We start from the raw sequence: 57,671 nt of genomic DNA, 5'->3' as shown, positions 1-57,671 counted from the left end.
CCGTAGATGACGGCGACGAGGAACGTCGCCGGGTAGAACAGGGCCTGCCCCGGCTCGAGATTGAGCGACCACGACAGTGCGACGGCGGCCGCGACGCCCGTCGCGCCGATGATGACCCGCGTCGCCCCGAGACGATGCTCGGGCACGGGATCGGCCCCGGCGTCACGTAGTTCGACGTCGCGTGCCCCTGCGAGCGCGGCGCCGAAGACGTGGCGAGGTGAGCGGTGCGATGTCGCCATCAGCGTCCCGGGTTGCGACGGGCGATGACCGCGCTGAGGACGGTGGCGAACCCCGTCCACGCCGCGTACGGCGCGAGCACGACGCCCTTCTCCGGCGAGGCCTTGTGCGCGCGGCGCACGAGGTCGGCCGAGCTGGCGGCGAGCGCCGCAGCCTCCAGCACCGCCGGACGCAGCTTCTTCGCGGCGAAGAACGTGCCGTTCCAGCCGACGTTGAGGGCCAGGTTCGCGGCGAGCGCCGCGATGTACGCCCGCTGTTCCTTGGTGCGGCCCGTCTCGGCGAGGTCGGCGATCGTCAGGCTCGAGATGAGCGCGAGGTCGGTGTAGAGCGCGCTCCACACGATCGGGAACGCGGCGGGCGGCGGCTGGATCGCAGGCTTGCGCAGCGTGCGGTACCACGCCGACTTCGGGTCGGTCAGCAGCGAGCCGGCGACGGCGGTCGCGGCGACGGCGGCGGACGTCAGCCCGAGCGTGCGTACCCAGCGCGAGGTGTCGAGGTCCTTCACGGCCGCGCGCACGGCATCCTCGAACGTCGTGTGACCGCCCGGAGGTGCGCCGACGAGGTCGTCGAGGTCGCGTTCATGGACGACGGTGTCGTGCTGCAGGCTGCCGATGAGCGGCGCCGCCAGGCTGCTGGAGACGGGCGTCACGAGGCCGATCCAGTGCCCGGCGAGTCCGGCCGTCGTCACCGGCGCGGTGCCCACGATGCGCGGCAGCCAGCGCTTCGTCGCCTTCGCGTAGCGCTTCATCATGTCGCCGTACGGCATGGGTTCGGGGCCGCCGATGTCGAAGGTGCGGCTGACGTCGGCGGGCAGGTCGGCGGCACCGACGAGATAGTGCACGGCGTCGGCGACGGCGATCGGCTGGATGCGGTTCTTGATCCACTTCGGCGCGATCGCGCCGGGCAGGCGCTCGCTGAGGTTGCGCAGCATGATGAACGACGACGACTCGTCACCGATGACGACGCCCGCCTGCAGCGCCGCCGTCGGAACGCCGGAGTCGATGAGCACGTGGCCCACCTCGACGCGCGAGCGCAGGTGGTCGGACAACTGCTCGACGTCCTCGTCGTCCGGGTGCAGGCCACCGAGGTAGACGATGCGCGAGACACCGGCGTCGCGGGCGGCGTCGGCGAACGTCGAGGCCATCTCCTTCTCCTCGGAGACGAAGTCGTCGGACGTGCTCATCGAGTGCAGCAGGTACCAGGCGACGTCGACGTCCTCCATGGCGCGCGCGACGTCGGAGGCCTCGGACGCGTCACCCTCGACGACCTCGACGTGCTCGCCCCACGGCAGCGCACGCACCTTCTTCTCGCTGCGGCTGAGCACGCGCACGCGCCATCCCCGCTCGACGAGTTCAGCGGCCACCTGGCCGCCGACGTATCCGGTGGCCCCGGTGACGAGGGCGAGGCGAGAGGTCATGAAGTCCATCCGTTTCATCGAGGAATGCGCGTGGATCACGTTGGAATTTCAGGATAGTCGTACCTGACGTCGGCGTCAGCGGCGCCGGTCACAGCGGGGTTGCTCAGCGCGTGCGTCAGCTGCGCCGCTCATGCGGGCGCACCTGAGCGCCGCGGTGCGTGGGGAACGGTTCGCCGTCATTCCAGCCTGCCGGCGCCCAGAGGGGGCTGGGCGGCTGCGGCCTACACTCCTCGACGTGTCCGAACCTCAGGGCGAGCCCTCGCACCCGCCGCTCCGAGCCGAGCGCCGCTCGGCTCGGCGCGAGCGTTCGGCGGCGGCATTGCTCGTCCTCGGGCTCGTGCTGTGCGTGGGCGCGTACGTCACGGCGGCGCATGCTCGGGGCGCGTCGTTCTCCTGGCGGCGCGCGATGATCAGCGACCTCGGACGCACGATCTGCCGCGACTGGCACGGATTCTGGGTCTGCTCGCCGCGCGCCGACCTCTTCAACGTCGCCGTCGGCGTCGCAGGAGCCTGCATCCTGACGGCGGGGGTTCTGACGCACGATCGCCTCGGACGACTGCTGACGGCGGCGCTCGTCTGCCTCGGCGTCGGACTCGTGTGGGTCGCGGTCTTTCCCGCAGACGGAGCCATCGGGGTGCACATGGTGGGCGGCGTGCTCGCGCTGCCGGCGCCGTCCGTCCTGTTGCTCGCACATGGGCTGGTGGGGGTGCGGTCGGCCGACTCACGAGGGGATCGCGATCGGTTCGTGAGCAGGCGCAAGCCCCGTCACACGCTGACGCGCGTGCTCGGGGCGCTGGGTGCCGTGTCGTCGCTCACGAGTCTCGACCACGTCATGCCCGCGCCGGCGCCCATCCCGCGCGGGGTGGCGGAGGGCATCTCGCTGCTGGCGCTCGCAGTTGCCCTCGTCGTCGTGGCGTTCGACATGCTGCGACACCCGCGCGACATCACCGCACCCTGACACACCCCGCCTCCCTCGATGTTGCCCGGGTGTCACGGCGCCCGCGCCCCGAGAAGTGGGCAACATCGCGGCCTTGGATGCGCGCCGCGCCACACGAGGAGTAGGGGAGTGCGCCTCAACCGCCGAGGCGGCGCAACGTCGGCCAGACGGCGCCCCATCCTCCTCGCGGGTCGGAACATCGCAGCATCGTCGTGCCGTCGAGGCCGAACGGGTCGTGCGGCGCGATGAGCCGCCCAGCGGGGTCGCAGCGCGTGAACGCCGCACGGATGCGGCGCTCGTCCCCGCCGACGGCGAGGACGTCACGCGTGCCCCCGTCGCTGCGTGGCGGCCCGAGGCTCCAGAGCGCGTTGTGCCACGAGGCGACGTCGGCACGCGGCACCCCGAGCGCAGGGCCGTACTGATGCGCAGCTCCGGCGAGGGCATACGAATCGGTGACGATGGCCGCACCCGTCGGACGGGCTGCCGCCATCTGAGCGGCGAGTGACGGCCAGTCGGTCTGGTCGCGCTGCATGGGGTCGAGGGCGGAAACGATGGAGAACGCCGGTGACGAAACGGGCACGATCGGTAGGCAGATGAGGGCTGCGACGACGGCGTTCGCCGTCAGGACGATGGGCGCGCGTCGCCACACGTGCTCCTCGTCCGCAGCCGCCCGCGCCCAGCCGACCGCGACAAGCGGCAAGAACACCGCGACCGCGTAGTAGGGCTGCGCAGGGGAGACGAGCGCGAATACAAGGACGATCGCGCCCATGACGGCGAGCACCGGCCCGGTGCGCTGTTGTGGTGGGTCCGGGGCGATGCGGCCGGCGTGACCGTCGTCGGTGGAGAAGGGATCGTTCGTGACGCCGCCGAACGCCTTGACGCGGGCGTCGTCAGCGGGACGGCTGCGCCAGCCGTCCGCCTCGACGTGCCGACCTCCGTCGTCGCCGCCGTCAGCTCCGGGGTGGGCGGCGCGACGACTTCCCGGGCGCCACCACAACCCCCGCCACGCGACCTGGACGAACGGCGGTCCGACGAACACGACGAGCAGCGGCACGACGAGCCACCGGTTGAGCGCGCCATGGCGGGCGACGAGGTCGGCCGAGACATCGAGCATCGGCACGCCGTGAACGATCTGCGCCCCCACCTGGAACCCGCCGACCGCGACGAGCAACGCGGCGCCGCACCAGGCGTCACGGGTGCGCAGCACCCACCGGGCGCACGCGGCGAGCGCGACGAAGACCGCCGCGACGAGCACGAGGACGAGCAGCTTGTTCCAGCACGCCACCCCAGCCGCCGCGCCGGCCCACGTCAGCGCATGGCGACACCCCGTCAGCGCAGCGACGACACCGAGCACGACGAGCTGCCACGCGAGCAGATCGAGGCTCGCCGTCAGCATGACGTGCCCCATGAGCAGCGGATAGACGGTGAACGCATGCGCCCACGCGGCGATGCGCTGCACCCTCACATCAGCGCCGAGAAGCCGCGGAAACAGCCCCGCGACGAGCGCGCCCGCCCCCGCCGCGAGCGAGGCCGGCAGCCGTTGCACCCACACCGCGTCACTCACCGACGCCGCTGCGTGCGCGAGCCAGACGGTGAGCGGCGGCTGATCGTCGTACCACCACGCGGGCGGCAACATGCGAAAGTACAGCTCGTCGCCGTGAAAACCGTGGCGCGAAGCCGTCGCGAGCAGCACGATCATGACGGCCAGCGCTGCCGGAGCACCGGGGCGCCACCACGGCTGCGCTTCGACGAACCGCGCCGACACACGCCACCTCGATGAACTCGACGCGGACGGCGTCACGTCATGCCCCGCCGACGAACTGTTCGATGGCGGCGACGGCCACGCCTGCGCCGTCCTCGGTCGCCACCTGACGTCCGAGATCCACTGCACGCTCGCGGATTCCAGCACTCATCGCCGCGCGCAGCCGACGCGTCAGCAACCCCGCCGTGAGCAGTCGGCGCGGCAGCGGCGCGGGTGCGAGGTCGAGCGTGTGGAGGAGGTGCGCCCAGTGGTACTGGTCGGCGAAGTGCGGGACGACGACGCTGGGCGCGCCCGCGGCGAGCGCGGTACCCGTCGTCCCCGACCCGCCGTGGTGGACGACGGCGCGCACCTGCGCGAACAGCGCGTGGTGCGGCTCGTCATCGATGCCGACGACGACGCCATCCGCCTCGCGCGGCGCACCGTCGAGCTGGACGAGCGCGCGCACGCCGAGTCGCCGGCACGCCTCGGTGACGACGTCGACGACGCGGCCCGGCGAGTTCTGGTGCATCGAGCCGAACCCGACGGCGATCCACGCCTCGCCGGTGGCGAGCAGCGCCTGGGTGCGCTCCGACAAGCCCTCGTGCGGCGCCTCGCGCCACCACCCCGTGACGACAGTGCGGGAGTCGTCCACCGGTTCGGCGAGCAGCGGGCTGTACGCGTGCAGCGAGCCAAGAGTCGCCGTCGTCAGGCCCGTGGGGTGGGCGGCGCGCAGGTCGAGTCGGCCGTCGGCCCATCCGCCGTCGACGCCCGCGAAGTACGGTTCGATGCGCCGCAGCGCTCCACGCGCGCGACGCCGCGCACCGGTGGGCAGCGTCCACGCGTACGGCAGCAGCGGCATCGGCCCGTCGAGCGTGTCGAACTCGGGCCACAGGTGCGCCCGGACGACGGGGACGTCGGCGCGCATCGCCTCGTCGACGGCGGCGATCGCGAAGCTGGAGGCGACGAGGACGTCGGCGCCCGCGATCGCCTCACGGGTGGCTGGCCCGAACGACTGCAGGAACTCGGCGAACACGTTGCGCGTGCGGTTGAGCGCGCGCAGATCACCACGCCGCAGTGCGGTGCCCGCCGGGCCGGCGAGGAGGGCACCCGGATCGCTCGCCACCGTCACGACACGCGGGCCGTCCGGCATGACGTGCGCGAGCGACGCGTGGGTGACGACGGTGACGTCGTGCCCGCGGGCGACGAGACGCGCGGCGAGCACCCCGAACGGGACGGCGTCGCCGCGGCTGCCGGCGGCGGCGATGACGACCCTCATGCAGCCCGCTCCGACGGGTGAACGCACGGGGTTTCGGTGCTCGCGTCGCGTTCGCGCGGGCGTCGGAATCGCATGGCACACCTTCGAATAGCCGGACGGGTGCGCTCATCGTAGTGCCGCCACGACGGCGTGAACGGGCCCGCAGAGTCGCCGCGCCACGGTCGTGAACGCCAACCCCCATGGTTCGATTCCGTAATTTTCCAGCGCCTCCGGGGCGCTCGCATCGGCGCGCCGGCGGCTATGCTCATGCTTCGGACGCGTGGGTAGCTCACCCTCACCTGCGACCGGCCGATGGCTGTTCATACCCCGCCACCCGTGGAGGCACTCGTGACAGACCCCGAGGCCCTCCTCACGCATGGCTACCGCCAGGCGCGCGACATCACCCGCACGCACGGCACGACGTACTACTGGGGGACGCTGTTCCTGCCGCCGCAGCAGCGCCGCGACGTCTACGGCCTGTACGCCCTGTGCCGCCTGGCCGACGACATCGTCGACGAGCCAGAGAAGGCCACCGGGCACGGCCTCGACGCATCGTTGCCGCCGGGTGAGCGTCTCGCGCAGTTCGAACAGCGCTTCCAGGCCGACCTCGCTGCGGGGTGCAGCGACGACCCGTTGTTCGCCGCCATCGTCGACACCGCCCGGCGTCTCGACCTCAATTCCGGTTGCTACGACCGCTTCTTCGGCGCCATGCAGCTCGATCTCGTCCGCACGTCGTGGGCGTCGTGGCCTCAGCTGCGCGACGAGTACATGGAGGGCTCGGCCGCCGTCATCGGCGAGATGATGCTGCCTGTGCTGCGCCCGCGCTCGCGGGAGGCCGCGTTCGCGCCGGCCCGCGCGCTGGGGTTCGCGTTCCAGCTGACGAACTTCCTGCGTGACGTCGGCGAAGACCTCGAACGCGGTCGCGTCTACCTGCCCGCCGATGAACTCGCCGCGCACGGCGCCGACCCGTGGCTGCGCCGCGTCACCCCGCAGTGGCGCGCGTTCATGGCCGAGCAGATCACCCGAAACCGCGCGCTGTTCCACGACGCCGAAGCCGGTCTGCCGCACCTGCCGGCCTCGTCGCGACGGTGCGTCGGCGCGGCGCTCGCGATGTACTCACGCATCCTGTGCCTCATCGAGGCGGCCGACTACGACGTGTTCAGCACGCGCCACCGCGTCTCCGCAGCACGCAAGAGCGCCATCGCGGGAGCCGTCGTCGTCACCGGACGGGCCCGAACTGCGGCGCCGGTCGCGCCCTCGTCATCGGCCGCGGCGGACCAGCCGGCCGTGACGTCGTCCGCGTCATGAGCGAGGTGCACCCGACGATGGAGACCGGCTCGACCCACCGCACCCCCTCGCCCACCGAAACTCGCCGAAGGAGCCGCAGATGAGACGCCCGCCCCGCAACCGCGCCGAGCTGCGTGCCGAGATCGCGCGGCGCAACCCGATCCGACGCGTCCCGCAGCCGCCGGAGGAGCAGATTCGCTCGACGTGGCGTCAGGCTGCGGTGCCCCGCATCGAGCGGATGCTGGCGCGCGCCGTCGCCCAGGACGCGGGTGGCTGGCACGTCGCGGCGGCGAGCACGGATGTCGTCGCGGGGCGTTCGACGGTGCGCACGATCCTCGGACGCGAGATCGCGTTGTGGCGCGGCGCCGACGGCTCGGCGCTCGCGGGGCCGGGCGCGTGCCCGCACATGGGTGCGCTGCTGGAGAACTGCCACACCGATGACGGCGACGTCCTGTGCCGCTGGCACGGGCTGCGGCTGCCGAGCGAGTGGCCGGGCGAATGGCTCACCTACCCCGCGCACGACGACGGCGTCCTGTTCTGGGTGCGGTTGCCCACCGACGGCGAGATGCCGAGCGCCGCACCGGTGCTGCCCGCGCGTGCTCCACTCGACGAGGCGCTCGTCACGGTCTACACGCGTGAAGCGCGCTGCGAGACGTCCGACGTCATCGCGAACCGTCTCGACCCGTGGCACGGGGCCTGGTTCCACCCTTACGCGTTCAGCCACCTCGTCGTCGACGAGGACGCGAGCGACGACGACTGCCTCGTCACCGACGTGACGTTCCGCCTCAACCACACCTACGGCGTTCCGGTGCGCGCGGCGTTCACGTGCGCCGACAGCCGCACGATCACCATGACGATCATCGACGGCGAGGGCGTCGGCAGCACCGTCGAGACCCACGCGACGTGCGTGCAGCCGGCGAGCGTCGAGCAGCCGGCTCGCAGCGTCATTCACGAGGCGACGATCGCGCACTCCGAGCGCCCCGGTTTCCGTGCGGCGCGGGCGTTCGCGCCGCTCATCCGCCCGCTCGTGCTGCGCACGCAGGGCCAGTTGTGGGTCGACGACCTCGAGTACGCGGAGCGTCGCTACGAACTGCGTTCGGGTTTCGCGCGGGACGGCAGTCGTGACGGCGGCCGACGTCGTGGTGGGGTGGGCGACATGAGCCTGCCCGCGTCCGGGGATCCCTATCAGTACCTGCTGCTCATGGGTGGATGCCTGCTCATCACGCTGCCGCTCGAACTCGTCCTGCGCGCCCGCGTGTACTCACGCCCGCGACGGTTGCTCGCGGCGCTGCTGCCCGTCGTCGTGCTGTTCAGCGTGTGGGACATCGTCGGCATCGTGCGTGATCACTGGACGTACTCGCCGCGGTTCACGTCGGGTTGGGATGTGCCGCTCACCCCGATGCCGATCGAGGAGCTCGTGTTCTTCGTCGTCATCCCGATCTGCGGGCTACTCACGTACGGAGCCGTGGGGTTCTGCCTGCGACTGCTCGCCGCGTGGCGCTCGAGCGGGAGCGCGAGAAGTGCTCTCGCCCGGGTCGATTCGGAAGGGCGGGCGGGCGAGGGGCGCCATGTGGCGGCTGATGGCTCGTCCGCGCGAGGCGATCATCGCCCGTCGAGGGAGGTGTGACGTGCCCGAGTACACCGTGCTGACCGTCGCGTCGATGATCGGCGTCGTCGCTCTCGAAGGGCGTTGGCGCACCGGCATCTTTACCTCGGCGCGCTACTGGTGCTCGATGGTCATCGTGTTCGCGTTCCAGATCCTCGTCGACGGCTGGCTGACGAAGCTGAGCGACCCGATCGTCCTCTACGGGCGGGATCAGTTCCTCGGCATCCGCTTTCCGTGGGACATTCCGATCGAGGACTTCGGCTTCGGCTTCTCGATGGTGACGCTGACGATCCTGCTGTGGGAACACCACGGCGCCCGCCGGAAGGAGAACGCACGATGAGCGCGACGATCGAGGCCTTCACGGCAGGGCTGCGACGAGTGCCGCAGTGGCGCCCCGGACGTGATGCGGCGGCCGAACGGCATGAGCCTGACGGTCGGGGCGGCCCTGCTGCGTCGAGGGTGCCGGACGCCGCGGCGCCCCACGTCGTCGTCGTAGGTGGTGGGATCGCCGGCATCAGCGCCGCCGTCGGGCTGGCTGAGCGCGGCGTGCGCGTCACGCTGCTCGAGGCGGAGAGCAGCCTGGGAGGCCGCGTGCGCAGCTGGCCCGTCGACGTGCCGACCCCGGGCGCTGACGCGTCGGGCGCCCCGGACGATCGAGCGACGATGAGCCGCGGGTTTCACGCGTTCTTCCGCCAGTACTACAACCTGCGCGCGCTGCTGCGCCGCGTCGACCCGAGCCTCGAATGTCTGCGGCCCGTCGACGACTACCCTCTACGTCACGCCGACGGCACGCAGGATTCGTTCACGAAGATCGCGACGCGGCCGCCGCTCAACTTCCTGTCGTTCATCGCCCGCAGCCCCTCGTTCGGCCTGCGTGACCTCACGCGCGTCGATGCCGACCGCGCCCTCGACCTGCTCGACGTCGACTTCCCCGCCACGTATTCGCGTTATGACGGGGTGAGCGCCGCCGACGCCCTCGACGCGCTGCGATTCCCGGAACGCATGCGCTCGCTCGCGCTCGAGGTGTTCGCACGCAGCTTCTTCGCCGAGCCGCGCGACTTCTCCGCCGGCGAACTCGTCGCCATGTTCCACATGTACTTCCTCGGTTCCGGCGAGGGGCTGCTGTTCGACGTCAGCCGCGACGACTTCGACACGACGATGTGGCGTCCGCTGCGCTCCTATCTTGAAGGCCTCGGCGCGGAGGTCGTGTCGGGTTGCCGCGTCGAGTCGATCGAGCGTGACGGGGACGGCTTCCGTGTCAGCGCCGGCGCGGCTGCGGGTGCGGCGGGTACCGACGAGGCGAGTCGCGGCCGCCTTGACTTCGCCATTGACTGTGACGATGCCCATGGCTCGCTCCGCGCCGACGCCGTCGTCATCGCGACAAGCCGTGACGTGCTGCAGCGTCTCGTCGACGGCACCGACCTCGGCGACGAGGCCTGGCGTGCGTCCGTGCTGACCGGGGAGATGGCGCCTCGTTTCATCGTGCAGCGACTGTGGTTCGACCGCCCCGTCGCGGCGGGCAGCGCGCCGTTCGTCGGCACGGCCGCGTACGGCCATCTCGACAACGTCTCGCTCGTCCACGACCTCGAGGACGGCGCCGCCCAGTGGGCCAACCAGTGCGGCGGCAGCGTCGTCGAACTGCATGCCTACGCGGTGCCCGACGACGTCACCGATGACGAAGTGCTCGCCGACCTACGACATCAGCTCGAGCGCCTGCACCCTGAGCTCACCGGGTGCGAGCCGGTGCACGAGGAGGTGCTCGTCGAGGCCGACTGCCCCCTCGCCGGCACGGACGAGTGGGCCGCGCGCCCGGGCGCCGTCACGCCGCAGCCGAACCTCGTCCTCGCCGGTGACGGCGTGCGCTGCGAGCTGCCCGTCGCGCTCATGGAGCGGGCGGCGACGACCGGTTTTCAGGCCGCGAACGCGTTGCTGCGCCACTGGGGGCTGCCGGGGCACGAGCTGTGGAGCGTGCCGACGCGGGCGCGGTTCCCGCGGTCGCTGCGCGCCGCCCGTGCGGCGCTGCGCCTGCGCGACCGTGGCCTCGCGACGGTAGGTCGCGATTCGTCAGGGCGTGGCCGATGAGCGGACGGCAGAACGACGTCGCCCCCGACGCCGGACGTTCCGGGCTCGAAGGACTCGGGCGCGAGCGGTGCGCCGCGGGACGCTGCAACACCGAGAGTCGAGATGGAGGACGCCGCAGCGACGCGTGCCGTCTCACCGATGCCGCCAGCTTTCTCGACGACGTACAGGCACGCTTGGCCGAGAGCCTTTCCTTCGCGGCCGACGCCGGCGGTGTGGTGACGGCCGGACTGCCCTCGTCAGCGCTGGTCGAGGCATCGTCGCTCGAGACGCTCGTACGTGATCTTCTCGCAGCCGGCGGCAAACTCGTGCGGCCCCGGCTCGTCCGCCTCGGGTACCTCGCGGCGCGCGAGTGCACCAACCCCGACGACGACCCCGCGACCACCGACGCTGTCGTTCGCGTCGCTGCGGCCTTCGAGTTGTTGCACCTGTTCGGGTTGCTGCAGGACGACGTCATGGATGCCTCCGACACGCGACGCGGCGCTCCGACCGCGCACCACCAGGTGAGAGCCGCCGCAGCTCAGCCCGACGGCCCCGACGCTGCGCGCCTCGGCGACAGCGTCGCCGTCCTCGCCGGTGATCTCGCGTTCGCGCTCGCGAACCGCCTCGTCCGCGCTCTGCCGGAGCACGTGGCCGACGCGTGGGACGCAGCGGTCGTCGAGCTCGTCACCGGGCAGCGGCTCGACCTCGTCTTCGCCGCCGAGGCACGCCTCGACGAGGTGAGCACACGCCGCGTCGCGCACGCAAAGTCGGGCGCGTACACGGTGCAGCGCCCCCTCGAGATCGGCGCGTTGCTCGCCGGCGAGAGCGCGCCACCGGCGTGGCTGAGCCGATTCGGCGCCGCGCTCGGTGAGGCGTTCGCGCTCGCCGACGACATCATCGGCCTGTGGGGCGAACCCGCCGTCACGGGCAAACCGGCGGGCGAGGATCTGCGCGAACGCAAGCCGACGACCGTCCTCGGCCTCGCCGACTCGGCCCTCGACGGCGAGCTGACGCGACGCCTGGCGCCGGGTCGCGAACCACTCGACGAGGCCGAGACACACGCCTGGTTGCAGCGCCTCGACGCGGCGGGCGTGCGCGCGCAGGCCGTCGCCCGCATCGCCGATCGCCACGCTGATGCCCTCGATGCTCTCGCGGCGCTGCCGCAGGGCGCGGTGCGTGACGAACTCACGCGTTTCGCCGACGAACTGGCGGTGCGCGATGCGTGAACGTCGTCAGGATCATCCAGCACCTCACGCCGACGACTCGAAAGAAGCACCCCCGATGCGCGAGACGCCGATGATCGACGCGCCCGGCAAGCCAGCGGAAGCGACGTTCGGTGCCGCGCCCCCCGCTCCTACTACGGGTGTGCCGGCCGCGACCGACGACGTCGTCGTCCTGCTCGACGATGACGGCGCCGCGATCGGCACGTGCCCGCGCGCCGAGGTGCACACCCATGACACGCCGCTGCATCGCGCCTTCTCGAGCTACCTGCTCGACGACGCGGGTCGCCTGCTGCTCACCCGTCGCGCGCTGACGAAGGTCGCGTGGCCGGGTGTGTGGACGAACACCTGTTGCGGGCATCCGCGCCCCGACGAACCCACGCAGGACGCGGTGAGCCGGCGCGTGCGTGAAGAGCTCGGGCTGGATGTGACGCAGTTGCGCGTCGTCCTGCCGAGCTACCGTTACCGCGCGGTCGACGCGTCCGGCATCGTCGAGCACGAGATCTGCCCGGTGCTCGTCGGGCGCATCGACCCGGCGCAGCTCGAACCGCACCCCGACGAAGTATGCGAGTGGGCCTGGATCGCCTGGCCCGACGCGGTCCACCTCGCGCGTCGCACTCCGGCGCTGCTCAGCCCGTGGGCGGCCGAGCAGATCGTGCTGCTCGCCGAGCAGCTGGGGGAGAACGGCCTCTCGCCGCTCGCGCTCCCGCACGATGAGACCGCGCACGAGCACACGCAGCACGAAGAACACGAACCCCTCGAGGAGAAGGATCTCGCATGAGTCGCGTCGTCGTCATCGGAGCCGGTCTCGCCGGCCTGGCCGCAGCCTGTCATCTGCGCGGTGCCGGGCACGACGTCGTCATCGTCGAGAAGCAGGCGCAGGCGGGTGGGCGCGGTATCCGCCTCGAGCGGGACGGGTTCACGTTCGACACCGGCCCGACCGTCCTGACGATGATCGACCTCGTCGACGAAGCCCTCGCGCAGATCGGCGTGGGCGTACACGATGTGCTCGACCTGACGCTGCTCGACCCCGCCTACCGCGCCTGCTACGCGGACGGTTCGACGATCTTCGTCCGCCACGGCCACGAGGCGATGCGCGAGGAGATCGCGCGCGAGTGCGGCGCGAAGGACGCGGCGGCGTTCGACGACTTCGTCGCGTGGCTGCGGCGGCTGTACGAGGTCGAGATGCCGCACTTCATCGACGCGAACTTCGACTCACCCCTCGACCTGCTGCGCAACCCGGCTGCAGCCGCGCGGCTTGTGAGGCTCGGCGGGTTCCGTCACCTCGGGCCCGTCATCCGCGAGCGCTTCGACGACGAACGCCTGCACCGCATCTTCTCGTTCCAGGCGATGTATGCAGGTCTCGCGCCGGAGAAGGCGCTCGCGCTGTACGCCGTCATCACGTACATGGACTCGATCGAGGGTGTCTGGTTCCCGGCCGGCGGCATGCGCGAGGTGCCCGAGGCGATGGCGCGTGCGCTCGGGCGCACAGGCGTCGAACAGCGCTACGACACGACGGTGACGCGCATCCTCACCCGCGCTGACGGCGCCGTCGCCGGGGTCGAGACGTCCAGCCCGAGTGGTGACGAGCGCCTGCCGTGTGACGCGATCGTCTGCACGACCGACTTGCCCATCGCCTACCGCACGCTGCTCGACGACCTCGAACCGCCCGCCGTCCTGAAGCGTGCGACGTACTCGCCATCCGCGGTCGTCTGGCACCTCGGGGTCGAGGGTGTGCCGAGCGACGTCGCGCACCACAACATCCACTTCGGCACGGCGTGGGAGGAGTCGTTCGACGATCTGCTCGTGCGCGGCACGCGGATGCAGGACCGTCGCGGCTCGTCACCATTCCGTCTCGTGACGACGCCACCGCCGCGCCGGAGGGTTGTTCGACGTTGTACGTCCTCGAGCCCGCACCCAACCTCGACGTCGGGCGTGTCGACTGGGCGGCCGAGCGGCCGCGCATGAAGGAGGAGCTGCTCGCTTTCCTCGATGACGCCGGCTACCCGACGACGATCGTCACCGACGAGTTCGTCGATCCCACCGACTGGCAGGGGCAGGGTATGGCCGCGGGAACGCCGTTCGCGCTCAGCCACACGTTCCTGCAGACCGGCCCGTTCCGCCCGCCGAACGTCGAACGCCGCCGCCCGGGCGTATTCTTCGCCGGTTCCGGCACCGTGCCGGGTGTCGGCGTGCCAATGGTGCTCGTCAGCGGCAAGCTCGCCGCGGCGCGGGTGGCTGACTACTTGCGGAGGTCAGTGATGAAGTCGGTAGCGCACAGGACTGCTGCAGGGTTAGGTGACAGGGGTTAGGCAGCCAGTTCGACTGCTGTGGTCATGATGGTTGCGAACTCGATGGGCGTCAATCGTCCGAGGCGGTCCTGACGGCGCCGTTGATACGTCCGCTCGATCCACGTGACGATCGCGATCCAAAGTTCCTCTCGCGTCGCCCAGGATTGCCGATCCAGGACGTTGTTTTGAAGGAGCGCGAAGAACGATTCCATCGCGGCGTTGTCACCGTAGCGCCGACGCGCCCCATCGACCCGGCCAGGTCCTGCCGGTTGATCGCGTGCACGAAACTTCCGGCTCCTGCATTGCGAGCCTCTGTCGGTGTGCACGATGCACCCTGCCACGCCGGCGCCCTCAGCACGGCGTCGGGAGACGGCGGAATCCAACACGGCGACAGCCAAACTCGACCTCATCCGGTCGCTGATCGAGTAGCCCACGATGCGGCCTGAGCACACGTCTTTGACCGCGCACAGGTACAGCTTTCCTTCGTTCGTCCAGTGCGAGGTCGGGGCACCTCACGCTTGCGGGGTAATGTCGCTCAGCCACACCTGGTTCGGGTGATCGGCGATGAACTCGTGCCGTGTCACACCTTGCTCATCAACGGTCGCCAGCGGGTCATCGTGCACGGGCGGCCCGGGCTTCTTACCGTTGTTGCCGCGCTTCTTGCCGAAGCTCGACCACCACGCGTTGGCGGAGCACAGTTTCCATGCTGTCCTGGCCGACATGCTGACGCCCGCGGCGGCGGCTTCTTCGTGGAGGTAGCGGTAGCCGAATTCGGGGTCGTCGCGGTGAGCGTCGTACAGCGCATTCGCACGGTGGGCTTGGTCCCACTCGGCTGGGTGATGGGTTCAGCGAGCCAGCGGTAGTACGGGGCACGAGCTAAGCCAAGGACCCGCAAGGACACCACGACGGGGATGCCGTCAGCGGTGAGCTCGTTCACGAGCGGTGGAGGCACCTCCCGCTTGCGGGGGAAGAGCCTTTCCCGGCAAGTTCGCCTGACTCAGGTACGCCGCCGCGCGGCGCAGGACCTCGTTCTCTTGCTCGAGCAGGCGAATGCGCCGGCGTGCGCCGCGTAGCTCGTGGGATTCGGTGCGGCTGACGCCGGGCCTGTTGCCGTCGTCGATGTCGGTTTGGCGCATCCACGTGTTCAGCGTCATTTCGTGGATGCTGAAGTCTCATCCGATCTGGGCGAGAGTGACGCCCGCTTCGCGGGCGCGGGCCATGCGCACGACATCGTCACGAAACTCTTGGGGGGTGGGGCTTGGGCACGGTGATCATCCTTCCAGGCCGACTGGTTGAGTCAGCCAGGTTCGATGTCACCTATCCGTGCAGCAGTCCCGACTGTAAACACAGGCCCCTGGGGTGGTGGTGTTCCCGCAAGCACGGTCATGGTGCGCTAGGTGTACTCGGCCGTCAGGTTGTTGACAGTCCGCTGGTCGGGAAGAGGCCGTCGGCTACAGCGCACGCGCAGGACTAAGGGCGCCTCTGGGCGGGATGTGTGTCGCGATCTGTCACCGACTTTCACGGGGAGCGTCTCTGCGCTCGCTCAGACTGGGCCTGCCGTGTTCTGCCCCACGCCTCGCGGCATGTTGTGGCAACGTCTGACTACCGGACAATCCAATTGGTTTCCCGGAGCCATCTGTCGTCTGGCACCCCGGGTGAGGGGCGGTTCGTTAGTGTCGCTGGGTGAGCGGTCTGCGGGTTCCGCACTCCATATGTGGGCAACGGCCTTACCAGGCTCCCTAGTGCGTTGGCCGCATCGTCCGAGTTCTGACACCAGAGCGTGGGCACCTGACCCGTGGAATCGACCGGCTTACCGTTCTCGAGCGACGAGCCGAGCAGGGCCGCGTGGAACGGCGCGACGTCGGCGTGACGGCGGGTGTCGAGGCCGAGACCTGGCTGGGTGAGGCCTGCGACGTCCGCCTCCACGCCGAGATCGTCGGCGTGCTCGCCGATCCTGGTGGCCAGGCGCAGGTCGCGGCTCGTGATGCGCCCGACGTCATGGCTGCGCAGGGACACGACGACATCGGAGAAGGTGAGGGTGATGTCGGGGTGGTGGTCCGTCTCCTCGGCCGACGCGCCGATGCGTTCGACGAGGGCCAGGCCCGTCGCGAAGTCCTTCGTCATGTAGCGGGCCTGAGCGACCCCATGATCTGAGCCCAGCCGGGTGGGGCGGTTTCACGGACCTGGGCGGCGTTGAACCTTTGTGCTATGTCCTCTCGACGAGCGGGGTGGCACGGCGCCGTGCCCGTTCGAGCCTAGGACGAACCGCATTCGTGTGGTAGCGGCCCGTGCTCGTCAGCGCGTCTTCGGAAGCCGGTTCGCCGCAAGCCCCTCGCGCAGCAGCGGCCCGACGCGGTAGGGGATGACCCTACGCAGGTAGACGCTCGTGCGGGTGCGCGTGACGCCGGGGCACAGACGCACATCCTCACTCACCCGGTAGAGGTCGTCCGGGTCGCGTGCGACAACGCGCACGAGGAGGTCGGTCTCGCCTGCGGGCGCGAAGCACTCGAGCACCTCGGGTACCCGGGAGAGGGCGGCGATCGCACCGTCGATGTCGTGCTGGTCGAGCTCGACAGCAACCATGGCGCTGAGCGGACGCCCGAGCCTGGCGGGATCGACGCGGGCGCTGTTGAGGCGCAGGACGCCGGCCTCGCGGAAGCGTTCGAGACGCGCGTGCACCGTGCCGCGGGCCAGTCCGCACCGCTGCGCGAGGGCCATTGTCGTCATGCGGGGATCCTCGTCCAGAGCGAGCAACAGTGCGCGGTCGGTGTCGTCGAACTGGACGTCGGGGTGCTGCTCGCGAGCGTCCTTGGCCGGTTCCATGTGCGTCTCCCTGATCATGATGGGCGGTATGACCAGAGAATACCCGTCCGCTTTGAACAGAATGATCAATCAAGGATGAGGTTGTTGCGCACCTTGCGCGGTGTGGTGTTGAGTACTTCTCAACGAGCTTCGCGGGCCACCACCCCGGCAGTCGAAGCGGGCACGGTGGCAGAACTCACGAGGTGACGTCATCGATGCGGGCCGCACCCCGGCCACGCACGCCGAACGGACGAGAAGGCCGGAATCCCGAAACGATCGGGAATCCGGCCTTCTGTCATGTCACACCCGCGAGGGCGCCGCGGTCAGCTGGTGTGCGCCTCGTGGGCGAGGCGCGCGGCGCCGACGATGCCTGCCGCGTTCTGCAGCCTCGCGGGCACCATCTCCGTGCGGATCTCGAGCAGGGGCAAGAACTTGTCCGCCTTCTTCGACACCCCGCCACCGACGACGAGGAGGTCGGGCCACAGGAGGTTCTCGAGCGTCGTGTAGTACTTCGTGAGGCGCTTGGCCCACTTCTCGTAGCTGAGCTCCTCGCGCTCCTTCGCCGAGTGCGCCGCCTTCTTCTCGGCGTCCTTGCCGTCGATCTCGAGGTGACCGAACTCGGAGTTGGGCACCAACTGCCCGTCGTTGATCACGGCCGAACCGATGCCGGTGCCGAGCGTCGTCACGACGACGAGCCCGTCACGATCCTTGGCCGCGCCGTAGTGGATCTCCGCGTAACCCGCGGCATCCGCGTCGTTGACGACGGTGACGCGGCGGCCGAGGCGCGCCGCGATGAGCTCCTCGGCGTTCGTGTCGATCCACGCGTGGTCGATGTTCGCCGCCGTGCGCACGACGCCGTGCTGGACGACGCCCGGGATCGTCACACCGATCGGTTCGTCACCGACGAGGTCGGAGAAGTGCTCGACGATCTCGGCGATGACATCCGCGACGGCACCGGGCGTAGCGCCTTCGGGGGTGTCGATCCGGAGGCGGTCGGCGGCGAACTCGCCCGTGTCGAGGTCGACGGGAGCGCCTTTGATGCCGGTACCGCCCACGTCGATGCCCAGGGGGTAGGACTTCTTCGTCATGCTCTCTCCTCGTCGCGGCCCGGTGCGGGCTCGCGGGGTCGATGAAGTATTCCGGTCAGACTAGTGCCGGTTCACCGGGGCGCCGCAACCGCGCGCCCGCGGGAACGAGCGTCAGGCCTCGGTGCTCGTGAGGATCTCGTAGCCGTCCTCGGTGATGACGGCGGTGTTCTCGAACTGTGCGGAGCGGGAGCCGTCACGGCTCACGACGGTCCACCCGTCGCTCCACACCGGTGCGGCGTCGCCGGAGCCGAGGTTGAGCATCGGCTCGACGGTGAACACCATGCCCACCTCGATGACGTCATCGTGGTGAGGCGCCGCGTCGTAGTGCGGGATGATGAGCCCGTTGTGGAACTCGGTGCCGATGCCGTGGCCGGTGTAGTCGCGCACGACGCCGTACCCGAAGCGCTTGGCGTACTGCTCGATGACGCGGCCGATGATGTTGACCTGGCGCCCCGGCTTGGCGGCCTTGATGCCGCGCATCATGGCTTCCCTCGTCCGCTCGGCGAGCAGCCGTGATTCCTCGTCCACGTCGCCGCAGAGGTAGGTGGCGCAGTTGTCGCCGTGCACCCCGTCCTTGTACGCCGTGACATCCAGCTTCACGAGGTCACCGTCCTCCAGAACCGTGGAGTCGGGGATGCCGTGGCAGATGACCTCGTTGACGCTCGTGCACAGCGACTTGGGGAATCCGAGGTAGTCGAGCGTCGAGGGGTAGGCGCCGTGGTCGCACATGTACTCGTGGGCGATGCGGTCGAGTTCGTCCGTCGTGACACCGGGGGCGACGGCCTTGCCGGCCTCCTTCATGGCGCTGGCGGCGATGCGTCCTGCCGCCCGGATGCGCTCGATCGTCTCCGCGTCCTTGACGTAACTCTCGTGGCCCTCGCGGGCTTCGCTGCGACCGACGTACTCGGGGCGCGCGATGGATGAGGGGACGGAGCGCTTCGGGCCGATGTGTCCAGGGGTGATCTTCGCGCGCGTACTCGTCATAGGGTGAGTCTAGAGGTCGGGTCACACGCGACTCGACGAGCCAACGAGGCGCGCACGCGCCAGTGGAGGTGAGCCGCATGGCCTACTGGTACAACGTCGACACGAACTCCGTTGAGCAGGGCGACGAGACGAACTCGAAGTCCTACTTGCTCGGCCCGTACGCCACCGAGGCGGAGGCTCGCAACGCTCTCGACACGGCCCACGCCAAGAGCGAGAAGTGGGACGAGGAAGACCGCGAGTTCGAGGGCGACAACTGACGCAGCCCGTCGTGACCCGCAACGGCACCCACCGCGTCCGGTGGGTGCCGTTGCGCGTGGGTGAGGGCGCACGCGGGATAGATAGATCATCGAAGTACGATGCTCGACGGGTCGTCGGCGCTTTGCGGGAGGAGGCGGGATGAGCGCGGAACTCGGATTCGATCTGCGTCGCCTCGCTGTACCCGCCTACGGCCCGTCGCTGTTGTTCGGAGCGGCCGAGGGGGCACTGCTGCCGATCATTCCGGCCGAAGCCACGAGCAGGGGAGCGGGCGTGGCGCTCGCAGCCTTCATCGCGATGCTCTTCGGGCTGGGCTCCTTCGTGTCGAACATCCCCGCTTCCGGGCTCACCGATCGCTTCGGGGAGCGCCGAGCCCTCGTGTTCGCCGGTCTGGTGGCGGCCCTGGGGTGCGTCCTCGCCATGCTGCCGAGTCTCGTGAGCCTCATCGCCGGCGCCTTCGTCATCGGCATGGCATCGGCGGTCTTTCTCCTCGCACGCCAGAAGTACCTCACCGAAGCCGTACCGATCACCCACCGCGCGCGAGCCCTGTCGCTCCTCGGCGGCGTCATGCGCATCGGCTTCTTCATCGGCCCCCTCATCGGAGCCGCGCTCATCGGCATTTTCGGGGTGCCGGCCGCGTGGATTCTGGCCATCGCCTGCCTCCTCCTCGCGGGATGGTGTGCCACCCGCATGGAGGACCTACCCGGTGCTCTTGATGCCGGCGGCGCCACTCCGGCGCGCGTCACGCCGCGTGACGTGCTGCGCACCCACCTGCCGGTTTTCGCAACGGTCGGGCTCGGGATCCTGCTCGTGCAGGCGGTGCGTGGTTCGCGCCAGGTCGTCATCCCGCTGTGGTCGGCGCACGTCGGCCTCGACGAGCAGACGACGAGCCTCGTCTACGCCATCTCGGCCGGCATCGACATGCTCGTGTTCTATCCGGCCGGACGCGTCATGGACCTACGCGGACGGCGTGCGGTGGCCGTCCCGTCGATGCTGCTCATGGCCGCGGCACTTGCCGTCATGCCGTTCACCCACACGGCCGCGACAGTGCTCGCGGTCAGCTGCGTCCTCGGGTTCGGCAACGGAATCGGCTCGGGCCTCGTCATGACGCTGGGGGCCGACTTCTCACCGGATGTCGGGCGCGCGGCGTTCCTCGGCATCTGGCGCCAACTGAGCGACACCGGCAACACGCTCGGACCGCTCACGCTCTCGGGTGTGACGGCCCTCGCGGGCCTGGCCCCGGCGGTGGCCGTCAACGCACTTCTCGGCTTGGCGGCTGCGGGGGTACTCGCGTACTGGCCGGCGCGCCTCGTGCGCGAAGGGTGGGGGCCGCACGACCGGCTGCAGGACGACACCGAGAGCGCGACCCGCGGTTCGTGACGGCCGGTAGGTCGGGGACGCGACACGCAGTGGCAGAACACGGCGCACTCACCTCATGAGGTGAGTGGCGCCGTGGTGCGGAATTCAGTTCTCGAAACTGTGCTCAGTGGCGGGAAAAGCACCCGAGGAGACGTCCTCATGGTAGGCGCGAGCGGCGTCGAGCAAAACGGTGCGGACATCGGCGAACTTCTTGGCAAAGCGCGGGTAGCGACCGTCGCGCAAACCGGCGAAGTCCTGCCACACGAGCACCTGCCCGTCGCAGTCCGGGCCCGCGCCGATGCCGATCGTCGGGACCCGAAGCGCCTCCGTCACGGCTTTGGCCGCCGGGGCGGGCACCATCTCCATGAGGACGCAGAACGCGCCCGCCCGCTCGAGGGTCTTGGCCTCCTCGACGAGTCGTGCGGCAGCGTCACCGCGACCCTGCACGCGATAACCGCCGAGAGCGTGCTCGCTTTGCGGAGTGAATCCGATGTGCGCCACGACCGGAATACCGTTCTTCGCCAGGTGCTCGACGGTCGGTGCCATGTGAGCGCCGCCCTCGAGCTTGACCGCGTGCGCGCGTCCCTCCTTCATGAGGCGAGCGGCGCTCGCGAAGGCCTGGGCGGGCGATTCCTGGTAGCTGCCGAACGGCAGGTCGGCGACGACGAGGGCATGCTTGGCGGCGCCGGCGACGGCGCGCACGAGCGGGATCATCTCGTCGAGCGTGATGGGCAGCGTCGTCTCGTAGCCGTAGACGTTGTTTCCGGCCGAGTCGCCGACGAGGAGGGTCTCGATGCCCGCTTCGTCGAAGATCTCGGCGGTGTACATGTCGTAGGACGTCAGCATCGTGAAGCGCTCGCCGCGCTCCTTCATCTGCTGCAGGGTCACCGTGCGCACACGTTTGCGTTCCGGCGTGCGGTAGGGGGCTGCCTCTTCAGTCATGGCCCAAGGGTAGTCACGCCGGGCGGGAAGGGGAGGCGTGCACCGTCGTGGGCGCCCGTGCGGGGGCCTAAAAACGAGTCTCGAGGGTGCGTAATTTTGTTCTGGCGGGGTTCGGTGGGACGGGCTGAACTGGCCTGGGAGAGAACGGGACCCGAACGAGGCGTTACCAAACCGTTGCCACGTCGAGCACGAGAATCTGAGTGATACCTGGGTAGGTTTTCCGTGGTTGCGCGTCGGGCGCAGCCGCGTGTGGAACACCATGGAGAACACATGACACAGCGACGTATCGCATCCACAGTCATCGGCACCATGACGGTCTTCGGGCTCGTCGTGGCGCCGAGCGCCGTCTCGGCCGAGTCGCCGCCTCAGGGCGACGCCAACCAGCGCCAGGCTCGCTCCGACAACCGTCCGAACCCCCTCGCCGAGCAGCAGAACGAACTGCGCAAGGCCGCCGTCGACGCGCTGCTCAAGGGCGAGGCCACGACGACGACCGTCAACGGCAAGCGGGTCATCGCCGTCAAGGGCGGCGACCACGGCAAGGGCAAGGGCCACAAGGGCAAGAAGAAGGATCGCTACGTCCAGTACGACGTCAACCGCGAAGCCAACATTCTGAGCTTCCTCGTCGAGTTCGGTGACCAGACGAAGCCTGCCGCGGGCGGCGCCGCCGGCCCGCTGCACAACCAGATCGCACAGCCGGACGAGAAGCTCGACGGCGGTGCCACGGACGACAACACGACGCTGTGGAAGGCCGATTTCAACCGCTCCCACTACCTCGACATGATGTTCGGCGTGGGCGAGTCCTTCAAGGACTTCTACGCCAAGCAGTCGAACGGCCGCTTCGCGGTCAAGGGCGACGTGAGCGACTGGGTCAAGGTGCCCTTCAACGAGGCCCGCTACGGCCACAACCCCGTCGAGGGTGATGGCACGAGCGAGGCTGAAGGCTCTTGGTCGTTCATCCGCGACAGTGCCACGGCGTGGGTCGAGGCGCAGAAGAAGGCCGGCAAGACCGACGCTCAGATCAAGGCCTACCTCGCCGACTACGACAAGTGGGACCGCTACGACTACGACGGCGACGGAAACTTCGACGAGCCGGACGGCTACATCGACCACTTCCAGGCCATCCACGCCGGTGAGGGCGAGGAGGCAGGCGGGGGAGCCCAGGGTGACGACGCCATCTGGTCGCACCGCTGGTACGCCTACTCGAACAACGCAGGCAAGACCGGACCCGCGGAGAACAAGCTCGGCGGCGTGCCGCTGGGCAACACGGGCCTGTGGATCGGCGACTACACCACCGAGCCGGAGAACGGTGGCCTCGGCGTGTTCACCCACGAGTTCGGCCACGACCTCGGCCTCCCGGACCTCTACGACACAACCAACCGCGCGCAGAACGACGTCTCCTACTGGTCGCTCATGAGCGCCGGTTCGTGGCTGGGCGACGGCAAGACCGACATCGGCTCCCGCCCCGGCTACATGGGCCCGTGGGAGAAGCTGCAGCTCGGGTGGCTCGACGCGACGAGCGTCCCGTACGGCAAGAGCCAGAAGGTCGCCGTCGGCCCGAGCGATCGTGACTCGGCCAAGCTTCCGCAGGCGGTCGTCGTCGGCCTTCCCGACAAGACGATCACGACGACGTACAACACGCCGCAGTCCGGCAAGAGCGAGTGGTGGGGCGGCAGCGCCGACAACCTCAACTCGACGTTGACCCGCTCGATCGACCTCACGGGCAAGAAGTCGGCCACCCTCACCACCGGTGCCTGGTACGAGATCGAGGAGGGCTACGACTTCCTCTACGGCGAGGTCAGCACCGACGGCGGCTCGACGTGGGCGCAGGTCGGCAAGGAGGTGACCGGTGAGAACAAGAACTGGTCGCAGCTCTCCTTCGACCTGTCGGCTTACGCGGGTAAGAAGATCGACTTCCGTTTCCGCTACCAGACAGACGGTGGCGTCCACATGGCCGGCCCGTTCCTCGACGACATCAAGGTGGTCGCCGACGGCGCCACGCTGCTGTCGGACGACGTCGAGTCCGGCGACAACGGCTGGGTTGCCAAGGGCTTCTCGCGCACGAGTGGTTCGACGAGCGAGAAGAAGAGCCATTACTACATGGCGGAGAACCGTCAGTACAACGGCTACGACCGCTACCTCAAGACGGGGCCGTACAACTTCGGGTTCCTTACGACGCAGCCGAACCTCGTCGAGCACTTCGCGTTCACCACGGGCATGCTCGTCTGGTACGTCGACAACGAGTACGAGGACAACAACGTCTCCACGCACCCCGGCCACGGCCTCGTCCTCCCGGTCGACAGCCACGCCAAGGCGATGAAGTGGTCCGACGGGACGAACGTCTCGAACAAGCTCCAGCCGTGGGATGCACCGTTCTCGCGTCAGAAGACGCCGTCGCTGACGCTGCACCGCAACGACGCGCCCACCACCTGGCGTTCGGCACCGGGCGTGGCCACGTTCGACGACCGCAAGGCGACGAACTACTACGACGCCACCAACCCGACGGGTTCGACCCTGACGGCGGGCAGCGGTGTCACGCTGACAGTTTCGGGAGAGACGCGCGATCGGATGAACATCCACGTGAAGTACTCCAAGTGAACTGAGTCCGGCATGTGAGCGGCCCCGGGGAGTCTCCCCGGGGCCGCTCCGCGTTCGCGGGCCGAGTGAGGCAGGATGAGATCCATGAACCGACAGCAGGAGTTCGTGCTGCGCACGATCGAAGAACGTGACATCCGATTCGTCCGTCTGTGGTTCACGGACGTGCTCGGCACCCTCAAGTCGGTGGCCGTCGCGCCCGCTGAACTGGAAGGCGCGTTCTCCGAGGGCATCGGCTTCGACGGCTCCTCAATCGACGGGTTCGCCCGCGTCTACGAGGCCGACATGCTCCTTCGCCCCGACGCCTCGACGTTCCAGGTGCTCCCGTGGCGCGGTGAGAACCCCGGTACGGCCCGGATGTTCGCCGACATCCTCCTGCCGAACGGCAGCCCGAGCCTGGCCGATCCGCGTGACGTCCTGCGCCGAGCGCTGACGAAGGCCGGTGACCTCGGCTTCACCTTCTACACCCACCCCGAGATCGAGTTCTATCTCTTCGAGAAAGAACTGCGTCGCGATCGCCCGGTGCCGGTCGACTCGGCGGGCTTCTTCGACCACGTGCCGCACGGCACGGCGCACGACTTCCGTCGCGCGGCCATCACGATGCTCGAGAACATGGGCATCTCCGTCGAGTTCAGCCACCACGAGGGCGGGCCCGGCCAGAACGAGATCGACCTGCGCTACGCCGACGCCCTCTCGATGGCCGACAACATCCAGACGTTCAAGGCCGTCGTCAAGGAGGTCGCTCTCGAACAGGGCTACTTCGCGAGCTTCATGGCCAAGCCGATGGCGGGGGAGCCCGGTAGCGGCATGCACACCCACCTCTCGCTCTTCGAGGGAGACACGAACGCCTTCCACGAGCCAGGAGCGCCCTACCAGCTCTCGCGCACCGGCCGTCACTTCATCGCGGGACTGCTGCGCTACGCGCCGGAGTTCACCGCCATCACGAACCAGTACGTCAACAGCTACAAGCGCCTGTGGGGCGGCGCCGAGGCGCCCGCGCACATCTGCTGGGGGCACAACAACCGCAGCGCCATGGTGCGCGTGCCCATGTACAAGCCGTCGAAGGGGCAGAGCACCCGCGTCGAGGTGCGTTCGCTCGACGCCGCGGCCAACCCCTACCTCGCGTACTCGGTTCTCCTCTGCGCCGGGCTCAAGGGCATCGAGGACGAGCTCGACCTGCCGCCCGAGGCCGAGGACGACGTGTGGAACCTCACCGAGCGTGAGCGCCGCGCCATGGGCATCGAGCCTCTGCCGGCCTCGCTCGACGAAGCGATCCGCACGATGGAGGAGAGCGACTTCGTCGCCGAGGTGCTCGGTGAACACGTCTTCGACTTCGTGCTGCGCAACAAGCGCGCCGAGTGGGCCGCCTACCGCGACCAGGTCACGGAGTTCGAGATCAAGCAGGACCTGCGTCGGCTGTGAACGCCAACGCCGCCCGAGCAGGCTCGTCGCCCTGGCGACGCGCCGGATTCCTCGACACGACGCGCGCCCAGAGCCTCGCCGCGGAGGTGTCGGACCTGCTCGATCAGGTCTCGCTGTTGGCCACGATCACGGCGGTGGCCGACCCGGATCAGGCGTTGCTCCTCCTGGCTCGCCTGCGGGAGGTCCTCGACGACGGTGAGCGTGAGGCGCTCGCCGACGCGTTGAGTGACACCGAGGCCCGCGCACGCCTTCTCGGCGTCATGGGTGCGTCGAGCGCGCTGGGTGACCACCTCGTCGCCAAGCCCGACCAGTGGCGTGACGTCGTCGCCGCACAGCGGCGGGATCAGGACACGCTGGCCCGTCTGCTCATCGCGGAGATCGACGGTCGGGACGAGAAGGTCACGGCCTACGACGCCCTGCGCGTCGCCTACCGCCGTCAGCTCGTGCAGATCGCGGCGCTCGACGTCACCGAGATCGCGGTCAACGTCCTGCCGGCCACGGCGGCCTCGCTCGCGGACCTTGCGGGCGCTGCCCTCGAGGCGGGTCTGCACATCGCCACGACGCGCATCGACGGGGCCGATCAGGCGCGTCTGGCCGTCATCGGCATGGGCAAGACCGGCGGTCGCGAGCTCAACTACATCTCCGACGTCGACGTTGTCTTCGTCGCCGAACCAGCCGAGGGTGCTGACGAGGACGTGGCACTGAGGGTGGCCACCGAACTCGCCACCGAGATGATGCGCGCCTGTTCCGCAAGCACCGGTGAGGGTTCGCTGTGGCAGGTCGACGCGGCACTGCGCCCCGAAGGCAAGCAGGGTCCGCTCGTGCGCACCCTCGAGAGCCACAAGGCGTACTACGACCGCTGGGCCAAGGGCTGGGAGTTCCAGGCGCTGCTCAAAGCACGGCCTGTCGCGGGCGACGTGGCCCTCGGCGAGGCGTACACCGAGCTCATCCGCCCGATGGTGTGGCAGGCGAGCAAGCGGGAGAACTTCGTCGAGGACGCCCAGGCGATGCGTCGACGCGTCGAGGCGCACGTCCCCTCGCACGAGCAGGAGCGACAGATCAAGCTCGGCCAGGGTGGTCTGCGCGACATCGAGTTCTCCGTGCAGCTGCTCCAGCTCGTGCACGGACGCACCGACGATCGGGTGCGCGCACGCTCGACTCTCGACGCTCTCATGACCTTGAGTTCGTGGGGCTATGTCGGGCGCACGGATGCCTCGGCGCTCGACACGTCCTATCGCCAGTTGCGCGTGCTCGAACACCGCATCCAGCTGAGCAAGATGCGCCGCACGCACCTCATGCCGACGAACGACGCCGACCTGCGTCGTCTCGGTCGCGCCGTGGGCTTCACGAGCGACCCCGCCGAATCGGTGACGCGCCACTGGCGCGATCTGTCGCGTTCCGTGCGCCGCCTGCACGAGAAGCTCTTCTACCGGCCTCTTCTCTCGGCCGTCGCGCGCCTGGACGACGACGATGCGCGCCTGTCCGACGAAGGCGCCCGCGACCGCCTCTCGGCGCTCGGGTACGCGGATCCGGCGGGCGCTCTGCGTCACCTCGAATCGCTCACCGCGGGCCTCACGCGTCGCGCGCAGATCCAGCGCACCCTCATGCCGGTCATCCTGCAGTGGCTCGCCGACGGCCCGACTCCCGACGCGGGACTTCTGGCCTACCGGCGCATCAGTGACGAGCTGGGCACGTCGCACTGGTACCTCAACACGTTGCGCGAGGGCAGCACCGCCGAACTGTTCGCCGAGGTGCTCTCGCGCTCGCGCTACGTGGCCGACCTTCTCGAACGCGCACCCGAGAGCGTCAAACTGTTCGCGGAGTCCTCGCGCCGCGTGCCGCGCTCACGGACGGCGATCGCCTCGACGATGGCGTCCGTCGTCAGCCGCCAGCAGGACGTCGAGAAGGCGATGCTCGCGGCGCGCTCGGTGCGCCGCAACGAACTCACTCGCGTGGCCATCGCCGACGTGCTCCACGAGATCGACCTCGACGGCGTCTCGGACGCACTCACCGACATCATGTCCGCCACGCTCCAGGTCGGCCTCGACCTCGCCTGGCGCGAGGTGCTCGGCAGCGAGAAGGAACAGCTCACCGACATCGCCGTCATCGGGATGGGCCGTTACGGCGGAGGCGAACTCGGCTACAGCTCGGACGCCGACGTCATCTTCGTCCACCGCCCGCGCGAGGGAACTGACGCCTCGGCTGCCCAGGACCAGGCGCTCGCCGTCGTCACGCAGTTGCGTCGCCTCGTGCACCTGCCCGGCTCGGACCCGAAGCTCGAGATCGACGCCGACCTGCGCCCTGAAGGCAAGAGCGGGCCGCTCGTGCGCTCCATCGATTCGTACGCGAGCTACTACGAACGCTGGTCGGAGGGTTGGGAGGCCCAGGCGCTGCTGCGGGCCGCCTTCGTCGTCGGTGATCCCTCCCTCGGGCGTGACTTCGAGGCCCTCATCGATCCGCTTCGCTGGCCCGAAGGCGGTATCTCGGAGAAGTCCATCCGTCAGATCCGGACGCTCAAGGCGCGCATGGAGGCCGAGCGCATCCCGCGCGGAGCCGACCCTCGCACCCACTTCAAGCTGGGTCGCGGCGGACTCTCCGACGTCGAATGGTGCGTGCAGCTCTACCAGCTCGAGCACGCCCACGACCACGAGGAACTGCGCGGGACGAGCACCGTCTCCACCCTTCGGGCGCTGGCCGAACTCGACCTGCTCGACGAGCACGACGCCGAGGTGCTCGCCGAGGCGTGGATCATGGCCTCGCGCGTGCGCAATGCGTCGGTGCTGTGGCGGGGTCGCCCCGTCGAGTCGTTGCCTTCGGACCTGCGTGACAGCGAGGGCATCGCCACGCTGCTCGGCATGCCGCGCGGGGACGGGCGTGAACTCGGTGAGGAGTACCGAAAGCTCGCACGCCGTGCGCGCCTCGTCGTCGATCGTGTCTTCTACGGCGAGTCCGAGGAGACCAGACGGGGCCCGAGCTTCCGCCGCTGAGTTTCTGGCACGTGAGACGTGCGCGAGGGCACTTTCGCCGCCCGCCTAGACTGGACGGGTGATTTCTCGCCGTGATCTTCGTGGTTCAGCGCTCAGCGCCCTGGACGCTCGTGGCCTGCGCGATGCGCTGCCGCGCGCCCAGTTCGACATCGAGGCCGCACTCGAGGTGGTGCGACCGATCTGTGAGCAGGTGCGCCATGACGGCGCCGACGCCCTGCGGGAGCTGGGGGAGCGCTTCGACCGTGTGCGTCCCGCGCACCTTCGCGTACCCGCCGAGGTCCTGAAGGCCGCAGAGGAACAGCTCGACCCGGCGGTGCGTGGCGCCCTCGTCGAGGCGATTCGCCGCGTGCGCATCGTCCACGCCGACCAGGCCCGAACCGACGTCACGACGACCGTCTCCGAGGGCGGCACCGTCACAGAACGCTGGATTCCGGTCGAGCGGGTGGGCCTCTACGTGCCCGGCGGACTGGCGGTCTACCCGAGTTCCGTCGTCATGAACGTCGTGCCCGCGCAGGTGGCGAACGTCGGTTCCATCGCCGTTGCGAGCCCGCCCCAGGAGCACAACACGGGCGACTTCGTCGGCTACCCGCACCCCACCATCCTCGCCGCGTGCTCGTTGCTCGGCGTCGAGGAGGTCTACGCCGTCGGTGGTGCGCAGGCCGTCGCGATGTTCGCCTACGGCGCGCGCGAGAAGGACGGCGCCACCGTGTGTGAGCCCGTCAACCTCGTCACCGGTCCGGGCAACATCTACGTCGCGGCTGCCAAGCGTCTGCTCAAGGGGCTCATCGGCATCGACGCCGAGGCCGGCCCCACCGAGATCGCCGTCCTCGCCGACGACACGGCCGACGCCGACCACGTGGCCGCCGACCTCATCAGCCAGGCCGAACACGACAACCTCGCTGCGTCGGTTCTCGTCACCGACTCCGAGCGTCTGGCGAGTGACGTCGAGGCTGCTCTCGAGCGCCGCGTCGCCGCGACGAAGCACACCGAGCGCGTGACCACGGCCCTCGGCGGTCCGCAGTCGGCCATCGTCCTCGTCGACGACGTGACAGCCGGTCTGCGCGTCGTCGACGCCTACGGCGCTGAGCACCTCGAGATCCACACGGCGAACAGCCGCGAGGACGCGATGCGGGTGCGCAACGCCGGTGCCATCTTCGTCGGCACCTACTCGCCGGTGAGCCTCGGCGACTACGCCGCCGGCTCCAACCACGTGCTGCCCACGGGCGGCTGTGCCTGCCACTCGAGCGGTCTGTCGGTGCAGTCGTTCCTCAAGGGCGTCCACGTCGTCGAGTACTCGCGTGACGCCCTCGCCGAGGTCGCCGACGTCGTCGTCACCCTGGCGAACGCCGAGGACCTTCCGGCCCACGGCGAGGCCGTCACGGCACGCTTCGAGCAGGACGAGGAAGGGCGCGCATGAGCGAGCAGTCCCTCGAATCGCTGCTGCGCCCCGAACTGCAGGGGCAGAGCCCGTACGGCGCTCCGCAGCTCGACGTGCCCGTCGCACTCAACACGAACGAGTCGTCCTACGACGTACCGGAGAGCGTTGTCGCGAGCATCGTCGAGCGCGTCGAGAAGGCCGCCGGCGGGCTCAACCGCTACCCGGACCGCGAGTTCACCGAGCTGCGTGCCGCCCTCGCCGAGTACCTGGCACGCGTCACCGGTGTTCGCCTTCCGATCGAGCAGATCTGGGCCGCGAACGGCTCCAACGAGGTGCTCAGCCACATCGTGCAGGCCTTCGGGGGCCCGGGGCGCACCGCGCTCGGTTTCACGCCGAGCTACTCGATGCACCCCATCATCAGCCGTGGCGCGGGAACGACGTGGATCGACGGTCTGCGCGATCGCCACGAGGGTGTCTACGACCTCGACGCCGACCTCGCCGTCGAGCAGGTGCGTGAGCACCAGCCGAACGTCGTGTTCGTCTGCACGCCGAACAACCCGACGGGCACCGCCGTGACGAACGACGTCGTCGAGGCGATCTACGATGCCACCGACCACGCCGTCGTCATCGTCGACGAGGCCTACGTCGAGTTCGCGCGCCCCGGAACGGCCAGCGCTGTCGAGCTCCTCGACGGCCGCCCGCGCCTCGTCGTCAGCCGCACGATGAGCAAGGCCTTCGCGTTCGCCGGCGCCCGCGTCGGCTACCTCGCCGCCTCGCAGGAGTTCTGCGACGCGATGCGTCTCGTGCGCCTGCCCTACCACCTGTCGTCGGTGACGCAGGCCGTCGCGCTCGCCGCGCTCGACCACGCCGACGAGATGCTGGGCATGGTGGACGCGATCAAGCACGAACGCGACCGCATCGTGGCGACGTGCACCGAGCTGGGTTTCACCCCCACGCCGAGCGACGCCAACTTCGTCCTCGTGGGCGGCTTCGCCGACGAGAAGCAGACCTGGCAGGCGCTGCTCGATCGCGGCATCCTCGTGCGTGAGGTCGGCATCTCCCATCACCTGCGCATCACGGCCGGCACGCCGCGCGAGACCGACGCCGTGCTCGCCGCCCTCACCGACCTCGCTCCGACCCACAAGGGATGACATGAACGACCAGAACGTGACCGCCGACGGGTTCGACGTACCCGAGGTCCCTGCAGACCACCGCACCGCCTTCATCGAGCGCACGACGAAGGAGGCGAGCATCCGCCTGTGGCTCGACCTCGACGGCACCGGCACGTCCGACGTACGCACAGGCGTGCGCTTCTACGACCACATGCTCGACTCGCTGAGCAAGCACAGCCTCATCGATCTGCGTATCCGCGCCACGGGCGACCTCGACGTCGACGCACACCACACGGTGGAGGACACCGCCATCGTGTTGGGTCAGGCCCTGCGCGAAGCGCTCGGCGACAAGGCGGGCATCTCCCGGTTCGGCGACGCCATGGTGCCGCTGGACGAGGCGCTCGTCCAGGCCGTCGTCGACGTCGCGGGGCGCCCCTACGTCGTGCACACCGGTGAGCCCGAGGGGCAGATTTACGCCGTCATCGGTGGCAACTACATCGGTTCGCTCACGCAGCACGTCATCGAGTCGCTCGGTTACAACGCGGGCATCGCGCTGCACGTCAACGTCATCTCCGGGCGCGACCCTCACCACATCGTCGAGGCCCAGTTCAAGGCCATCGCCCGTGCACTGCGTGCGGCCGTCGCCAAGGATCCCCGCGTTCAGGGCATCCCGAGCGCGAAGGGCGCTCTGTGATCTGATGCCCAAGGTCGCCCAGAACACCGGCTTCACCGCAGCCGTCGACGCGGTCGTCGTCGTGCGCGGTGAGGTCTCGCGCGTCACCTCGTGGGTCGAGCGAGGCACGGTTCCTGCCTACGTCATCGACATCGACGGGCCGTGGTGCGCTGTCGTCCCGGCCGGACCTGGACACGCACAGGCTCCGTACGACGACCCTGCGCAGATGATCGCGGCGCGCCCGGTGCCGATGGCGCTGCGTCCGTCGCTCGCCTTCGTCCCCACCGAGAAGCAGGCGATCACCGTCGTCCAGCCGCGCGCGTGGCGTTCACTGCCGCGGTGGTATGTCGTGCAGCAGGGCATCGGCCCGGTGCGGGCAGCCTTGCCGCAGGCCTCCCTCGGCGACCTGCTCTCGGCCGGTCACGACGCCCACCCCGAAGCGCTCGAGCGTGTGCTGGCCCAGCCGGACGCAGCACCGGCCGACCTTCTGCGCGGCATCATGGCTGCGCTTGGCGTGAACGCCGGGCACCTGCTCGGCCTCGCGCGAACGGCGAAGATCGACGCAGTCCTCGTCGAGCCCACCGCGAAGGCCGTTCGCCGCTTCGACAAGCACGTCACGGACGAGCGCGAGGAGCGCGCCGAGATCGAAGGCCGCGTCAACACGGGGGAGAAGTCATGAAGCACGTCGTCGTCCTCGACTACGGCAGCGGCAACATCCGCTCTGCCGTGCGCATGCTCGAACGGATCGGAGCGAACGTCGAACTGACGGCCGACCCGAAGCTCGTCGCGGTAGCCGACGGCCTGTTCGTGCCCGGTGTGGGCAACTTCCACGCCTGCATGGCGGGATTGGAGGCGGCCGGCGGGCGCCGACTCATTGACGATCGTCTCGCGGCCGGTGCGCCGGTGCTCGGCGTGTGTGTCGGCATGCAGGTGATGTTCGACGGCTCGAGCGAACCCTCCACGTCCCCGCAGCCCGGCCTCGGGCGATGGCCCGGTCAGGTCGAGCGTCTCGCGGCCCCCGTCGTCCCGCACATGGGATGGTCGCGCGTCGAGCCGCCGGTCACGACGACGCTCTTCGCGGGCATCGAGGGGGAGCGCTTCTACTTCGTCCACTCCTTCGCTGCCTCGGCTCAGCTCGGCGAGGGCCGAGAGGCGACCTACGCCGCGCACGGCGAACGCTTCGTGGCCGCCATCGAAGACGGGGTTCTCGCCGCGACTCAGTTCCACCCCGAGAAGTCCGGCGAGGCCGGCGCTCACCTGCTGACCAACTGGCTTCGCAGCCTGTAATCGACCGAAAGGTTCGTCATGTCGACCAGCCCCCGCCTCGAACTCCTGCCCGCAGTCGACGTCTCGGAGGGCCAGGCCGTCCAGCTCGTCCAGGGCGTCTCCGGCACCGGCGGCCAGTTCGGTGACCCGATCGCCGCTGCAAAGGCTTGGCAGGAGGCCGGTGCCGAGTGGCTCCACCTCGTCGACCTCGACGCTGCGTTCGGACGCGGGACGAACCGTGAACTCCTCGCGCGCATCGTCGGTGAGCTCGACATCAAGGTGGAGATGAGCGGCGGCATCCGCGACGCGGAGTCGCTCGAGGCAGCGCTCGCCACGGGCTGTCGCCGCGTGAACCTCGGCACGGCTGCCCTCGAGAACCCCGAGTGGACGGCTGCCGCCATCGCCGAACACGGCGACCGCATCGCCGTCGGTCTCGACGTGCGCGGTACGACGCTCGCGGCGCGCGGTTGGACCCGCGAGGGCGGTGACCTGTGGGAGACGCTGGCGCGTCTCGACAGCGAGGGCTGTGCCCGCTACGTCGTCACCGACGTCGCGAAGGACGGCATGCTCGCCGGCCCGAACACGCAGCTCCTGTCCGAGGTCTGCGCCCGCACGGACCGTCCGGTGGTCGCCTCCGGCGGCGTCACGACGCTCGACGACGTGCGCGCCCTGCGCGAGCTCGTGCCCTCCGGCGTCGAAGGCGCCATCATCGGTTCCGCGCTCTACAAGGGCACCATCACGCTCGCCGACGCGCTCGACGCCGCCGGCCGCCCCGAGTGATGAGCGGCGCACACAACCCGAACATCGACCCTGCGGGGGAGTCGGCCGACACCGCCGGCATTCCGTTCACCGGCCGCCAGGTGACGAGCACCGGCTTCGACGACGACACCGGCGCCGCAGACCCTGCCCTGGTCGCAGCATTGGAGAGCGGGAACGAGAGCGACTGGGTGGCCGCACTGGCCCAGTCGCGTCTGCTCGTGCCGATCGTCGCCGCGCCCACCGAGGTCGACGAATCCGTGACCCTTGCGGTGGAGAAGTCCACCGACATGGCCGTCGTGACGCTCACCGCGCCGGACGGAACGAAGGGGCTCCCGGTCTTCTCCAGCCTCGACGACCTCGCGCGCTGGGACCCGAAAGCGCGGCCCTCACCGGTGCGCGCGGCGTTCGCCGCTCAGGCAGCCATATCGGAGCAGTGTGAGGTACTCCTGCTCGACATGGCCTCGTCGCACCGCGTCGTGGTACGCGCGAGCATGCTGTGGGCGCTCGCGCAGCAGCAGGCGTGGCTACCCGCTCACGAGGACCCGTTCGTGGCCAAAGCCGTCGATGCGGCGCTCGTGCCCGAGGGGAACGCGGTTCTCGGCCACCGGCTCGAGGACGCCGGGGAGGGCGTTCTTCGACTGCGTCTGCAGCTGACTCCCGGTCTGGCCCAGGAAGAGCTGCAGGCTCTCGCAACCCGCGTGGGGGAGCGCCTGGCCGGCGACGGTGAAACCCGAGCCAGGATCGAAGGGCTCGCGTTCGCGTTCACGGCTGAGGAGCTCGAGGTCTGAAACAGCCGCGCCACCACACGAGAGTGGGGCTGCACAACCGATCGGTCGTGCAGCCCCACTGTCATGTCGTGAAGGGCGGGCCCCTCAGCGCCAGTCGTCGTTGACGGGAAAGCCGTAGGCCTCCAAGTGGTGGACGACCCGGTCGATCTCATCGGGTGCCGGAAGATCCTGCGTCACCTTCGTGATGCCGACGCCGACATCGATGCGGTCAGCCGGAACGAGTCCGTCGGCCACGAGACGATCACCGAGCTCGTGGACCTCGTCCTCGCTGAGGCGGCGGCGCATGAGGGCGAGCAACGGCTGAAAGTCTCGCTCGGGAACGCCGGCAGGGTAGCTGTGGCGCAGCCACCCCACGATGCGCTCGAGTGCGGGGTTCACGTCGTTCTTACTTCTTCTCGACCAGCGTCGGATAGATGTGCTCGAAGGAGACCTTCATGCCGAAGCCGGAGCTGACGATGATCGTCAGACCGAGCGTGATGGCAGCACACACGAAAAGGAAGCACACCGCAGCGACCGGCTTTCCCCACGCACGAGGCGTGGAGTCGTCGGCCATCTGGCCCGACGAAGCCGCAAGACCGCGGATTCCGAAGGCGAAGAGCGCGGGGACGCCGGCGCCGAGCACGACGCCGACGGCCAGGACGTGCCACGCACTGTTGAACGCAAGGGAGAGCGTCTTCATCGGGTACCTGCCTTGGACGTGGAGGACTTGTCCGAGTTCGTCTCGTTGACGACCGGCGGGATGTGCGTAGCAGCGATCTCCTCGGGCTCCCAGGAGTCGTTGACGTTGTTGTGGTCGACGGGGGCCTTGCGCGAGCGCATCCACATGTAGAGCGAGGCGGCGCACAGGATGGCGAAGATGACGATGCCACCGGCGACTCCGCCGATGAGGTCACCGACGTACCACATGAGTGCACCCACGAGCGCGGCCGACGGGAGCGTGATGAGCCAAGCAGCGACCATGCGGACCGCGACGCTCCAGCGCACCTCGGCACCACGCTTGCCGATGCCGGTACCGAGGATGGAACCGGTGGCGACGTGGGTCGTGGAGAGCGCGAAGCCCATGTGGCTCGAGACGAGGATGACGGCCGAACTCGACGACTCGGCAGCCATGCCCTGGGGGGACTCGATCTCGACGAGGCCCTTGCCGAGGGTGCGGATGATGCGCCACCCGCCGAGGTAGGTGCCCAGCGCGATGGCCAGTGCACAGGACAGCTTGACCCAGAACGGGACGGACTCGGTGTCGGTCCAGGAGCCGTAGCCGATGAGGGCGAGGGTGATGACACCCATCGTCTTCTGGGCGTCGTTCGTGCCGTGTGCCAAGGAAACGAGCGAGGCGCTGAAGATCTGGCCCCAGCGGAAGCCGCGCTCGGCCTCCCTGTGCTGAACCTTCTTCGTGATGGCGTAGATCAACTTCGTGCCGATCGCCGCGACGATGACGGCGATGACGGGCGACAGGAGCGCCGGGGCGATGACCTTGCCGACCACGCCGTCGAGCTTCGTACCGTCACCGACCCACTTGACGCCGCCGAAGCCGATGGCGGCGATCGCGGCACCGATGAGGCCACCGAACAGGGCGTGGCTCGAGCTGCTCGGGATGCCGAGGAGCCACGTGAGGAGGTTCCAGACGATGCCGCCGACGAGGCCCGCGAGGACGATGAGCAACAAAGCCTGGCCGTGATCGGCGAGGAACTCCGGCTTGGGTGAGCCGTCCTTGCTCTGGATCTTGATGACGGCGTTCGTGACGGTGAGCGCGACCTCGACGGAGAGGAACGCTCCGACGAGGTTGAGGATGCCCGAAAGGGCGACGGCCACCTTCGGCTTCAGCGCACCCGTGGCGATGGACGTGGCCATCGCGTTACCGGTGTCGTGGAAGCCGTTGGTGAAATCGAAGGCAAGGGCCGTGACGACGACGAGCCCGAGGAGGATGAGGGAAAGGTCCACGTCTCCCAGTGTGAGGCCGTGACGGCGTTTGTCCATCCCCCATCGCGAGAATTTCGCGTGATGACGGGCAATTCGACAGCTTCGACCGTGCGATGTTCACCTGGAATTCACCTACTGACGCTCGTGCGGGCGTGGCGCCGCCCACCGTGGCGTGAAGATCGGTTGACCGTGCGTTCATCTGTGCCCTTCTGCGGCCGAGGGCCGACGCAGAACGGGGCGGCACTCCGTCATGGAGTGCCGCCCCGTGGAGCGCTGCGCGGTGCGCGATCAGAGGTTGATCATGTGCCCCGCGATGCCGTGAACGGCTTCCTTGACAGCCTCGCCGAGCGTCGGGTGCGCGAAGATGTTGCGTGACACCTCGTCGGCCGTCAGGTCCCACTGCTGAGCCAGGTTGAGTACCGGCAGCAGCTCCGTGACGTCCGGGCCGATCATCGCGGCGCCGATCAGTTCGTCGTGCTTGGCGTCCGCGATCACCTTGACGAAGCCGACGGCCTCGCCGAGGCCCATGGCCTTGCCGTTGGCCGTGAAGGGGAACGTTGCCGTCTTGACGTCGTAGCCCTTCTCCTTGGCCTGAGCCTCGGAGTAGCCGAACGAGGCCACCTGCGGCTGGCAGTACGTGGCGCGCGGGATCATGTCGAAGTTGATCTCCATGGTCTCGGCGCCGGCGATCGTCTCCGCGGCGACGATGCCCATCGCCTCGGCCGTGTGGGCGAGCATGAGCTTGGCGGTGACGTCACCGATGGCGTAGACGCCCTCGACGTTCGTGCGGCCGCGGCCGTCGATCGCGATGGCACCACGGTCGGTGAGCTCGACGCCGAGGTCTTCGAGGCCGTAGCCCTCGGTGCGCGGCTTGAAGCCGAACGCGGACAGCATCTTGTCGGCTTCGAGTACCTGACTGTCGCCACCCTTCGCGGGGGAGACGGTGACCTTGACGCCGGAGCCGGTGTCCTCGGCCTTCTCGACCTTCGTGCCGGTCATGACCTTGACGCCGAGCTTCTTGTAGTGCTTGAGCAGCTCCTTGGACACGTCGGCGTCCTCGGTGGGCACCATGCGGTCGGCGAACTCGACGATCGTGACGTCGACGCCAAAGTTCTTCATGACGTAGGCGAACTCGACGCCGATGGCGCCCGAACCGCCGATGATGATCGACTTCGGCAGCTCGTCGGTGAGGATCTGCTCCTCGTAGCTGACGATGTTCTCGCTGAGGTCGACGCCCGGCATCGTGCGCACGGTGGCGCCCGTGGCGATGATGAGGTTGTCGTAGGTGACGTCCTCGCTGCCGCCGTCGTTGAGTTCCACCGAGACCGTCTTGTCGGACTTGAGCGTGCCCCAGCCGTCGATCTCGGTGATCTTGTTCTTCTTCATGAGGTAGTGGACACCCTTGACGATGCCCGCGGAGACCTGGCGGGAACGCTTGTGCGTCGGGCCGTACTCCATCGAGGCATCACCGGTGATGCCGAACTTGTCCTTCTCGTGCGTGAGCACGTGCGCGAGTTCCGCGTTCTTCAGAAGGGCCTTCGACGGGATACACCCGACGTTGAGGCAGACACCTCCCCAGTACTTCTTCTCAATAACGGCGACGCTCAGCCCGAGCTGGGAGGCGCGGATTGCCGCGACGTACCCACCGGGACCGGCGCCGAGGACGACGACATCAAAGTGCTTAGCCACGAGTGCGAGCCTAAACCCCCGGGGCCGGTTAGCGGGAGTCGACGCCTCTACCGGCCGGTAGAACTTGCCGAGGCGTCCGCGGGTGCGCCGAGCAATGCGCGGGCGAGCTCGGTGTCGACGACGGCCGACGTGACGTAGCCGCCCTTGATCCCGGCGCGCAGCGCCTCCGCTCGAGCCGCTCCGTGGGAGACAGCGACGACCTCGGTGATGAGCCGCAGATCGCGGGGGCTCATGCTGACCAGGCGTGCGCTCAGCCCCGATTCGACCGGTTCGCCGTCGGTGTTGAACAGCGATCCGGCGATCTCCCCGACGACCTCGAGCCGCTCGAGTTCGTCTCGCTCGTCCTCGGTGGCGAGGTCGTACAGCGTGCTCTCGCCTTCGCTCCACCCCCCGATGCCGACGAGGGCGAGCGAGCAGTGACGTGCCTCGTCGAGGGTGCCCGCCACGGCTGTCTGTGCCCGGATGACGCGCGCGGCCTCGGCGTCCGTCGCGACGAGCGGCGCGTAGAACACGCGTGGCTCGCCGCCGGTGAGGCGGGCGGCGTCACGCACGACGTCAACGGGGGAGGCCTCGTATGCCGGGAGGTCGAGGGCTCCCGACAGCTGGACGATCGGCACCGGAGGCAGCTCTTCGAAGAACGGAACGGTCTGCGCCACCATGCGACTCCACGGCAGGCCGATGACATCCGTGGGCTGCGCGATGCGTTGCATGAGGGATGCGGCAGCGCGGCCGAGTTCAACCAGTTTCTCGCCACCGGCGAGGGCCTCGACGTCGACGACGAGCGCATGACGCAGCCCGAAACGCTCGCGTAGGTCCTGGGACAACTGGTCCTTGACGGCGCCGGGGTCCAGGATCTCGATGCGCACGACTCCACTGTCGCGAGCGGCCTCGAGCAGGCGAGCCACCTTGAACCGGCTGATGCCGAGTTCCTCGGCGATCTGCACCTTGGAGGCGTCGTCGAGGTAATAGCGGCGCGCCGCCTGGACCATGTGCAGCTGAGTCAGCGGCAGGTTCACGTCGACCATGAGGCCTCCTGAGACGAGGGTTGACATTGTGTGTCACATCACACTTTACTCATGTGTGCTTCCTATTGCTCAACTGAGCAGAAATTGGGTGCGACTTGAGAAGGAGGTCGTCGTGGGACGACGAAGGACAGGCGTCGCCATCCTGGCAGCCACAGCACTCGTGGGCAGCGGCCACCGTGCCGATCTCGCCTCGAGCATGCTCACCCCGGGACTCGGTGCCTTCCTCGCCGGCATGTTCTGCGCGCCCACGATGACGGCTTCCGTCGACGCCGTTGCTCGCGTCGTTCCGGAGCGAGTGCGCGGTGAGGCGATGGGCTGGCGCGGCTCCTTCCTCGCGACGGGCGGCGCGCTGGGCGGACCGATCGCCGGATGGGCCATCGACAGTCACGGCTTCGCCGGCGGTTTCGCCGCCGTGGGCGGGCTCGGAGCCCCCATCTGCGTGGCCGGGGTGCTCATCGTCGGTGGACGGCGGGCGCAGCGCTCCCGCAGCGTGCGACGGGCGTCCGCGTGAGTGGGGAAGGGACCGCTTCGCCGGGTTTGGAGGGCGCTCGCCGGACTGTTACTCTGGTTGCTACCAGCCGTACGTGTGGTGTTCTCCCGGAGCGATCCGCGAAAATCACACCACGAACGGTGCGCAAGAGGGACTTCGGTCTCCACCCTCGGTTCTCCCACGGGAGGCAGGGTCGTGGTCATGGTTCGTACGAGGCTCACCCCGGTGAGCCTGTTCTCGGGGAATCCCTGAGAGCGTGCGAAACGTTGAGACGAAGGCTTCTTGCGTAGGCAAGAAGCCTTTTCGTGTTTCTCCGCCTCGGCGGTGGAACGAATCGTCACAACAGTGAAGGAGTCGGCCATCAGCGCTGAGCCACGCATCAACGATCGGATCCGTGTACCCGAGGTCCGGTTGGTTGGCCCCAACGGTGAGCAGGTGGGCATCGTCCGAGTCGAGGACGCGCTGCGCCTCGCTGCGGAAGCGGATCTCGACCTCGTGGAGGTCGCGCCGCAGGCCAAGCCCCCGGTCGCCAAGCTCATGGACTTCGGCAAGTTCAAGTACGAAGCCGCCATGAAGGCCCGCGAGTCTCGCAAGAACCAGGTCAACACGGTCATCAAGGAGATCAAGCTCCGACCGAAGATCGACCAGCACGACTACGACACCAAGAAGGGTCACGTCGTTCGGTTCCTGTCGGCCGGTGACAAGGTCAAGGTCACCATCATGTTCCGCGGTCGCGAGCAGTCGCGCCCGGAGCTCGGTTTCCGACTGCTCCAGAAGCTCGCCGAGGACGTCGCCGAGCTGGCGTTCATCGAGAGCGCGCCGAAGCAGGACGGCCGCAACATGGTCATGGTTCTCGGCCCGACGAAGAAGAAGGCCGAGGCTCGCGCCGAGGACCGTCGTCGTCGCGAGGCTGCGAAGGCGAGCAAGGCTGCTCCCGCGACGCAGGCCGCCGAGACCGAGGCTCCCGCCGCGGAGCCGGCTGCCGACGAGGCCGCCAACTGAAATCGTCCTTCACCCTCGGGTGAAGACCCCCGCACCGGGAGACCGGTGGCGGGCCGTCAGACAGCCGGCGTGCACGAGCGCGCCGAGTGAGCGAAGGAGTCGGTTATGCCGAAGATGAAGACGCACAGCGGTGCCAAGAAGCGTTTCCGTGTCACCGGTAAGGGCAAGGTCATGCGCCAGCGCGCCCGCCACGTCCACAAGTTCGAAGAGCGCGCCAAGCGTCAGTCGCGTCGCCTCGTGAACGACGTCGTCGTTGCGCCGTCCGACGAGAAGAAGATCAAGAAGCTTCTCGGTAAGTAAGCCGAACTTTTCCCTCAACCAGCTTTTGCGGCAGGCGCCCGGCGCCGCCGCCCATGAACAAGGAGTACTCACGTGGCACGCGTGAAGCGGGCAGTAAACGCCCAGAAGAAGCGTCGTACCGTCCTCGAGCAGGCCAGCGGTTACCGCGGCCAGCGCTCGCGCCTTTACCGCAAGGCGAAGGAGCAGGTGACGCACAGCCTCGGTTACGCCTACCGTGACCGTCGCGCCAAGAAGGGTGACTTCCGTCGCCTGTGGATCCAGCGCATCAATGCTGCGGCTCGCCTCAACGGCATGACGTACAACCGCTTCATCCAGGGCCTCAAGGCCGCTGGCATCGAGGTCGACCGTCGCATGCTCGCCGAGCTGGCCGTCAACGACGCCCCGGCCTTCGCCGCGCTCGTCGAGATCGCCAAGGAGAACGTCCCGGCCCAGACGCCGGCTGCCTGATTCTCCTAGGCACCTCTTTCGCATCGAACGCCGCTCCACGCCATGATCACGAACACCCGCTCCGATCGGGTCAAGCAGGTCAGGGCACTGGGGCGGCGTTCTGCGCGTGAGAAGGCCGGACTGTTCCTCGTCGAGGGACGCCAGGCCGTGCGCGAACTGATCCGTTTCGCGCCCGAGACGATCCGCGACCTCTACCTCGACGCCGAGGCCACCGAACGGCACCCGGACCTGCGGGAGATGGCGCTTTCCTGGCAGCGCGACGCGGAGCCTGACGAGCGTCGATTCGTCCACGACTGCTCTGCCCAGGTGCTCGCCGAGATGTGCGACACCGAGCAGCCGCAGGGGATCATCGCCGTCGCGCGACCCGTCGACCGCGCCCTCGACGAGGTGCTCGCCGGTTCGCCGAAGTTCGTCGTGGTCCTCACGAACGTGAGGGACCCCGGTAATGCGGGCACCGTCATCCGGGGCGCCGACGCGACGGGTGCTGACGCCGTCATCGTCAGCGACTCGAGTGTCGACATCTACAACCCCAAGGTCGTGCGCTCGACCGTGGGTTCGCTGTGGCACCTGCCGATCTGTCGCGGTGCCGCCATCGAGGACATCTTCGCCCGCTGCCGCGACGCCGGGCTGACGCTGCACGCCGCGGACGGTGTCGGCACGACGCTGCTTCCGGACGTCGAGCTCTCCACGCCGCACGCGTGGGTCATGGGCAACGAGGCCTGGGGCCTCGAACCCGAAGTCCGCGAGGCCTGCGACGACGTCGTGCGCGTGCCGATCTACGGCGCTGCCGAGTCGCTCAACCTGGCCATGGCGGCCACCGTCTGCCTCTACGCCTCGGCGGGCGCGCAGCACTGACACGGCGCGTCATTCCGGTTTGCGCGCACTCGATAGACTCGGGCCCATGTCTGGCCCCAACACCAACTACGACCCGGTCGAGGTGTCCGCACTGGACCCCGAGGTCGTGGAGTCGAACGTCACCGTCGCCCTCAGCGCCATTGCGGCCGCGAACTCGCTCGAGGAGTTGAAGGACGCACGCCTCGCCCACGCCGGCGACAAGTCGCCCCTCGCTCTCGCCAACCGTGAGATCGGTGCGCTGCCGCCGACGGCCAAGGCCGAGGCGGGCAAGCGAGTCGGCCAGGCGCGCGGGCGCGTGGGTCAGGCGATCAAGGAGCGTCAGGCCGAGCTCGAGGCAGAGCGCGACGAGCGCATCCTCACCGAGGAGGCCGTCGACGTCACGACAGCGACGACGTTGCGCCGCCCGGTCGGTGGCCGTCACCCCGTCGAGATGATGCAGCAGCTCATGGTCGACCTCATGGTCGGCATGGGCTGGGAGGTGGCCGAGGGCCCCGAGGTCGAGGCCGAGTGGTTCGTCTTCGACGCGCTCAACTTCGACGAGGACCACCCTGCCCGCCAGATGCAGGACACCTTCTACCTCGACCCGGCCGACGGGGGGCTCGTCATGCGTACGCACACGTCGCCCGTCCAGGCTCGCTCGATGCTCGAGCGCGGTGTGCCGCTCTACATCGTCGCGCCGGGCAAGGCCTACCGCACGGACGAACTCGACGCCACGCACCTGCCGGTCTTCCACCAGCTCGAGGGCCTCGCCGTCGACAAGGGCATCACGATGGCCCACCTCAAGGGAACGCTCGACCATCTCGCCACGCAGCTGTTCGGCGAAGGCATCACGACGCGTCTGCGTCCCAACTACTTCCCGTTCACCGAGCCGAGCGCCGAGATGGATCTGCGCTGCTTCGTCTGCCGCGGGGAAGACCCGGCCTGTCGCACGTGCGGCGGCACCGGCTGGATCGAGTGGGGTGGCTGCGGCATGGTCCACGAGAACGTCCTGCGCGCCTGCGGCGTCGACCCGAGCGAGTACAGCGGATTCGCGTTCGGCATGGGCGTCGAGCGAGCGCTCATGTTCCGCACCGGCGCATCCGACATGCGCGAGATGATCGAGGGCGACGTGCGCTTCGACGCCCAGTTCGGCTTGGAGGTCTGAGGCAATGCGAGTTCCCATCGAATGGCTGCGTGAGTACGTCGACGTCCCGGCCGGAGCAACAGGTCTCCAGGTAGCGGCCGACCTCGTCAAGATCGGTCTCGAGGAGGAGGCGATCCACGGCGGCGGCATCACCGGCCCGCTCGTCGTCGGGCGCGTTCTGACGAAGGAGCCCGAGGAGCAGAAGAACGGCAAGGTCATCAACTGGTGCTCCGTCGACGTCGGCGACGCCAACGGAACCGGTGAGCCCCAGGGCATCGTGTGCGGCGCGCACAACTTCGACGCCGGCGACACCGTCGTCGTCGTCCTGCCCGGTGCCGTTCTGCCCGGTGGCTTCGCCATCAGCGCCCGCAAGACCTACGGTCACCTCTCGGCCGGCATGATCTGTGCAGCCGACGAACTCGGCCTGCCCGACGACGGTTCGCACGGCATCATCCTGCTCCCGCAGCGTCTCGGCGTCGAGGCGAGCGACCTCACGCCCGGCCAGGACGCCCTGCCGCTGCTGGGTCTCGACCGCGAGACGGTCGAGGTCAACGTCACCCCGGACCGCGGCTACTGCTTCTCCATCCGTGGCGTCGCGCGCGAGTACGGCCACTCGACGGGGGCCCGCTTCACCGACCCGGTGCTCGACCTCAACTCGCGTGCCCCGGAGGCCAACGCCTCGGGTTACCCCGTGCGCGTCGACGACGATGCGCCCCTGCGCGGAAACGTCGGGTGCGACCGCTACGTGGCCCGCATCGTGCGCGGCGTCGACCCGGCGGCGCCCGTGCCGGCCTGGCTGTCCCAGGCCGTGACGGAGGCGGGGATGCGCTCGATCTCCCTGCCCGTCGACATCACGAACTACGTCATGCTGGGTCTCGGCCAGCCGCTGCACGCCTTCGACCTGGCCACGCTCGGTGAGGAAATCGTCGTGCGTCGCGCGCGGGCGGGGGAGAAGATCACGACCCTCGACGACGTGGAGCGCACGCTCTTCGCCGAGGACCTCCTCATCACCGACGGCGGTGAGCGTCCGCTCGCCATCGCCGGCGTGATGGGCGGTGCCGAGAGCGAGGTGAGCGACACGACGAGCGACATCCTCATCGAGGCCGCACACTTCGACCCGGTCAGCATCGCCCGAAGCGCCCGTCGTCACCGACTGAGCAGCGAGGCGTCCAAGCGCTTCGAGCGCGGTGTCGACCCGGCGATCGCCGCCGCGGCAGCGCAGCTGGCCGTCGATCTTCTCGTCGAGTACGGCGGCGGCCGCGTCGACGACGGAGTCACCGACCTCGACACCGTCGTGCCTGCCGCTCCGATCGCGTTCGACCCGCAGCAGCCCACGCGCCTCGTCGGTGTCTCGTACACCGACGACGAGGTGGAGGCGACTCTCACCGCGGTCGGCTGCGTCGTCGAGCGAGTCGAGGGGGCACGGTGGAACGTCACGGCTCCGTCGTGGCGCCCCGACCTCACGACGGGGCCCGACCTCGTCGAGGAGGTTGCCCGCCTGCGCGGTTACGACCAGATCCCGTCGATCCTGGCTCGCCCCGTCGCCGGGCGCGGCCTCACCGCGTCCCAGCGCTACCGCCGCACCGTGGCCAACGCGCTCGCCGCTCAGGGGCTCTCGGAGATCATCTCGCTGCCCTTCGTCAGCGACGAGTTGCACACGAAGCTGCGCTACGGGGCAGATGACACGCGGCGCTCCACCGTTCGCCTGAGCAACCCGTTGTCGGACGAGGCGCCGTTGCTGCGCACCAGCGTCCTGTCGACGATGCTCGAGTCGCTCAAGCGCAACATCGCGCGCGGCTTCAAGGACGTGGGCCTGTTCGAGCTCGGTCTCGTCGTGGCCGGCCCCGCGGGAACGGCGCCGACCGAGCGGGTCGGAGTGCACCCGACGCCCGAGGTGCTCGCCGCCATCCGTGACGCCGTCCCGGTTCAGCCGCGCCACGTCGCCTGGGTGATGACCGGTGACGGTGAACGCAAGGGCTGGTGGGGTGAAGGCCGCTCGAGCGACTGGAGCGACGCCGTCGCCACCGCGCTCGGCATCGGTCGCGTGCTCGGCGTGCAGCTCGAGGTGGCGCAGGCCGACGTGGCCCCGTTCCACCCGGGCCGCTGTGCCCAGATCATGCTGCCTGACGGCAGCGTCATCGGTCACGCGGGTGAGCTTCACCCGAAGGTGCTCACGACCCTCGGCCTCCCGCCGCGCGTGGTGGCCGGCGAACTCGACCTCGACGCCCTCTCGGCGTTCGCCGAGAGGCCCGGGGTCGCGGAGCCGATCGCCACGTACCCGCAGGCGCATTCCGACGTCGCGCTCGTCGTCGATTCGGGCGTCACCGCGGCGGTCGTCGAGGACGCACTGCACCGCGGCGGTGGGGAGAACCTCGAGTCGCTGGCGCTGTTCGACATCTACGAGGGCGAGCAGGTCGGCGAGGGCAAGAAGTCGCTCGCCTACCGGCTCTTCTTCCGCTCGCCGGAGCGTACGCTCACGACGGAGGAGGTCAACGTCGCCCGCGATGCGGCCGTCCGTGAGGTCGACAAGGCCGTCGGAGCCAGCCTGCGAGGCGCCTGATCCTGACATGCACCCCTGTGGCCCGCCCATGGGGGTGCATGACTTTTCTCTCCCGTGCATGAGTATGCGTATTCGTGTAGCCTGAACGACATGGTTCAGGTCGCAGTCGCCGGTGCGAGCGGATACGCCGGAGGAGAGCTCCTCCGCTTGCTGCTCGCTCACCCCAACGTCGAGATCGGAGCGTTGACGGCCGGGGGCTCCGCGGGTTCGCGAGTGGGTGAGCACCACCCGCACCTCATGCCGCTGGCCGATGTCGTTCTCGAGGAGACGACGCCGGAGGTCCTCGCAGGACACGACGCCGTGTTCCTCGCACTTCCCCACGGTCAGAGCGCTGCCTTGGCCGCCGCGCTCGCCGAGGACGTGCTCGTCGTCGACTGCGGTGCCGACTTCCGCCTCGAGAACGAGAACGACTGGACTGCGTTCTACGACACCCCGTACGCAGGTTCGTGGGCCTACGGCATGCCCGAACTGACCCTCGGGACCGCAGCCAAGCAGCGGGACAACCTGGCCGGGGAGCGCCGCATTGCCGTCCCGGGCTGCTATCCGACCGCGGTCTCGCTCGGCCTCGCGCCCCTGTTTGCCCACGACCTCGTGGAGCACGATGACGTCGTCGTCGTGGCCTCCTCCGGAACCTCGGGGGCCGGCAAGGGCCTCAAGCCGCACCTGCTCGGATCCGAGGTCATGGGATCGATGAGCCCGTACGGTGTCGGCGGCGGCCACCGTCACACCCCTGAGATCGTGCAGAACCTCCGCCGCGCCGCGCAGGGAGCGGACGACGTGTCCCTGTCGTTCACCCCCACGCTCGCGCCGATGCCGCGCGGCATCCTGGCCACGTGTACCGCGCGCGTGCGTGACGGCGTGGACGCCGCGGCGATTCGCGCGGCCTTCGAGGCGGCCTACGGCGGCGAGACGTTCGTCCACCTGCTTGCGGACGGCTCGTGGCCCTCGACGGGGATGGTCGTTGCGTCCAACGCCGTCGCGGTTCAGTTCGCCCTCGATGCAAGCTCCGGCCGCGTCGTCGTCGTCTCCGCCGTCGACAACCTCACGAAGGGCACGGCAGGAGCTGCCGTGCAGTCGATGAACCTCGCGTTGGGCTTCGACGAAGCCGCGGGCCTGCCCGCGGTGGGGGTGGCTCCCTGATGGTCGCCTTCGGAGCGCAGTTCACCCTCATCGCCCACCCCGAGGAACTGTCGTACGTGCGCCTCGGGCCGCACGAGGTGGTGCCAGACTGGGCCCTCACGGACGCCCCGCTCGTCTCGGTGAGCGCCACCGCATCGGAGACCTCGGTGCTGTGTCTGTCGTCCGCCATCCCGCGTGACGCGGTGGTGCGCCAGCAGGGGCCGTTCAACGTCTTCGAGGTCGACGGTCCGCTCGACTTCGCCCTCACGGGTCTCCTGTCGGCGATCGTGACGCCGCTCGGTGAGGCCGAGCTGACGGTTTTCACCGTTTCCACGTTCGACACCGACTGGATCATGGTTCCCACCTTCGAGTCCGACCGCGCCCGCGCGCTGTGGAAGCGTGCCGGCCACATCATCAAGGAGAAGGAATGAGCGTCACTGCCGCATCAGGCTTCCGGGCCGCCGGTGTCACGGCCGGCCTCAAGCCCAGCGGAAAGCCCGATCTCGCGCTCGTGGTCAACGACGGCCCCGAGCACGTCGGTGCCGCGGTGTTCACGAGCAACAGGGTCGAGGCGGCCCCCGTGACGTGGTCACGCCAGGTCGTCACCGACGGCCGCGTCGATGCTGTGGTCCTCAACTCGGGTGGTGCGAATGCCTGCACGGGCGCCCAGGGCTTCCTCGACACTCACCGCACGGCCGAACTCGTGGCCGAGGCCGCCGGCGTGAGTGCGGGCGATGTCGTGGTGTGCTCCACGGGGCTCATCGGTGAACTCCTGCCGATGGACCGCATCGAGAATGGTGTGACGCAGGTGTCGGGCGCCGTGAGCGCCGACGGTGGCGCCGACGCGGCCGAGGCCATCATGACGACCGACACCGTGGCCAAGGAGTGCGAAGGCATCGGCTCGGGGTACGTCGTCGGTGGCATGGCGAAGGGAGCGGGCATGCTCGCACCTTCACTGGCCACGATGCTGGTCGTCGTGACGACAGATGCCGTCCTCACCTCGGAGCAGGCTGACGAAGCCCTGCGCACGGCGACGCGCTTGTCGTTCGACCGCATCGACTCCGACGGCTGCCAGTCGACGAACGACACCGTGCTCCTCATGGCGTCCGGCGCCTCCGGCGTCGCGCCCGAGACGGGCGAGTTCACGAGCATCCTGACGGAGGTCTGCCAGGATCTTGCGCTGCAGCTCATCACCGACGCCGAGGGTGCTGCCCACGACATCGAGATCGTCGTCAACGGAGCTGCAAACATTAACGATGGACTTGAAGTTGCACGCGCGATCGCCCGTAACAACCTCTTCAAGTGCGCGGTTTTCGGGGGAGACCCCAACTGGGGTCGCGTCCTCGCGGCCGTCGGCACGACGAAGGCGGCGTTCGACGCTCGTACGCTCGACGTTGCGATCAACGGCGTCATGGTCTGTCGCGACGGCGGCGTCGGCGACGACCGATCCGGCGTTGACCTGTCGAACCGTGAAGTGAAGGTCGAGGTCTTCCTCAAGGCGGGCGAGGAGTCCGTGACAATCTTCACCAACGACCTCACGCACGACTACGTTCACGAGAACTCGGCCTACAGCACATGAGCACCTCCGAGCACGACCACGGGCTGGCCGGCGAGCGCCGTGACCTGAGTTCGATCGCTTCTGCGGCACTCAAGGCGGGCACCCTCGTCGAGGCGCTGCCGTGGCTCGAGCGCTACCAGGACGCGCTCGTCGTCGTGAAGTACGGCGGCAACGCGATGACCGACCCGGCACTGAAGAAGGCCTTCGCCGAGGACATCGCCTTCCTGCGCTATGCGGGGTTGCGCCCCGTCGTCGTTCACGGGGGCGGACCTCAGATCGCCTCAATGCTGGAACGCATGGGCCTCAAGAGCGAGTTCCGCGGCGGGCTGCGCGTCACGACCCCCGAGGCGATGGAGGTCGTGCGCATGGTGCTCACCGGCCAGGTCTCGCGTGAACTCGTCGGCCTCATCAACCAGCACGGCCCGATGGCCTTCGGGCTGTCGGGGGAGGACGCCCGCCTGTTCGGCGCCCGCCGTCGGCCGGCGTACGTTGACGGGGAGGCTGTCGACATCGGTCTCGTCGGCGATGTCGAGATGGTCGATCCGCAGATCGTACGCGACCTGACGCACTCGGGGCGCATCCCCGTCATCTCGTCGGTGGCTCCCGACCTCGACAACGAAGGTCAGGTCCTGAACGTCAACGCCGACACGGCAGCGAGCGCGCTGGCCGTGGCACTCGGTGCCCACAAGCTCGTCGTGCTCACCGACGTCGAGGGCGTCTACGCCAACTGGCCCGACCCGGAGTCGCTGCTGTCGACCCTGCCCGTCGAGGACGCCGAAGCGATGCTCGCGACCGTCGAGACCGGCATGGTGCCCAAGCTCGAGGCCTGCATTCGCGCGGTGCGCGGAGGGGTGCCGCACACACACGTCGTCAACGGCACCCGCCCGCACTCGATCCTTCTCGAGATCTTCACCGACGAAGGCATCGGCACGATGATCACGTCAGGAGGACGCTGGTGAGTACCCAGCACGAAAGCCAGACGTACCTCGAGCGGTACGGCACGGTGATGATGGGTGTCTTCGGCGAGCCCGGCCTCGTCCTCACCGAGGGTGACGGCTGCTACGTCAAGGACGCCGACGGCCGGCGTTACCTCGATCTGCTCGGCGGCATCGCCGTCAACTCCCTGGGTCACGGCCACCCGGCGCTCGTCGCCGCGGTACAGGAGCAGGCTGCACGGCTCATCCACACCTCGAACCTGTTCACGACGCCCGGTCAGGTGGCCCTCGGTGAGCGGTTGATCGAGATCGCCGGAGCGCCGGAGAGCTCACGCGTCTTCCTCTGCAACACCGGCAGTGAGGCGAACGAGGCCGCGTTCAAGCTCGCGCGGCGCACCGGTCGACCCGATGTCGTCGTCCTCGACGGGGGCTTCCACGGGCGCACGATGGGGGCCATCTCGCTCACGTCGAAGGAGGCCTACCGCGCCCCGTTCGAGCCGCTCGTGCCCGGCGTCCGGCGAGTGCCGTACGACGACGTCGAGGCGTTGCGTGACGCTGTCGACGAGTCCGTGGGTGCTGTCCTCGTCGAGCCGATCCAGGGTGAGGCCGGCGTCGTCGTGCCGAGTGAGGGCTACCTCGAGGCGGCGCGCCGCATCACGCGTGACGCCGGTGCGCTGCTCATCCTCGACGAGGTCCAGACGGGCATCGCGCGCACCGGCGAGTGGTTCGGTTTCCAGACGCTCGCGCCGGGGCTCGTGCCCGACGCGGTGACGGTGGCCAAAGGCCTCGGTGGCGGCGTTCCTGTCGGCGGGCTCATCACGTTCGGGCCGGAAGTCTCCGGCCTCCTCACGGCGGGCCAGCACGGCACGACGTTCGGCGGTAACCCACTGGCCTGCGCTGCTGCGCTCGCGGTGCTCGACACGATCGCCGGGGACGGGCTTCTCACCCACGTCGTACGACGGGGAGAGCACCTCGCCGCTCGCATCGACGCCCTCGGCGACGCCCGCGTCACCGGTACACGCGGCCGTGGCCTGCTGCGCGCCGTCCTCCTGCGGGACGCCGTGGCGCCGCAGCTCGTCGTCGCCGCGCGCGAGGCCGGCTTCGTCGTCAACGCGCCGACGCCGAACGCCGTTCGCCTCGCGCCCCCGCTCGTCATCTCCGACGCCGAGCTCGACACGTTCGTGGACGCCCTGCCGACCCTGCTCGACCGAGCGGGAGAGAAGGAGACATCGTGACCCGCCACTTCCTGCGCGACGACGACCTGTCGCCCGCCGAGCAGCGTGAGGTGCTCGACCTTGCCGCACGCCTCAAGGCCGATCGACACTGTGTCCGCCCGCTCGAGGGGCCCCGCGGCGTAGCCGTCATCTTCGACAAGCCGACGCTGCGCACCCAGCTCAGTTTTTCGGTGGGCATCGCCGAACTCGGCGGCCACCCGATGATCGTCGACGGCAACCTCGCCCAGGTGGGCACGCGGGAGTCGATCCACGACGTGGCCAAGGTGTTGGGCCGCCAGGTGAGCGCCATCGTCTGGCGGACGTTCGCCCAGAAGTCGCTCGCAGAGATGGCCGAGCACTCGGGAGTTCCGGTCGTCAACGCGCTCACCGACGACTTCCACCCGTGCCAGATCCTCGCCGACCTCCTCACTGTCACGGAGCACAAGGGAAGCGTGGCCGGGCTCAAGGTCGCCTACGTCGGCGACGCAGCCAACAACATGGCGCACAGCTACCTGCTCGGCTTCGCCACTGCGGGGGCGAACATCGTCGTCGCCGGACCGGTGAGCTACCAGCCGAACCCCCAGATCCTCGAGAACGCTCAGCGCATCGCGGCGCAAACGGGTGGGAGCGCCACGGCCTCCACCGACGCCGTGGTCGCGGTCAGCGATGCGGACGTCGTCATCACCGACACCTGGGTGTCGATGGGGCAGGAGGGCGAGAAGGCCGAACGCCAGGGCGAGACGAACCCGTTCCGGTCGTTCGCCGTGACCGCGGACCTCATGGCCCACGCCAAGGCCGATGCCATCGTCATGCACTGCCTGCCCGCATACCGGGGGTACGAGATCGCCGCCGATGTCATCGACGGGCCGCAGTCGGTCGTCTGGGACGAAGCGGAGAACCGTCTGCACGCGCAGAAGGCTCTGCTCGCCTTCCTTCTGGAGCGCTCGTGATCGCGCCGACGAAGGGCGCGCGACATCAGCGCATCCGCGAGATCCTCGGCCGGGAGCCCATCCGCTCGCAGACCGATCTCGCCGAACGTCTGCTCGAGGACGGCGTCGACGTCACCCAGGCGACGCTGTCGCGTGACCTCGTCGAGCTGGGCGCGGTCAAGGTGCGCCAGGGGCGAACACTCGTCTACGCCGTGCCTGGCGAGGGCGGCGATCGAACGCCGCGTGCCGGCGCCGCTCGTACCGAAGCCGTGCAGCGCCTTCGCCGGCTCTCCGGCGAACTGCTCGTCACGGCCGAGTCCTCGGGCAACCTCGTCGTGCTGCGCACGCCTCCGGGCGCTGCGAACTTCCTCGCCTCGGCGATCGACCACGCGGAGTTCGAGGAGGTGCTCGGCACCATCGCCGGCGACGACACGATCCTGGTCATCGCCCAGGCGGGCGCCGAGTCGTCAGCTCTGGCGCAGCGCTTCCTCGACCTCGCCGGGCTTACCGACGACGCCGGAGCCGACGAGGACCTTCACGCCGACGACGCGTGAGAATCCACGCGAGCACCCTGAGATTTCCCTGCTACCCCTGCACTTCGGTGGCCCGTTCGAGCCGGGCCACTCCTCGATGAAAGGTTTGTCATGACCCAGGCCGATTCTCGCCTCAGCCTCTGGGGCGGGCGCTTCGCCGGCGGCCCCTCCGACGCACTCGCGGCCCTGAGCAAGTCCACCCACTTCGACTGGCGCCTCGCGCCGTACGACATCGCCGGATCCCGGGCACACGCCCGCGTCCTGCACCGCGCGGGCCTCCTCGCCGACGACGACCTCGGGGCCATGCTTGCGGCCCTCGACAAGCTACGCGGTGACGTGGAATCGGGCGTCTTCGTCCCGGCCCAGGACGACGAGGACGTTCACACCGCGCTCGAGCGCGGCCTCATCGAACGTGCCGGCGCTGACGTGGGCGGTCGCCTGCGCGCCGGGCGCTCGCGCAACGACCAGGTGGCCACCCTGTTCCGCATGTACCTGCGTGATCACGCGCGGGTCGTCTCGGGGCTGCTGCTCGACGTCGTCGACGCTCTCGTGGCTCAGGCCCGGACCCACATGGGCGTCGCGATGCCTGGCCGCACTCACCTGCAGCATGCCCAGCCGGTGCTCCTCAGCCACCACCTTCTCGCCCACGCCTGGGCCCTGTTGCGCGACGCCGAGCGCTTCGTCGACTGGGACGAGCGCGCGGATGCCTCACCGTACGGCTCGGGGGCGCTCGCGGGCTCGTCTCTCGGCCTGGACCCGGCTCGGGTGGCCGAGGACCTCGGCTTCAGCCGCCCGACGCAGAACAGCATCGACGGCACCGCCTCGCGTGACTTCGTCGCCGAGTTCGCCTTCGTCTCCGCGATGGCCGCGGTCGACATCTCGCGCATCGCCGAGGAGGTCGTCCTCTGGGCGACGAAGGAGTTCAGCTTCGTCACCCTCGACGACGCCTTCTCGACCGGTTCCAGCATCATGCCGCAGAAGAAGAACCCCGACGTCGCCGAGCTCGCCCGAGGCAAGGCGGGCCGTCTCGTCGGTGACCTGGCCGGCCTGCTCACGACCCTCAAGGCGCTTCCCCTCGCTTACAACCGTGACCTGCAGGAGGACAAGGAGCCGGTCTTCGACGCCGTCGACACCCTCGAACTGCTCCTGCCTGCCTTTGCCGGGATGACCGCGACGCTGACGTTCCACCCGGAGCGCCTCGAGTCGCTGGCCCCGCAGGGCTTCTCGCTCGCCACGGACATCGCGGAATGGCTCGTGCGCGAGGGCGTGCCCTTCCGTGTGGCTCACGAGGTCGCCGGAGCGTGCGTCCAGGAGTGCGAGAAGCGCGACATCGAGCTGTGGGATCTCTCGGACGACGACCTGGCCGACATCAGCGAGCACCTCACCCCGGGCGTGCGTGAGGTACTCAGCGTTCCGGGATCGCTCGCGTCACGCAACGCCACGGGCGGCACCGCCCCGGAGCGAGTCGGTGAGCAGCTCGAAGCTGCCGCCGCTCGAGCGGGCGAGCTGCGCGAGTTCGCCGACTCGCGCATCGAGCTGCGCTGACCGGAGCACTCTCCCCGTCGCATGACGACAGCGGCACCCGAGAACGGGTGCCGCTGTCGTCATGCGTGCTGACGGCTGACGCCGATCAGGCCAGTCGCTGCTCCTCGGCGACGAGCTCTTCGGGGGAGGCCTGGCTGGAGGTCGAGCCACCGAGCCACAGGTCGGGCCCGAAGATCTCGTAGCTGATGTCGGCCGCGTCCACGCCGCGGTCGAGCAGGCCCGAGCGCACGTGCTGCATGAACGGCACCGAACCGCAGAGGTAGTACTCGGCGTTGTCCGGCAGGTCGAGCTCGTTCACGGCGACGAGACCTTCGCGCGCATCGTCGCCGCCCTTCTCGTAGTACGTGATGGCGGTGGCGCCCGCGTCGGCTGCGGTGCGGGCGACTTGCTCGCGCAGCGGGTGGGTGTCTACGTCGACGTCGGCGTGGACGAGGACGAGCTCACGACCGTTCATGCGGCCGTGAGCGGCGGCGTCGAGGATCGAGGCCATCGGCGTGATGCCGATGCCGGCGGAGAACATGACGAGCGGGCGAGTGTGGTCGCCCTTCGCCACCTCGATGTCGCCCACCGGTGCGCTGACGGGCAGGAGGTCGCCCTCGGAGCGCTCGAACAGATATCCCGAGACGGCACCGTCGGGGGTGCCGTTCGCACCCGCCACCTTCTTGACCGTGATCTGGAGGGCGGCGTCACCGGGCGCGCCCGAGATCGTGTACTGGCGGGGCTGGCGGTAGTCGTCCTCGAGCTGAGCGATGACGGAGACGTACTGGCCCGGAACATAGTCGGGAATCGCCGAACCGTCGACGGGCTCGAGGGTGAACGTGCGGGCGTTGCCGCCGGCGTCCTCGATGCGCGTGATGCGGTGGTCCTTCATGAGGGAGTCCGGCGTGCGGTCGATCTGCTGGTACAGCCTCGCCTCGGCGCTCACGAGGTCCATGGCGAACAGCCAGTACACCTCTTCCCAGGCGCGTGCCACCTCGGGCGTGACGGCGTCGCCGAGCACCTCGCCGATGGCCTCCATGAGGTTGCGGCCGACGATGGTGTAGTCACCGGGCTTGATGGCGAGGGCAACGTGCTTGTTCGCGATGCGCGACAGGACGTGGTCGAAGTCGATGTCGGAGTCGCCCAGCAGGTGGTGGGCATACGCGACGATGCTCGACGCCAGCGCGATCGGCTGCTCGCCGATGGCCTGGTTCGCCTGGTTGAACACGTTGAGCAGGTCCGGGTTTCGCTCGAACATCTTGGGGTAGAAGACCTTGGTGATCTGCGTGATGTTCTCGATGACCGGTCCGGCAGTCGCCTTGACGATCTCGGCGTTGTCGGCGTGCAGCATGCGTCCTCCAGGGTGACGTCGTCAGGTTGCCGTAGACGGTTGTCCCGTTGCGGCCGTCGTGACGCTACGGCGCGGGCCTGGCTCGAGGACAGGGACGAATGTCCCCGATCCCCAGGAACCGAGGGGTGCGGGACCGCGACGGCGGAACCCATCGGCAGCGTTGGCACAATGAAGGCGTGCACCCCGTCGATCCAGATCTCTTCGCCGCAGCCCCCGAGGTGGTGGCTCCGCGGCTGCTCGGCCTGGTCGTGCACCACGACGGTGTCGGTGTGCGGATCAGCGAGGTGGAGGCGTACGCGGGGGAGCGCGACCCGGGGTCGCACGGCTTCCGTGGACGCACGCCGCGCAACGCGGCGCTCTTCGGACCTCCCGGCACCGTGTACGTCTACATCAGTTACGGCATCCATCGAGCCTTCAACCTGGTCTGTGGCCCCGACGGAGAATCCGCCGGAGTGCTCGTGCGCGCCGGTGAGGTCGTCGAGGGGGAGGAGATCGCTCGGCGGCGCCGCGGTGGAGACCGGCGCGACGTTCCGTCACGGCTGCTGGCGCGGGGGCCGGGAAACCTCGGGCAGGCGCTCGGCGTGGATCTCGACCTCAACGGAACGCCGGTCACCGGAAGGGACGCGCAGGTGCGACTCACCGTGCCGGACGGGTGTTCCCGGCTCGAATACCGCAGCGGCCCACGGGTCGGGGTGAGCGGCCCCGGCGGCGACAGCACGCTGTACCCGTGGCGCTTCTGGCTGCCCGACGACCCGACGGTCTCCGCCTATCGGCCAGCCGTGGCGCGCCGACGAGCCGCGACGAACCCGCACCAACCGAAGTGACGCGGGCGCACCCGATGGGGCACCCTTGGAACGGCGCCGGAGCCAGACCCCGGCCATGACGACGAAAGGCACATCGTGACCAACATCCTCGACGAGCTGCAGTGGCGCGGAGCGGTGGCACAGACCACCGCTGAAGCCGAGCTGCGTGAAGCACTCGCGAACGGACCTATCACGGTGTATTGCGGTTTCGACCCGACTGCCCCGTCGTTGCACTTCGGCAACCTCGTTCAGCTCATCCAGCTACGTCGCCTGCAGAGGGCCGGCCACCGAGTGATCGCCCTCGTCGGCGGCTCGACGGGACTCATCGGCGACCCCCGTCCGAGTTCGGAGCGAGTGCTCAAGACGAAGGACCAGACGGCGGAGTGGGTCGACAAGATCCGCTCGCAGGTGCGCCCCTTCCTCGACTTCGAGGGTGAGAACCCGGCGCGCGTGGTGAACAACCTCGACTGGACCTCACAGATTTCGGCTCTCGACTTCCTGCGCGACGTCGGCAAGTACTTTCGCGTCAACGCGATGATGAAGAAGGACGCCGTAGCGGCTCGCCTGAACTCCGAGGAGGGCATCAGCTACACGGAGTTCAGCTACCAGATCCTTCAGGCGCTCGACTACCTCCACCTGTACCGCGAGTACGGCTGCACCTTGCAGACCGGTGGTTCGGACCAGTGGGGCAACCTCATTGCCGGGGCCGACCTCATCCGTTCGGTCGAGGGCAAGAGCGTTCACGTGCTCACTTCGCCGCTGCTGACCGACGCGAACGGGCAGAAGTACGGCAAGTCGGAAGGCAACGCCATCTGGCTCGACGCGACGATGACGAGTCCCTACGCCTTCTACCAATACTTCCTCAACGTCGAGGACTCCGAGGTCATCAAGCTTCTGAAGTTCATGACCGACAGGACGCCGGAGAAGATCGCCGAGCTGGAGAAGGCCGTTGCCGAGGCACCCTTCCGCCGTGAGGCGCAGCGGACGTTGGCCGCCGACGTCACGACGCTCGTCCACGGCGAGGCTGCGACGGCCGGCGCCGTGGCCGCGAGTGAGGCTCTCTTCGGCAAGGGAGACGTGACGGCGCTCGACGCGTCCACGCTCCGTGACGCAGCGCAGGAACTGCCGGGAGCCGACGTCGCCGAGGGCACCAGCCTGACGGACGCCGTGGTCGCGGTCGGCATCGCGGACTCACGAAACGCGGCCCGGCGCCTCATCGGTGACGGCGGGGTTTCGCTGAACAACGTGAAGATGAACGACGCCGAGTACGCCCTGACGGCGGACGACTTCCTCCACGGCGAGGTGGCCATCCTCAAGCGCGGCCGCAAGTTCCAGGCCGCGGCACGTCGGGCCGGGTGACCCGACGTCAGGTGCATGGGAGGGGCTCTCGAGGCACCTCTCCCGCACCGAACGCCCTGGCACATCTCCGCGTTTGTGCCCAGGGTGAGAAGCGTGTAATGTTTTCCGAGTCGCCGCGAGCAGCGGAGGGCCGAACGCCCGCCGCGAGCCGCACCTGACACTCTCGGATTGCCTACAGGCACAACGAATTACAGCGATGTAGTTCGAAACGGCCAGGTTGGTGCTAAGCCGCGGAAGTGCTAAGGTAGACGAGTTACCCCAGACGGGTGAGAGGTTCCACCTCAGACCCTGACGGTGTGTGATGGTGTTTTGAGAACTCAACAGCGTGCCGATGTGATCATCGCCAAACAACAGTATTTTGCTAGCCCTGTGTGGGTTGGTGTTGTTCTGGCTGATGTTTGATGGATGGATACAAGACACACGATCACCTTTTTGTGGGTGGTGGTGTGGTGTCACCGTTTGATTTCGGCTGGGAT

Annotated in this window: 53 protein-coding genes and 1 pseudogene (1 of these 54 running past the window's edge); 38 read left to right on the top strand and 16 right to left on the bottom strand. The window is 69.0% G+C overall.

The genetic code is table 11. The features are described from left to right. Together D1832_RS03275 and D1832_RS03270 are read right to left on the bottom strand one after the other, a co-directional pair. Positions 1–239: the 5' portion of a CPBP family intramembrane glutamic endopeptidase gene (locus D1832_RS03275; protein WP_118912616.1), read on the bottom strand. Its footprint begins 487 nt before the window's first position; the window shows 239 of its 726 coding nt (coding positions 1–239); it begins with the start codon at positions 237–239; its stop codon lies beyond the left edge, outside the window. Further along, complete coding sequence (locus D1832_RS03270) at positions 239–1,654, bottom strand: tryptophan-rich sensory protein (RefSeq protein WP_118912785.1); 1,416 nt, start codon at positions 1,652–1,654, stop codon at positions 239–241. Before D1832_RS03270 ends, D1832_RS03275 begins: the two co-directional genes overlap by 1 nt. 235 nt (positions 1,655–1,889) lie before the next feature. On the opposite strand from D1832_RS03270, the gene D1832_RS03265 reads away from it, so the two are divergent. After that, a complete protein-coding gene (locus D1832_RS03265) occupies positions 1,890–2,612 on the top strand; it encodes a DUF998 domain-containing protein (RefSeq protein WP_147362599.1) in 723 nt (240 codons plus the stop codon). A gap of 115 nt (positions 2,613–2,727) precedes the next feature. Here D1832_RS03265 and D1832_RS03260 read toward each other — a convergent pair whose 3' ends face one another. Then, positions 2,728–4,356, bottom strand: a complete 1,629-nt coding sequence (locus tag D1832_RS03260) for a glycosyltransferase family 39 protein (RefSeq protein WP_118912614.1) — start codon at positions 4,354–4,356, stop codon at positions 2,728–2,730. A gap of 37 nt (positions 4,357–4,393) precedes the next feature. Continuing rightward, entirely contained in the window at positions 4,394–5,608 is a 1,215-nt protein-coding gene (locus D1832_RS03255; protein WP_118912613.1) for a glycosyltransferase, read from the bottom strand. A gap of 327 nt (positions 5,609–5,935) precedes the next feature. Between D1832_RS03255 and D1832_RS03250 the strand changes: the two genes are divergently transcribed. The 8 genes from D1832_RS03250 (at position 5,936) to D1832_RS15705 (ending at position 14,073) form a co-directional block, all read left to right on the top strand. Further along, on the top strand, positions 5,936–6,895 hold the full coding sequence (locus tag D1832_RS03250; RefSeq protein ID WP_118912784.1) for a phytoene/squalene synthase family protein: 960 nt from the start codon (positions 5,936–5,938) through the stop codon (positions 6,893–6,895). A 79-nt stretch (positions 6,896–6,974) separates the two neighbouring features. After that, positions 6,975–8,501: a DUF5914 domain-containing protein gene (locus D1832_RS03245; RefSeq protein WP_206609343.1), complete on the top strand. Its 1,527-nt coding sequence runs from the start codon at positions 6,975–6,977 to the stop codon at positions 8,499–8,501. A gap of 1 nt (position 8,502) precedes the next feature. Next, positions 8,503–8,820: a lycopene cyclase domain-containing protein gene (locus tag D1832_RS03235; RefSeq protein ID WP_006946675.1), complete on the top strand. Its 318-nt coding sequence runs from the start codon at positions 8,503–8,505 to the stop codon at positions 8,818–8,820. Next, positions 8,817–10,562, top strand: a complete 1,746-nt coding sequence (locus D1832_RS03230) for an FAD-dependent oxidoreductase (protein ID WP_118912612.1) — start codon at positions 8,817–8,819, stop codon at positions 10,560–10,562. Before D1832_RS03235 ends, D1832_RS03230 begins: the two co-directional genes overlap by 4 nt. Further along, a complete protein-coding gene (locus D1832_RS03225; protein ID WP_118912611.1) occupies positions 10,559–11,767 on the top strand; it encodes a polyprenyl synthetase family protein in 1,209 nt (402 codons plus the stop codon). Before D1832_RS03230 ends, D1832_RS03225 begins: the two co-directional genes overlap by 4 nt. A 55-nt stretch (positions 11,768–11,822) precedes the next feature. Next, a complete protein-coding gene (gene idi / locus D1832_RS03220) occupies positions 11,823–12,542 on the top strand; it encodes an isopentenyl-diphosphate Delta-isomerase (RefSeq protein WP_241510839.1) in 720 nt (239 codons plus the stop codon). Continuing rightward, positions 12,539–13,729, top strand: a complete 1,191-nt coding sequence (locus tag D1832_RS03215) for a phytoene desaturase family protein (protein ID WP_241510838.1) — start codon at positions 12,539–12,541, stop codon at positions 13,727–13,729. Before idi ends, D1832_RS03215 begins: the two co-directional genes overlap by 4 nt. Next, the gene (locus D1832_RS15705) at positions 13,726–14,073 is read left to right on the top strand and encodes an FAD-dependent oxidoreductase (protein WP_241510837.1); all 348 of its coding nucleotides are present in this window, start codon (positions 13,726–13,728) and stop codon (positions 14,071–14,073) included. Before D1832_RS03215 ends, D1832_RS15705 begins: the two co-directional genes overlap by 4 nt. On the opposite strand, the pseudogene D1832_RS15700 reads toward D1832_RS15705, so the two are convergent. From D1832_RS15700 to map, 5 genes and pseudogenes are all read right to left on the bottom strand, one after another. Next, positions 14,070–15,272 (bottom strand): annotated as a pseudogene (locus tag D1832_RS15700) (IS3 family transposase). The gene D1832_RS15705 and the pseudogene D1832_RS15700 overlap by 4 nt on opposite strands. Before the next feature lie 382 nt (positions 15,273–15,654). Further along, entirely contained in the window at positions 15,655–16,176 is a 522-nt protein-coding gene (locus D1832_RS03190) for a 4a-hydroxytetrahydrobiopterin dehydratase (protein ID WP_118912608.1), read from the bottom strand. Positions 16,177–16,347: 171 nt separating this feature from the next. Then, positions 16,348–16,875: an Lrp/AsnC family transcriptional regulator gene (locus D1832_RS03185; protein WP_118912607.1), complete on the bottom strand. Its 528-nt coding sequence runs from the start codon at positions 16,873–16,875 to the stop codon at positions 16,348–16,350. Between the two features lie 302 nt (positions 16,876–17,177). After that, complete coding sequence (gene ppgK, locus D1832_RS03180) at positions 17,178–17,942, bottom strand: polyphosphate--glucose phosphotransferase (protein ID WP_118912606.1); 765 nt, start codon at positions 17,940–17,942, stop codon at positions 17,178–17,180. Positions 17,943–18,053: 111 nt separating this feature from the next. Next, complete coding sequence (gene map / locus D1832_RS03175) at positions 18,054–18,926, bottom strand: type I methionyl aminopeptidase (RefSeq protein WP_118912605.1); 873 nt, start codon at positions 18,924–18,926, stop codon at positions 18,054–18,056. Positions 18,927–19,003: 77 nt separating this feature from the next. Here map and D1832_RS03170 point away from each other — a divergent pair, with 77 nt between their 5' ends. After that, the gene (locus D1832_RS03170) at positions 19,004–19,183 is read left to right on the top strand and encodes a methionine aminopeptidase (RefSeq protein ID WP_118912781.1); all 180 of its coding nucleotides are present in this window, start codon (positions 19,004–19,006) and stop codon (positions 19,181–19,183) included. Between the two features lie 139 nt (positions 19,184–19,322). Beyond that, entirely contained in the window at positions 19,323–20,561 is a 1,239-nt protein-coding gene (locus tag D1832_RS03165) for an MFS transporter (protein ID WP_118912604.1), read from the top strand. Between the two features lie 84 nt (positions 20,562–20,645). On the opposite strand, the gene panB is transcribed toward D1832_RS03165, so the two are convergent. Continuing rightward, positions 20,646–21,482, bottom strand: coding sequence for a 3-methyl-2-oxobutanoate hydroxymethyltransferase (gene panB / locus D1832_RS03160; protein ID WP_118912603.1), 837 nt, complete (start codon positions 21,480–21,482; stop codon positions 20,646–20,648). A 270-nt stretch (positions 21,483–21,752) separates the two neighbouring features. Here panB and D1832_RS03155 point away from each other — a divergent pair, with 270 nt between their 5' ends. The 10 genes from D1832_RS03155 (at position 21,753) to D1832_RS03110 (ending at position 34,459) form a co-directional block, all read left to right on the top strand. Continuing rightward, the gene (locus D1832_RS03155; protein WP_118912602.1) at positions 21,753–24,077 is read left to right on the top strand and encodes an immune inhibitor A domain-containing protein; all 2,325 of its coding nucleotides are present in this window, start codon (positions 21,753–21,755) and stop codon (positions 24,075–24,077) included. 84 nt (positions 24,078–24,161) lie between these two features. Next, the gene (locus D1832_RS03150) at positions 24,162–25,496 is read left to right on the top strand and encodes a glutamine synthetase family protein (RefSeq protein WP_118912601.1); all 1,335 of its coding nucleotides are present in this window, start codon (positions 24,162–24,164) and stop codon (positions 25,494–25,496) included. Next, on the top strand, positions 25,493–28,483 hold the full coding sequence (locus D1832_RS03145; protein WP_118912600.1) for a bifunctional [glutamine synthetase] adenylyltransferase/[glutamine synthetase]-adenylyl-L-tyrosine phosphorylase: 2,991 nt from the start codon (positions 25,493–25,495) through the stop codon (positions 28,481–28,483). Before D1832_RS03150 ends, D1832_RS03145 begins: the two co-directional genes overlap by 4 nt. Positions 28,484–28,541: 58 nt before the next feature. Further along, positions 28,542–29,900, top strand: coding sequence for a histidinol dehydrogenase (hisD, locus tag D1832_RS03140; protein WP_118912599.1), 1,359 nt, complete (start codon positions 28,542–28,544; stop codon positions 29,898–29,900). Beyond that, positions 29,897–31,012 (top strand): histidinol-phosphate transaminase, encoded by a 1,116-nt coding sequence (locus tag D1832_RS03135; RefSeq protein ID WP_118912598.1) that lies wholly within the window; start codon positions 29,897–29,899, stop codon positions 31,010–31,012. The genes hisD and D1832_RS03135 overlap by 4 nt, the downstream gene beginning before the upstream one ends. 1 nt (position 31,013) lies before the next feature. Next, entirely contained in the window at positions 31,014–31,667 is a 654-nt protein-coding gene (gene hisB / locus D1832_RS03130) for an imidazoleglycerol-phosphate dehydratase HisB (RefSeq protein WP_047312111.1), read from the top strand. A gap of 4 nt (positions 31,668–31,671) precedes the next feature. Further along, entirely contained in the window at positions 31,672–32,325 is a 654-nt protein-coding gene (locus D1832_RS03125; RefSeq protein ID WP_118912597.1) for a hypothetical protein, read from the top strand. Next, the gene (gene hisH, locus D1832_RS03120) at positions 32,322–32,933 is read left to right on the top strand and encodes an imidazole glycerol phosphate synthase subunit HisH (protein WP_118912596.1); all 612 of its coding nucleotides are present in this window, start codon (positions 32,322–32,324) and stop codon (positions 32,931–32,933) included. The genes D1832_RS03125 and hisH overlap by 4 nt, the downstream gene beginning before the upstream one ends. Positions 32,934–32,951: 18 nt before the next feature. Continuing rightward, positions 32,952–33,692, top strand: coding sequence for a bifunctional 1-(5-phosphoribosyl)-5-((5-phosphoribosylamino)methylideneamino)imidazole-4-carboxamide isomerase/phosphoribosylanthranilate isomerase PriA (priA, locus tag D1832_RS03115; protein ID WP_118912595.1), 741 nt, complete (start codon positions 32,952–32,954; stop codon positions 33,690–33,692). Next, complete coding sequence (locus tag D1832_RS03110; RefSeq protein WP_118912594.1) at positions 33,692–34,459, top strand: SseB family protein; 768 nt, start codon at positions 33,692–33,694, stop codon at positions 34,457–34,459. Before priA ends, D1832_RS03110 begins: the two co-directional genes overlap by 1 nt. Positions 34,460–34,543: 84 nt before the next feature. Here the strand turns inward: D1832_RS03110 and D1832_RS03105 are convergent, their stop codons facing one another. The 5 genes from D1832_RS03105 to D1832_RS03085 form a co-directional block, all read right to left on the bottom strand. Further along, positions 34,544–34,837: a DUF3349 domain-containing protein gene (locus D1832_RS03105; RefSeq protein ID WP_047312116.1), complete on the bottom strand. Its 294-nt coding sequence runs from the start codon at positions 34,835–34,837 to the stop codon at positions 34,544–34,546. Between the two features lie 7 nt (positions 34,838–34,844). Next, positions 34,845–35,138: a hypothetical protein gene (locus D1832_RS03100; RefSeq protein WP_118912593.1), complete on the bottom strand. Its 294-nt coding sequence runs from the start codon at positions 35,136–35,138 to the stop codon at positions 34,845–34,847. Then, positions 35,135–36,400 carry an inorganic phosphate transporter gene (locus D1832_RS03095; protein WP_118912780.1) on the bottom strand — a complete coding sequence of 422 codons (1,266 nt, stop codon included), beginning with the start codon at positions 36,398–36,400 and terminating at the stop codon, positions 35,135–35,137. Before D1832_RS03095 ends, D1832_RS03100 begins: the two co-directional genes overlap by 4 nt. A 267-nt stretch (positions 36,401–36,667) precedes the next feature. Beyond that, a complete protein-coding gene (gene lpdA / locus D1832_RS03090; protein ID WP_118912592.1) occupies positions 36,668–38,068 on the bottom strand; it encodes a dihydrolipoyl dehydrogenase in 1,401 nt (466 codons plus the stop codon). 47 nt (positions 38,069–38,115) lie between these two features. After that, a complete protein-coding gene (locus D1832_RS03085) occupies positions 38,116–39,093 on the bottom strand; it encodes a sugar-binding transcriptional regulator (protein WP_182434638.1) in 978 nt (325 codons plus the stop codon). 88 nt (positions 39,094–39,181) lie between these two features. Here D1832_RS03085 and D1832_RS03080 point away from each other — a divergent pair, with 88 nt between their 5' ends. The 15 genes from D1832_RS03080 to argH all read left to right on the top strand — a co-directional run bounded on the left by D1832_RS03080 (position 39,182) and on the right by argH (position 53,703). Further along, a complete protein-coding gene (locus D1832_RS03080) occupies positions 39,182–39,604 on the top strand; it encodes an MFS transporter (RefSeq protein ID WP_241510836.1) in 423 nt (140 codons plus the stop codon). A 303-nt stretch (positions 39,605–39,907) separates the two neighbouring features. Then, positions 39,908–40,585, top strand: a complete 678-nt coding sequence (gene infC, locus D1832_RS03075) for a translation initiation factor IF-3 (protein WP_241510835.1) — start codon at positions 39,908–39,910, stop codon at positions 40,583–40,585. Positions 40,586–40,690: 105 nt separating this feature from the next. Then, positions 40,691–40,885: a 50S ribosomal protein L35 gene (gene rpmI / locus D1832_RS03070; protein WP_047312123.1), complete on the top strand. Its 195-nt coding sequence runs from the start codon at positions 40,691–40,693 to the stop codon at positions 40,883–40,885. 72 nt (positions 40,886–40,957) lie between these two features. Then, positions 40,958–41,332 carry a 50S ribosomal protein L20 gene (gene rplT, locus D1832_RS03065; RefSeq protein WP_118912590.1) on the top strand — a complete coding sequence of 125 codons (375 nt, stop codon included), beginning with the start codon at positions 40,958–40,960 and terminating at the stop codon, positions 41,330–41,332. A 42-nt stretch (positions 41,333–41,374) separates the two neighbouring features. Next, complete coding sequence (locus tag D1832_RS03060; RefSeq protein WP_118912589.1) at positions 41,375–42,187, top strand: TrmH family RNA methyltransferase; 813 nt, start codon at positions 41,375–41,377, stop codon at positions 42,185–42,187. Between the two features lie 46 nt (positions 42,188–42,233). Beyond that, positions 42,234–43,331, top strand: coding sequence for a phenylalanine--tRNA ligase subunit alpha (gene pheS / locus D1832_RS03055; protein ID WP_118912588.1), 1,098 nt, complete (start codon positions 42,234–42,236; stop codon positions 43,329–43,331). Positions 43,332–43,335: 4 nt separating this feature from the next. After that, positions 43,336–45,870, top strand: coding sequence for a phenylalanine--tRNA ligase subunit beta (pheT, locus tag D1832_RS03050; protein ID WP_118912587.1), 2,535 nt, complete (start codon positions 43,336–43,338; stop codon positions 45,868–45,870). Between the two features lie 90 nt (positions 45,871–45,960). After that, complete coding sequence (gene argC, locus D1832_RS03045; RefSeq protein WP_118912586.1) at positions 45,961–47,010, top strand: N-acetyl-gamma-glutamyl-phosphate reductase; 1,050 nt, start codon at positions 45,961–45,963, stop codon at positions 47,008–47,010. Then, on the top strand, positions 47,010–47,420 hold the full coding sequence (locus tag D1832_RS03040) for an ACT domain-containing protein (protein WP_118912585.1): 411 nt from the start codon (positions 47,010–47,012) through the stop codon (positions 47,418–47,420). The genes argC and D1832_RS03040 overlap by 1 nt, the downstream gene beginning before the upstream one ends. Beyond that, positions 47,417–48,568, top strand: a complete 1,152-nt coding sequence (argJ, locus tag D1832_RS03035) for a bifunctional glutamate N-acetyltransferase/amino-acid acetyltransferase ArgJ (protein WP_118912584.1) — start codon at positions 47,417–47,419, stop codon at positions 48,566–48,568. Before D1832_RS03040 ends, argJ begins: the two co-directional genes overlap by 4 nt. After that, entirely contained in the window at positions 48,565–49,506 is a 942-nt protein-coding gene (gene argB / locus D1832_RS03030) for an acetylglutamate kinase (protein WP_118912583.1), read from the top strand. Before argJ ends, argB begins: the two co-directional genes overlap by 4 nt. Further along, the gene (locus D1832_RS03025; RefSeq protein ID WP_274541946.1) at positions 49,503–50,717 is read left to right on the top strand and encodes an acetylornithine transaminase; all 1,215 of its coding nucleotides are present in this window, start codon (positions 49,503–49,505) and stop codon (positions 50,715–50,717) included. The genes argB and D1832_RS03025 overlap by 4 nt, the downstream gene beginning before the upstream one ends. Continuing rightward, positions 50,714–51,646: an ornithine carbamoyltransferase gene (argF, locus tag D1832_RS03020; protein ID WP_118912582.1), complete on the top strand. Its 933-nt coding sequence runs from the start codon at positions 50,714–50,716 to the stop codon at positions 51,644–51,646. The genes D1832_RS03025 and argF overlap by 4 nt, the downstream gene beginning before the upstream one ends. Then, complete coding sequence (locus D1832_RS03015) at positions 51,643–52,179, top strand: arginine repressor (RefSeq protein WP_118912581.1); 537 nt, start codon at positions 51,643–51,645, stop codon at positions 52,177–52,179. The genes argF and D1832_RS03015 overlap by 4 nt, the downstream gene beginning before the upstream one ends. Before the next feature lie 90 nt (positions 52,180–52,269). Then, positions 52,270–53,703, top strand: coding sequence for an argininosuccinate lyase (gene argH / locus D1832_RS03010; RefSeq protein WP_118912580.1), 1,434 nt, complete (start codon positions 52,270–52,272; stop codon positions 53,701–53,703). Between the two features lie 85 nt (positions 53,704–53,788). Here the strand turns inward: argH and D1832_RS03005 are convergent, their stop codons facing one another. Beyond that, entirely contained in the window at positions 53,789–55,033 is a 1,245-nt protein-coding gene (locus tag D1832_RS03005) for a globin domain-containing protein (protein ID WP_118912579.1), read from the bottom strand. Positions 55,034–55,209: 176 nt separating this feature from the next. Here D1832_RS03005 and D1832_RS03000 point away from each other — a divergent pair, with 176 nt between their 5' ends. Then, positions 55,210–55,857, top strand: a complete 648-nt coding sequence (locus tag D1832_RS03000; protein ID WP_241510834.1) for a DNA-3-methyladenine glycosylase — start codon at positions 55,210–55,212, stop codon at positions 55,855–55,857. A 75-nt stretch (positions 55,858–55,932) separates the two neighbouring features. Beyond that, positions 55,933–57,195 (top strand): tyrosine--tRNA ligase, encoded by a 1,263-nt coding sequence (gene tyrS, locus D1832_RS02995; RefSeq protein ID WP_118912577.1) that lies wholly within the window; start codon positions 55,933–55,935, stop codon positions 57,193–57,195. Positions 57,196–57,671: the final 476 nt, after the last annotated feature.

The organism is Dermacoccus abyssi, assembly GCF_003515945.1.
Classification (GTDB): Bacteria; Actinomycetota; Actinomycetes; order Actinomycetales; family Dermatophilaceae; genus Dermacoccus; species Dermacoccus abyssi.
This window is presented reverse-complemented; position numbering and strand designations above follow the sequence as displayed.

Coding starts and splice junctions, on each gene's coding strand:
- D1832_RS03270 (WP_118912785.1), bottom strand. CDS start 1,654: ATGACCTCTCGCCTCGCCCTCGTCACCGGGGCCACCGGATACGTCGGC.
- D1832_RS03255 (WP_118912613.1), bottom strand. CDS start 5,608: ATGAGGGTCGTCATCGCCGCCGCCGGCAGCCGCGGCGACGCCGTCCCG.
- D1832_RS03245 (WP_206609343.1), top strand. CDS start 6,975: ATGAGACGCCCGCCCCGCAACCGCGCCGAGCTGCGTGCCGAGATCGCG.
- D1832_RS03230 (WP_118912612.1), top strand. CDS start 8,817: ATGAGCGCGACGATCGAGGCCTTCACGGCAGGGCTGCGACGAGTGCCG.
- D1832_RS03225 (WP_118912611.1), top strand. CDS start 10,559: ATGAGCGGACGGCAGAACGACGTCGCCCCCGACGCCGGACGTTCCGGG.
- idi (WP_241510839.1), top strand. CDS start 11,823: ATGCGCGAGACGCCGATGATCGACGCGCCCGGCAAGCCAGCGGAAGCG.
- D1832_RS03215 (WP_241510838.1), top strand. CDS start 12,539: ATGAGTCGCGTCGTCGTCATCGGAGCCGGTCTCGCCGGCCTGGCCGCA.
- D1832_RS15705 (WP_241510837.1), top strand. CDS start 13,726: ATGAAGGAGGAGCTGCTCGCTTTCCTCGATGACGCCGGCTACCCGACG.
- D1832_RS03190 (WP_118912608.1), bottom strand. CDS start 16,176: ATGACGAAGGACTTCGCGACGGGCCTGGCCCTCGTCGAACGCATCGGC.
- D1832_RS03185 (WP_118912607.1), bottom strand. CDS start 16,875: ATGGAACCGGCCAAGGACGCTCGCGAGCAGCACCCCGACGTCCAGTTC.
- ppgK (WP_118912606.1), bottom strand. CDS start 17,942: ATGACGAAGAAGTCCTACCCCCTGGGCATCGACGTGGGCGGTACCGGC.
- map (WP_118912605.1), bottom strand. CDS start 18,926: ATGACGAGTACGCGCGCGAAGATCACCCCTGGACACATCGGCCCGAAG.
- D1832_RS03170 (WP_118912781.1), top strand. CDS start 19,004: ATGGCCTACTGGTACAACGTCGACACGAACTCCGTTGAGCAGGGCGAC.
- D1832_RS03165 (WP_118912604.1), top strand. CDS start 19,323: ATGAGCGCGGAACTCGGATTCGATCTGCGTCGCCTCGCTGTACCCGCC.
- panB (WP_118912603.1), bottom strand. CDS start 21,482: ATGACTGAAGAGGCAGCCCCCTACCGCACGCCGGAACGCAAACGTGTG.
- D1832_RS03155 (WP_118912602.1), top strand. CDS start 21,753: ATGACACAGCGACGTATCGCATCCACAGTCATCGGCACCATGACGGTC.
- D1832_RS03150 (WP_118912601.1), top strand. CDS start 24,162: ATGAACCGACAGCAGGAGTTCGTGCTGCGCACGATCGAAGAACGTGAC.
- D1832_RS03135 (WP_118912598.1), top strand. CDS start 29,897: ATGAGCGAGCAGTCCCTCGAATCGCTGCTGCGCCCCGAACTGCAGGGG.
- hisB (WP_047312111.1), top strand. CDS start 31,014: ATGAACGACCAGAACGTGACCGCCGACGGGTTCGACGTACCCGAGGTC.
- D1832_RS03125 (WP_118912597.1), top strand. CDS start 31,672: ATGCCCAAGGTCGCCCAGAACACCGGCTTCACCGCAGCCGTCGACGCG.
- hisH (WP_118912596.1), top strand. CDS start 32,322: ATGAAGCACGTCGTCGTCCTCGACTACGGCAGCGGCAACATCCGCTCT.
- priA (WP_118912595.1), top strand. CDS start 32,952: ATGTCGACCAGCCCCCGCCTCGAACTCCTGCCCGCAGTCGACGTCTCG.
- D1832_RS03110 (WP_118912594.1), top strand. CDS start 33,692: ATGAGCGGCGCACACAACCCGAACATCGACCCTGCGGGGGAGTCGGCC.
- D1832_RS03100 (WP_118912593.1), bottom strand. CDS start 35,138: ATGAAGACGCTCTCCCTTGCGTTCAACAGTGCGTGGCACGTCCTGGCC.
- D1832_RS03085 (WP_182434638.1), bottom strand. CDS start 39,093: ATGGTCGACGTGAACCTGCCGCTGACTCAGCTGCACATGGTCCAGGCG.
- rpmI (WP_047312123.1), top strand. CDS start 40,691: ATGCCGAAGATGAAGACGCACAGCGGTGCCAAGAAGCGTTTCCGTGTC.
- D1832_RS03060 (WP_118912589.1), top strand. CDS start 41,375: ATGATCACGAACACCCGCTCCGATCGGGTCAAGCAGGTCAGGGCACTG.
- pheS (WP_118912588.1), top strand. CDS start 42,234: ATGTCTGGCCCCAACACCAACTACGACCCGGTCGAGGTGTCCGCACTG.
- pheT (WP_118912587.1), top strand. CDS start 43,336: ATGCGAGTTCCCATCGAATGGCTGCGTGAGTACGTCGACGTCCCGGCC.
- argC (WP_118912586.1), top strand. CDS start 45,961: ATGGTTCAGGTCGCAGTCGCCGGTGCGAGCGGATACGCCGGAGGAGAG.
- D1832_RS03040 (WP_118912585.1), top strand. CDS start 47,010: ATGGTCGCCTTCGGAGCGCAGTTCACCCTCATCGCCCACCCCGAGGAA.
- argJ (WP_118912584.1), top strand. CDS start 47,417: ATGAGCGTCACTGCCGCATCAGGCTTCCGGGCCGCCGGTGTCACGGCC.
- argB (WP_118912583.1), top strand. CDS start 48,565: ATGAGCACCTCCGAGCACGACCACGGGCTGGCCGGCGAGCGCCGTGAC.
- argH (WP_118912580.1), top strand. CDS start 52,270: ATGACCCAGGCCGATTCTCGCCTCAGCCTCTGGGGCGGGCGCTTCGCC.
- D1832_RS03005 (WP_118912579.1), bottom strand. CDS start 55,033: ATGCTGCACGCCGACAACGCCGAGATCGTCAAGGCGACTGCCGGACCG.